The organism is Pseudomonas sp. WS 5412 (assembly GCF_012985615.1).
In the GTDB taxonomy this organism is placed as follows: Bacteria; Pseudomonadota; Gammaproteobacteria; order Pseudomonadales; family Pseudomonadaceae; genus Aquipseudomonas; species Aquipseudomonas shahriarae.
In genome coordinates, this window is record NZ_JAARMB010000007.1 from 1 (window position 1) to 57,671 (window position 57,671).

Sequence of the window (57,671 nt, forward strand, 5' to 3'; positions counted from 1 at the left end):
TTTCGATCTCGGTCAGCAGCAGGCGGGTGTTGTCGTAGCGGTACTTGAGTTGAGAGCCATCGGGGTTGATCCGGCGACTGATCAGGTGCAAGCCATCGGCATATTCATACCGGGTCACACGCCCCAGTTCATCGCGCTCGGCGGTGATTTTTCCGTAGGGGTTGTAGCTCAATTCGCGGGTGGCACCGCCCGGCATTACCACCTTGATCAGCCGGCCCACCGCGTCCCAGTGATACTGGGTCAGCGCGCCATGTTCATCCTCGCGGGTAATCTGCCGGCCCAGGTCGTCATAGCGATAACGCCGTACGCCGCCATTGGGCAGTTGTTCTCCAATCAACTGGCCAAGATCGTTCCACGTCAGGCGCTGACAGCTGTGGTCCGGGTACCAAACCGCTAAAAGCTGCCCACGCTTGTCATAGCTGTACTCGGTGACATTGCCGTCAGGGTCAGTCTGGCGCGTGATCGCGCCCTGATCATTACGCTGGTACTTCCAGACCGCCTCACCCCGGCGCATGACCCGTACGAAGCCATCCTCATACTCGTAGGTCGTGGGCTCGTCATCCCCGGGAAACAGCGCCACCAAGCGCCCAGCCTCGTCGTACTGATAGGCCGTGATCGCGCCCAGGGGATCCTGCTCAACCGTCAGCCGCCCCTGTGCGTCGTAGGACTTGAAATGCTCGCCGCCATCCGGATCAACCCGCTGCACCAGGCGTGCCCGCGGGTCATGCACGTAGACTTCCTGACTGCCATCGGCGTTAAGCAGGGTGACGCGGCCGTCGTCCCAGCTATAGCGCGTATCCATCTGCGCAAAACTGGCCCAATGCCTCACACAGCGTGCCGCCTTGCCAGACCGTTCCCACTCCCAGAAGAAACTCGCCCCACCGGCCAACTGCCGCTCAGTGATCACCGCAAGGCTGTCGTACTGATAGCGCTCGCTTTCGCCGACGGCATTGATCGCCTCAAGCAGTCGCCACTGTTCGTCATAGCGGTAGGAAACAACGTTCTGCTCGGTAACCCAGGCGTCATCCGATTCGCTTTCCACGCGAAACACCTGGTAGTCCAGCGCCACGATATGCTCGCGGTCATAACGCAACAGCAAGGCGCGACCGGCACCGTTATCCAGGCGCAGAATCCGCCCCAAGCCATCGCGGGAAATACCCAGGCGGTTGTCATACCCATCGCTGATCGCCGTCAGCACACCGTCGTGAAAGTGGTAGAAGCGTGCCCCCTGCGCCAGCACCAGCTCATCCGGCGTCGCCCCCAGATAAATCGCCGCTTCAGCCAGGCTATTGCTGATCGCCGGGCGGGCAATGGAGGGCAGGGGAAAGGTGGTGCTGCGGTTCTCATGGTCCGTCCACACCACCGACCCGCCGACCACCTCCAGTCGCTGCGCCAACGAGTGGCTCCAGCCAAAGCCCAACCCGCAATCCACCTCCACGGCACTGGTGCGATACAGGCGCGTCCAGGCAAATGGCAGCACGCCATCCAGTTCGCCATCGGTCAGGGTCAGCAGTTCTTCGCCGGTGACCATGGACACCGGGCAACCGTGGGTCGCGGTTTTATCAGCGCTAGCAGTTGCCTCACCGTTGGGGTTTTTCGCGGAGGAGGGTGCGTCGTCGACCGCCTCATGCTTGACCAAGGCCGTCTTGGGCGCGGATTTTTCCCGCACCAGGGGCACCGGATTGGTTACTTCCATTGCGCCGGCTTTCAGCGGCACGCTGGGCACCGTCTTGATCGGCGTTGCAGGGCTACCCAGCAATAACGGCCTGAGCGCCTCGGCATGGGGCTCCATGCCGGTCTTCGCAAATGGCCTGGCCATCTGCTCGAGCCATTGGCGGACCCGACCCGACTTGATCTTGCCCAGCACTTGCGCGCCCAGGCGCACCGTCACGCCCATGCCGGCGGTGACCCACACCAGCAACAGGTTGATCAGCACTTCGGCGGTGATTTGCCCCAGCAGTTCGTTCAAGTACGGCGGCGGCAGCATGCGCATCCAGCTGACCAGCGCCGACAGGTAGATAAACAACAGCGGCTCGTCGCTGAGCATCAGCAGGCCATTGGCGATGGCTTCCTGGCTCAACGCCAGTAGGGCATCAAGTTCGGCCTGGGAGAGGTAGTGCAGGAGTTTTTCGCTGTTGGGCTTGAGGTCCGCCAGCCATTGATACAGCTGTTGGATGTTGTCCCACAGCTCATGCAGTGCGTTGCCAAATCCCTGCGCATAGCCTTGGTCCAGCAGGCGGTAGCGCTGCACAAAGTTGGCTTCGGAGTAGCCCTGCCACAAAGGTTCGAATGTACTGCTCCAGTCTTTGCGCAACTGGCTTTCCAGCGGCGCAATGATGGCCTGGTAAGACGCGTACAACGCCTGGACGTGGGCTTTGGAAACATTGGGGTAGAAGGTGATCCGATACGGCTGGTCGCGGGTGCAGTCGGTGACTTCGAGAATGCCGCTGGGGCCGATGGTTTTGTAAAGGGGGTCGCCCAGCGGGCCACCGTCCTTGGGGATGGCTTGCAGCATCACCGGGGTGTTGCCGATGGGCACAAAACGTGTGCTCTCGAACATATGCACCAGGGTCAACGAGCCACTGGCTTTGCACATCGCGACGGTGCTGCTGGGGGCTTTGGACGCAATGGGCGCCACCAGCGCAACCTCATCGCCCACCTTGAAGACCTGCTCGACCTCCAGCGCCGAAAAGCTCCAGAAACTCTCGGCCCAAGCGTCATAGGTGTTCAGGCATTGCCGGAAGTCGGCGAGAACCGCTTCGACGTCCCGCGTTTTGAAGTCCATGGCCGCCAGGACCATAAAACCAATGGCGGCATTCAAGAGGTTGCCCCCAGGACCGGGGCATCAATTGGAAAGTACATCGGCGGTCCCTTGCGCTGTGTGATCAGGCGAGGGACTTTGCAGCGGTTTTTAACGCTTGGAAGTAGAGATTATCCGGCAGTCGGGTGGGATATTTCGGGGGTGCCTGGCGAAGAGTCCCCTGTCGGTTTGCGGATGAACAATGTGGCCTTTGTCAGGTAGGGTGGCTCGGCGGCCGAGCGGCCGTTTCATATCAAGGACGGCCGTGCCTATGGCCCTGGGGTGATGGACGACAAGGGCGGGATCGTCGCCGGGATCTATGCCTTGAAAGTGCTGAAAAACCAGCACTTCACGGATTACGCGCAAATCACCTTTCTGCTCGATGCCAGCGAAGAAACCGGCTCCGAGGCCGCCTCCGAACTGATCCGCAAAACTGCCAAGGCCCACGATGTCACCTTGAACCTGGAGCCCGGTCGTCCGGCCGATGGCCTGGTGGTCTGGCGCAAGGGCAGTGCCACAGCGGTGGTTGAGGTCAAGGGCAAGGCCGCTCACGCCGGGGTTGCCCCGGAGTTGGGGCGTAACGCGGCGATGGAGGCGGCCCACCAGATCCTGCAACTGGGCAAGCTTGGGGATGACGAGAAAAAAACCACCATCAACTTCACCGTGCTCAAGGCTGGCGATCGCACCAACGTGATCCCCGACCAGGCCACGGCCAAGGCGGATGTGCGGGCGGCGCTGCCGGAAGAGTTTGATCGGATCGAGAAGGATCTGGCGCGGGTTTCCGCCAATAAGCTGATTCCTGAAACACAGGTCACCACCAGCCTGCAACGGGGTTTGCCGCCGATGCCGCAGACGCCTGAGTCTGACAAGTTGGTGGCTATCGCCCAAGGCATCTACGCCGAACTTGGGCGCAAGCTGACCATTGAAGGCAGTGGCGGGGCGGCGGATGCCAGCCTGTCGGCGGGCGTCGGCACCCCGACGCTGGACGGCTTCGGGATTGTCGGCGGCAATATCCATACAGCGCAGGAGTACGCCGAGGTGGAGAGTGTGGCGCCGCGGATTTATCTGTTGAGTCGGATGATTATGGAGCTGGCCAAGCGATGATCTGAAAGCACCATCAATCGCTCGGTAGACACCGGGTTGATGTGGGAGCGGGCTTGCCCGCGATAGCGGTGTGTCAGGCGGCATCTTGGTTGACTGATTCGCCGCCATCGCGGGCAAGCCCGCTCCCACACAAACCGACACATTAGGAGATTGCCGCCCGCACCTTGTCCCTGCCCAGCACCAAACTGCACAACGCTGGCAAGAACAGCAGCGTCAACAATGTCCCCACCAACACCCCGCCGATCAGCACATACGCCAGGGACGACCAGAACACCGACAAGGTCAGCGGAATAAACGCCAACGCCGCCGCTAGCGCAGTCAGTATCACCGGCCGTGCGCGGCGTACGGTGGCTTCGACAATCGCCTCGGTGGTGGCCAGGCCCTGTTCCTGGTTCTGGCGGATCTGGTCGGTGAAGATCAGGGTGTTGCGCATCAGGATCCCGCCAATCCCGATCAACCCCAGGATCGCGTTGAAGCCAAACGGTTGGTTGAACAGCAGCAAGGTCGGCACTGCGCCGATCAAGCCCAGCGGGGCGGTGGCGAAGACCATGAACATCACGCCGAACGAGCGCACCTGGAACATGATCACCGTGAGGGTCAGCAGGATCATGATCGGGAACAGTGCCGCCAGGGCCACGTTGGCCTTGGCGCTTTCTTCCACCGGGCCGCCGATGTCCAGGCGGTAGCCGGCCGGCAATCGTGCAATCAGCGCTTGCAGGTCTTTGTAGACAGCCATCTCCACGTCGGGCGGTTGCACGCCGTCGATGATGTCGGCGCGCACTTCAACCGTGGTCGTACGGTCGCGGCGCTTGAGGATAGGTTCCTCCATCACGGCCTGGAAATGCCCGACCTGGGCCAGGGGCAGCGACACGCCGGCGCTGTTGGTCAGGGTCATATTGTCGAGGTTGCCGAGGTCTTCACGCTGGCTGCCCTGGGCACGGACCACCACCGACACCGTGCGGTTGCCTTCGCGTACTTCGGTGATCGGGTTCCCGCTGAGCAGGGCGTTGAGTTGGGATTTCACCTCGTCGGGGGTGAAGCCCAGCAGGCGCAGGCGATCCTGGTCCAGCACCAGGCGATAAGCGCTGCTGCGTTCGCCCCAATCGAGGAACGCGTCCTTGGTCAGAGGGTTGGCGGCAACCACCTGGCGCACCTCTTCGGACAGGCTGCGCAACAGGCTCAAGTCTGGGCCGGACACGCGAAACACCACCGGGAAGGGCACCGGCGGGCCGAACAGCAATTGCGTGACCCGTACCCGCGCGGCGGGGAATTCGCCGTCGGCGATGCGCTCGCGCATGCGCCGTTTCAAGGCATCGCGGGCATGGGCGTCGGCGGTTTGCACGATCAGTTTGGCGAACGCCGGGTCAGGCAACTCAGGGTTAAGCGATAGGAAAAACCGTGGCGCACCGCCGCCTACATAGGTGTCGACCATGCGCGTCTGTGGCTCTTGCAGCAGCGCCTTTTCCAACTGTGCCGCCACCGCCTCGGTGCTTTTGAAGGCACTGCCCGGCGGCATATACACCTCCAGGATCAATTCGGAACGGTCGGAGTTGGGGAAGAACTGCTTCTTCACCACGCCCATGCCCAACCCGCACAGCACAAACGCCGACACCACCAGCCCGGTCACCTGCCAGCGCCGGCGCACGCAGGTTTGCACCAGGTGGCGCAGTTTCTGGTACCACGGGCCGGCATAGATCGCGTCGTGGCCGCCGGGCACCGGCTTGATATTGGGCAGCAGCTTGACCCCCAGGTACGGGGTAAACACCACCGCCACCAACCACGAAGCGATTAGGGCAAAGCCAACGATCCAGAAGATATTGCCGGCATATTCGCCCGCGCCCGAACGGGCAAAACCCACCGGCAGAAAGCCGATGATCGTCACCAGGGTGCCGGTCAGCATCGGCGCCGCAGTGGCGCTCCAGGCAAAGGTCGCGGCGTGGATGCGGTCGAAGCCTTCTTCGAGTTTCACCACCATCATCTCAATGGCGATGATTGCGTCGTCCACCAGCAGGCCCAGGGAAATGATCAGCGCGCCGAGGGTGATGCGGTCAAATTCGCGGCCGGTCAGCAGCATGATCACAAACACTATGGACAAGGTCAGCGGCACCGCCGCCGCTACTACCAAACCGACGCGAAAACCCAGGGCCAACAGGCTGATGACCATCACCACGGCCAGGGCGACGAAGAATTTGAGCATGAACTCATCCACCGCCAGGCTGATGTTTTTCGCCTGGTCGGAGACTTTTGCGAAGTTGACGCCCAGGGGCAGGTCCGCCTGGATTTTAGCCTCCTGGCCCTTGAGGCTCTGGTCCAGGTCCAGGCCGTTCCAGTGTTTTTCCATGATGATGCCCAGCATCAAGGCCGGGTCGCCCTGGTGGCGGATACGGTAGCTGGGCGGGTCTTCATAGCCACGGCTGACGGTGGCGACATCGGCGATGCGCAGCACTTTGCCGTCCACCGGCAGCGGCACGTTTTCGATCAGCGCCAGGCTGTCAAAGGCGCCGTCGATACGGATATAAGCGCGGGCGCCGGCGGTTTCGACAAACCCCGACGGCGCCACGGCGTTTTGCGCGGCGAGGGCGGCGAAGATCTGCTCGGGCTTGATCCCCAGGGTCGCCAGGCGCTCATAGGAAAACTCGACAAATACCCGCTGCGCCTGTTCGCCGAGGATATTGACCTTCTTCACCCCCGGCAGCCTGAGGAAGTCCTGGCGCATTGCTTCGGCCATCTGCACCTGCTGGCGATGGGGCAGGTGTTCGGCTTCCAGGGCGTATAGGGCGAAGTACACATCGGAATATTCATCGTTGAAGAACGGCCCGATCACGCCCTTGGGCAGTTTGGCGGCTTCGTCACTGAGTTTTTTGCGGGTCTGGTAGAACAGGTCCTGGATTTCATTGGGGCGCGTGGACTCGAGGAAGGTCATGCGCATCGACACAAACCCCGGTTGGGCGATGGTTTCGACGCGGTCGTAGTCGTCCAGCTCCTGCAGGCGCTTTTCCAGGCGGTCGGCCACTTGCTCCTGCATCTCCTGGGCCGTGGCGCCGGGCCAGGCGGCGGTGATGGTCATGACTTTGACGGTGAACAGCGGGTCTTCGGCGCGCCCCAGTTTACCGAAGGAAAAAATCCCGGCAGCGAGGATCGCGAGGATCAGGAACAGGGTGACGGCACGGTGCTTGACCGCCAATGCCGAGAGATTCAGGCCATGCATGCTCAAGGTTCCTGGCGGCGGTTGAGGGGCTGTGCCTGGGCGGGCAGCACGCGCACGCTGTCACCCTGATGCAGCAGGTGCGCGCCGAGGGCGACCACCCGTTGGCCGGGGCTGACGCCGCTGGAAAGCAGGGCTTCTTCCTGGCCCAGGCTGGCCACCGTGACCGCAGCGAAGCTGACTTTGTCATCCGCGCCAATCAGCCAGACCCCGCTGCCGTTGCCGGTATCCTGCAGGGCGCCAATCGGCACGCGGGTGTGTGGCGGTTGGTCGTTGCCTTGCAGGCGCAGGGTGATGGTGGAGCCGAGGGCGACACGCTCGACCGTGCCGTGCAGCACATAGCGCGCGCGGTAGGTGCGGGTGACGGGATCGGCGCTGGCCGAGAGTTCACGCAATGTCGCGGTGACCGCCTGGTCCGGCGCACCGAACGGCAAGGCCAGGGCTTTTTGCGAGGCGCGGTCACGCTGGTTTTCCGGCAGGTGGATGATGGCTTCCCGCGCGCCGTCGTGGGCCAGGCGCGCAACGATCTGCCCTTCGGCCACCACCTGCCCGCGCTCCACCCGCACATCGGTGATCACCCCGTCGCCATCGGCCCGCAGCACCGAGTAGGTGCGACGGTTTTCAATCTGGCTGGCGTCCGACTGGGCGGCGGCGAGTTCAGCTTCGGCGACCCGCAGGTTAGTCGCGGACTGGTCAAAAATCTGCCGTGACACCGCGCCGGTGCTGGCCAGGCGTTGGTAGCGATTGGCATCATCACGGCGCTGACGCAGTTGCGCCTGGGCGGCATTGACGCGGTTTTTTGCCGAGCGCAGTGCCAGCTCGAAGTCACCGATATCCAGGACCAGCAGGATGTCGCCCCGGGAAACGTGCTGGCCGGGATCGACTTTGCGTTCGATCACCTTGCCACTGACTCGAAAACCCAGGTCGCTTTCGGTGCGTGCCGCCACCACCCCGGTATAGGCATTCTGCTGGCTGGCAGCGGCTTCGACGTTGGCCGCCAGCACCGGGCGCGGTGGGGCGGTGTTGGCGGTGGGGTCGGCCTGGCTGTTGCAACCGCTGAGCAGGATCAACAGCGCCAGGGGCGAAAAAAGGCGGTGAAGAGGAGGGCGTGGGCTCATTTCAGGCTCCTGGTGGCGTTGGCGTAGTAAAAATTACGAACGTAATATTTGGCCAAATATTACGACCGAAATATAATTTAATCCACCCTTTGCTTTGGATCGGGTTGTCACACGTTGTCCAGGTTGTTCGGGCGTAGATGATTAAGGTGCCTGCTTTGCGTTTTGCGGGTGGCCGGTGGTCTCAACGCCCACGCCAATGAAACCGGATGGGCTATGGCTGCGAAGCGCCGCGGTTAAGTCGTCCCATCCATGGAACGATGCGAGCCAAATCCGCTGTCTAGTGCCTTATTGGTATTGGATTTAAGGTGGATGCACTTTGGAGGTCCATCATGAAAAACATCATTGGTATCTACACCAGCCCACGCGGCCATTGGGTCGGCGACGGTTTTCCGGTTCGCACGCTGTTTTCCTACGACACCATGGGCAAGCACATCAGCCCGTTCCTGCTGCTGGACCACGCCGGCCCGGCGGATTTCACCCCCACCACGCAGCGACGTGGCGTGGGCCAGCATCCCCATCGCGGCTTTGAAACCGTGACCATCGTCTACGACGGCGAAGTCGAGCACCGCGATTCCACGGGTGCCGGCGGCACCATCGGCCCGGGCGATGTGCAGTGGATGACTGCGGCCAAAGGGATCCTGCATGAAGAGTTTCATTCCGAAGCCTTCGCCAAACGGGGCGGCGCCTTGGAAATGGTGCAACTATGGGTCAACCTGCCGGCCAAGGACAAAATGAGCGAAGCCGGCTACCAGACCATTCTCGACGGCGATATTCCGTCGTTGCCCCTGGCCAACGGTGCCGGCAGCCTGCGCCTGATTGCCGGTGAGTTCGCTGGCCGCACCGGGCCGGCACGCACCTTCACGCCGATTGACGTGTGGGACCTGCGCCTCAAGGGCGGCAAGGCCGTGACCCTGGACCTGCATGCCGGGCGCAATACCGCGCTGGTGGTGCTCAAAGGCACCGTGCAAGTCAACGGCCAGGAACTGGCACGCGAAGGGCAACTGGTGCTGTTTGAGCGCGAGGGCGATCAGCTCAGCCTGGAGTCCAACGCCGACGCCATGGTGCTGCTGCTCAGTGGTGAACCCATTGACGAGCCCATCGTCGGTCACGGTCCGTTTGTGATGAACACCGAGCAAGAGATTCACCAGGCCTTCGCCGACTTCCAGTCCGGCCAGTTCGGCCAAATGCACGGCGCCTCCCGCTGATTGGCGGCGCCCTATACCCGCCAACTTCATTTCATGCGATCTTCAGGGCATTCGCCCTGGAGTCGCCTGGATGCTGTCTTTTCTCTCCGATCACCCGATGCTGTGCGCCCTGGCGCTGATCCTTATCGATATCGTCGTCTGGCGTCTGTTTTCGGCCAGCCCCGGCAACTGGAAGCTGATTGCGCGGCTGGGGATTTTCGCCTTGTTCAGCGCCGTGCTGTTCAACGACGGCATGAACCCCATGCAACTGGCGCCGTATGCCGACAATACCCCGCTGCACCTGGCCGCCACGGCCTTGCAGATCGCCTGGTGGTTGTTTGCCGCGCGCACCCTGACGGTGTTGCTCGGCGCGCTGATGATGCAGCGGGTCGGCCACACCGGGCGGTTGCTGCAAGACCTGATGGGCGCGGTGATTTTCCTGATCGCGATCATCGCGGCCATGGCCTACGTGCTCGACCTGCCGGTCAAGGGCGTACTGGCCACCTCCGGCGCGGTGGCGATCATCGTCGGCCTGGCGCTGCAGAGCACCTTGAGCGACGTGTTCTCCGGAATCGTGCTCAACACCACCAAGCCCTACCAACTGGATGACTGGATCTCCATCGACGGCACCGAAGGCCGGGTGACGGATATCGACTGGCGCGCCACGCGCCTGCAAACCTCCCAGGGCAGCATGGCGGTGATCCCCAATTCACTGGCGGCCAAGGCCAAGATCATCAATTTCTCGCGCCCGGCGGATATGTTCGGCCTCGCGGTGAGCCTGCAAGTCAGCCCCCATGCGCGTCCGCAAACAGTATTGGAAGCCCTGGAACGGGCCATGCAAGGTTGCCGGCAATTGCTGGCCAAGCCGGCGCCGAGCGTGGCCTTCAAAACCTCTACCGGTGGTGGCGTGGAGTATGAAATCAGCGGCTTCGTGCCGGCCATGGCCCTCAAGCGCGAGGTGCGCAACCAGCTTTATGACCTGGCCTACCGGCACTTGCAGGCGGCCGGTGTGAGCCTGTTGTCGAGCGCCGAAAGCCCGACCTCGCCGGCCACTACACCCGCACGGGCACTGCTGGAAAGCTCGAGTATCTTCTCGACCTTGCGTCAGGAAGAGAAGGAAACCTTCAGCCAGAACATGACCCTGCACACCTTCCGCGCCGGTGAGATGATCCTGCCGAGGGGGGAGGTCAGCGATCACCTGTTTATCATCGAGTCCGGGGTGGTTTCGGTGATGCTGGTCAAGGCTGGGCACGCGTTCGAAGCCGGGCGCATGGGGCCAGGAGAAGTGATTGGTGAAGCCGGGATTCTGGGGGCGCAAAGCGTGCCGGCGGACTTTGTGGCCAAGACCTACTGCACCCTCTACCGCATCGAAAAGGAATACCTCAAGCCGTGCCTGGATGCGCGTCACGATATCAGTGAAGCCATGCAGAACCTCCTGGATTTCCGCCTGCACACCGCCCAGCACCTGACCCAGGACGCACCGATCATGCCGGTGAAAAAGGGCTTTTTACAGTGGCTGCGCCGCCGGGCCTGAAGCGCCTGGCATTGGCTACCTGTTCTTCGTCAGGATTGGCTATTTGTGCGAGGCAGTGGGGTGATTAAGCTGGGCGCCAATTCCTACTGTCCTGGAGTAACACCATGTCTGCTCGCATTGATTTCTACACCGCGTCCCCCGATGCGATGAAAGCCATGCTCGCCTTGGAAGCCGCCGTCGGCAAACTGTCGATTGAACTGCCGCTGCTGGAGCTGGTGCGCCTGCGTGTCTCCCAGATCAACGGCTGCGCCTTCTGCCTGGATATGCACACTGCCGATGCCCGCAAGGGCGGCGAGACCGAGCGCCGCTTGTGCACCCTGTCGGCCTGGCGCGAAACGCCGTTCTTCACCCCGCGCGAACGCGCCGCCCTGGCCTGGGCCGAAAGCCTGACGCTGATCAGCCAGACCCACGCCTCGGACGAAGACTATGCGTTGCTCAATGCCGAGTTCAGCGCCGCCGAACAGGTCGATTTGAGCGTGGCCATTGCCACCATCAACAGCTGGAACCGCCTGGCGGTGGGCTTTCGCAAGATGCCCAAGTAACGACATTCAAGGGTAGGCGCTGGCCATTGTGGGAGCTGGTTTGTGTGGGAGCTGGCTCCCACATAAGTCAGGTTTCACATTGGGGCGGGGGTCAGAAGTTGATGGAAGCACTCAGGCGTGCTGTCAATGGCGCACCCTGGAACAGGTAGTCATCGCCCATGTATTCGCCCGCATCACGCCAGTAGCGCTTGTCGAACAGGTTGTCGACGCTCAGGCGGAACACCGTTTCATAGCCGACGACCTGGGTGGTGTAGCGGCTGCCGATGTTGACCAGCGCATAATCCCCCACTTCCACATTGCCGGTACGGTTGGCGTTCTTGCTGGCGCTGTATTGCACGCCGCCGAGTACCGCCAGGCCGTTGACCCATGGCAGGGCGTAGTCGGCGTATACACTGGCGCGCAGCTTGGGCACGTTGATCGTCTGGTGGCCTTCGTATTGCGGCGTGCCGCTGCCGCTCACCCGGGCGCGAATCGCCGCCACGCTGGTCGCAATCTGCAGACGCTCGGTGGCCCAGCCATTGGCTGACAGCTCCAGGCCGGTGTTTTTCTGCTGGCCCTGCTGCACGTAGGTGAAGTCTCCGGCGTTGTCGGGCTTGGCGTACTGGTAGGCCTGGCGTGTCTGGAACACCGCGGCGGCGAAGCTGATGCGGCGCCAGTCGTATTTCACCCCGGCTTCGATCTGTCGGGAGACGGTCGGCGCGAGGATTTCCCCATCATTGCTCGCATACCACGGTGCCTCACCGCCCAGTGACAGGCCCTTGCTGTAGCTGGTGTACAACGAGATGTTTTCCACTGGCTTGTAGATCAGCGCAGCGTTGGGCAGGAACTCGTACTGCTGGGTGTGACGCTCCTGCACGCCATTTTGATCGAAGGATTTTTCATCCAGGCGCACTTCGCGGCCACCGAGCACGGTTTGCCATTGCTCGTTGAAGCTGATGCGGTCGGTGACGAACAGCCCGTACTGGCGGCTGTCGAGACGCCGGTGACTGTCGTTCAGGGGCTTGTCGGTGGGCGGGAAGGTTTCCGGGTCCTGATTGATATTGCCGCTGCCGACGTATTCATTGACCGACTTGCGCTTGTCGATCACCCGGCGGAAGGCGCTGGTGCCGAAGGTCAGTTCATGGCTCAGGCCGGCCGTGCTGAACAGGCCGGTCATGGCCGCCTGGATTTCATCATTGCGCCGGGTGTCGTCAGGGCTGCGGTAGTCAGCGATGTCGTAGTTGCCTTCCGGGCTGAAGTAGTTCGGCACTTTGACGCCGGCGCAACTGGGGGAGCCGTAGCAACCCCAGGCAAACGAACTGTAGTCATCAATCACCACCTTGCTGCGGGCCGCGCTGACGCTGCCTTTCCACTGGTCACTGAAGCGGTACTCGAACTTGCCGTTGAGGTTCAGCGAGTCGATCCCCACCTGCTTGGAGCCGCTCTGGTGGCCGAGCAGTTTTTTCGGCGAGGCGTCATGCGGCACTTCGGTGCCGCCGAGCAACTGGTAGCCGGGCACCGAGCGCTGTTGTTTGTCCTGGTATTCGGCATCCAGTTGCAGCACGGCGTCGGGGCTGATGTTCCAGTCGAAGGCCAGGGACACAAAGTCCCGCTGGCCATTGGCATGTTCGACATAGGAATTGAGGTCTTCATGGGCGACGTTGGCGCGCAAGCCAAATTGCTGCTCGCTGCCAAACCAGCCGCCGACATCGGTGGCGATATAGCCGCTGCCGCGATCATCGGTGGACACCGTGACCGAGCGCACGTCTTCCGGGCGTTTGGTCACGTAGTTGATCACGCCGCTGGGCTCGGAAATCCCGCTTTGCAGGCCCGCCAGGCCCTTGAGCAACTCCACCCGCTGCTTGTTTTCCAGGGCTACGTTCTGCTCGCCGGTGATGGTGCGCCCGTTGATCTTGTAGCTGCTGGCGGCATTCAGGGAAAAACCCCGGACCACGAAATTTTCGTAGTAGCCAATCGGCGCGTAGCTTTCGCCCACCGAGGCGTCGTTGCGCAGCACTTCACTGAGCAGGCGTGCCTGCTGGTCCTTGATCAGCGCGGCGTTGATCACGGTGATCGAGGCCGGGGTGTCGAGCAGCGGTGCTTCATCGAAGCCGCCGACCGACGCGCTTTGCGCACGATAACCGGACTCATCCTGGCCCTGGATGTTCAGCGCCGGCAGTTCCAGCTCAGCCGCCAGGCTGTTGCCGATGCCGCCGCTGAGCAGCAGGCCGAGGGCCAAATGTGAGGTGACGACGGGGCGAAAACGCAAAACCATGGGGGCAAGGCCTTAAAGCGCGGGGCGGGGGCGCATAAGCTAGGCATAAGTGCGCGTCTTTACAAGTACTCGCCTCAGCCCGGCTGCTTGAGACGTTGCGTCTCAAGCCCTGCGCCAATTCATCCGGGCCTCGACAGCGTGACCCCGCACCTGCGATAGACAAGGCTTCGCTTATCGTTGCAGGAGATCATCATGGGTATCGCTGGAAAAGTTGCACTGGTGACCGGCGCCGGGCAGGGCATTGGCCGGGCCATTGCCCTGCGCCTGGCGCGGGACGGGGCGGATATCGCCCTGGTCGACATCAATAGCGCCAAGCTCGAAGCCGTGGCGGCCGAGGTCGTGGCACTCGGGCGCAAGGCCTCGGTGTTTACCGCCGACGTGTCCAAGCGCGAGCAGGTGGTCGCGGCGGTCGAGCATGCGCACCAGACCCTGGGTGGCTTTGACATCATCGTCAATAACGCCGGGGTGGCGCAGATTGATTCGCTGCTGGACGTGACCCCGGAACAGGTCGAACGCACCCTGGGTATCAACGTGCAGGGCGTGTTGTGGGGCATCCAGGCGGCGGGCAATAAATTCAAGGCGCTCAAACAGAAGGGCAAGATCATCAATGCCTGCTCGATTGCCGGGCACGAAGGCTTTGCACTGCTGGGGGTGTACTCGGCGACCAAGTTTGCCGTGCGTGCCCTGACTCAGGCAGCGGCCAAGGAACTGGCAAGCGCCGGTGTGACGGTGAATGCCTATTGCCCAGGCGTGGTGGGCACCGATATGTGGGTCGAGATCGACAAGCGCATGGCCGAGATTACCGGCGCGCAAGTGGGGGCAACGTACAAGAAGTACGTGGATGGCATTGCCCTGGGCCGTGCAGAAACACCGGAGGATGTGGCGGGCCTGGTGGCCTACCTGGCCGGCCCGGATTCGGACTACATGACCGGCCAGGCGCCGCTGATCGACGGCGGCCTCGTCTACCGCTAAACCCCAGACTCGACTCGGTAAAAATGTGGGAGCGGGCTTGCTCGCGAAAGCGGTGTATCAGTAACAAGCAAGCTACCTGACACACCGCTGTCGCGAGCAAGCCCGCTCCCACATTTGGATTGCATTGTGTCAGGGGTGTTTACCCGGCATATCAATGCCCAACTGCTTGACCCGGCGATACAGGGTCGCGCGGGAAATCCCCAGCGCCTGCGCCGCCGGCAATGGCTTCCAGCGATGGCGTACCAGCGCATCCAGCAGCACCTGCCGCTCCGGGCTCATACTGTGCTCGAGCTCGACCTCCAGCCGTTCACCACGCACCTCCAGCGGCAAGTCCGCCAACTGGATCGTGCCGCCGTCACACACCGCACAGGCATACGCCAGCACATGGCGCAGTTGCCGCACATTACCCGGCCAGGCGTAGCCCAGCAGCCGCTCCAGCGCAGCCTGGCCGATGCCGACCGTGACCCCGCTGCTGCGCGCTTCCTGCTCCAGCAGCCGGTTGATCAAGGCCAGTTTGTCGGTGCGCTCGCGCAGGGGCGGCAGGGTGACGCGGGCGCAGCCCAGGCGAAAGTACAGATCTTCACGGAAACGCCCCTCACTGACCAGGCTCGCCAGGTCACGGTGGCTGGCGCAGATCACCTGAATATCCACCGCGCGGGTTTTCGCCGCACCCAGCGGCGCCACTTCACCTTCGGCCATCACCCGCAGCAAGCGGGTCTGCAGGGCCAGGGGCATATCGCCGATTTCATCGAGGAACAGCGTGCCGCCATGGGCCTGCTGCAACAGCCCGGTCATGCCCTTGCTGGACGCGCCGGTAAAGGCCCCGGCGACGTAGCCGAACAGCTCGCTTTCGATCAGGTTTTCCGGGATCGCCGCACAGTTCACCGCCACGAATGATGCGTCGCGGCGTGCGCTGCGGGCGTGCAGTTGGCGGGCAAAGACTTCCTTGCCAGCTCCGGTTTCACCCTGCACCAGCACCGGCAGGTTGCGGTCCTTGACGCGCACCGCCAGGCGCAGGTGTTCTTCCACCCGGGGGTCGACCTGGGGGTTGGGCGCCACCCGCGCCGGTTGGCGTTGCGGCGTGTTGAGTCGCACATGGAGCACCCCGGCTTCGCCGCGCCACTGCAGTTGCTGGACCGATTGATCGGTCACCGCGCGTAGGGCATCGAGGTCGAACACCTCGCCGATATGCACCGGCACCTGGCCAAAACGCCGGCGCAGTGCCTGGCGCGCCTTGCTGTTCAAGGCTTGCAGGCGTCCGTCCTGGTCCCAGGCCAGCAGCAGGTCGGGTTGGCTGTCGACATAACCCGGGGTGCTGTGGGCCTGCAGTACCCAGTGCCGCGCAGCGCTGTGCATGAAGAAGGCGTTTTCGATGGCCTGGGCGCTCTGCGCCACCATCTGCCGCACCAGGTGCTGGCTGCGGCGGTCATCCGGGGATTGCAGCGCCGAGGCGTCCATCACCCCCAGCAGGTTGCCCTGGGGGTCGAAGATCGGCGCGGCGGAGCAGGTCAGGTTGATAAAGGCGGCGCGGAAGTGATCGCGCTTGTGCACCGTCACCGCCGCCTGGCTGGTCAGCACCGTGGCCACGCCGCAGGTGCCTTCTTCGGCCTCTGACCAGCAAGTGCCCAGGTACAGGCCGGCCTTGCGACAGTCGCTGCGGATGGCCGCGTCTACCCGGTGGTCGATGGTCTGGCCCTGGGCATCGGTGAGCATCACGCAGTAGTCGGCGTGGCGCACGCGGTGGTGCAACTGGCTGACTTGCTCGCTGGCAATGCGCATGAACAGTTCGGCACGTTCGCGGCATTCCTTGAGCAGCGGCTCGGTGAGGATCCGTGGCCCCTGCAGCGAGCCGGGATCGAGGTGGTGCTGCTCCATGGAGCGGCGCCATGAATCGAAAATCAGCGACGGCACCGGCGCCTGGGGCAGGCGCTCGGCATTGCGGACCACACGACTGACGCAGTCGACGTGCTCTCTGGAGTTCGCGGCGAGCATAAGGCCTCCGGTTCTCGATCTTTGTTGTTATGCCCGCCATTAAGCGCCCAGGGGCGCAGGGGGACAAGGGCGGCCTGACCAACTGCCCGCCTTGAGACGCAGCGTCTCATCCTGCCTGAGACGCAACCTGCACGCTGCAATGCGCCGTCTCATTGTGCGGTGGCATGCCGCACCGACACAACCGCACGGCACTGCTCTGGGTCAAGGCTTTGCCAGGTTTTAGCGGGCCTTGGCACAGGCTGTGCTGAACAGGTTGCAGCTGGCCACAGCCAGCCTTTTGTGTGTCGAGACAACCTGGAGAACAACAAGATGTCCACTCACCTGTCCACCGATCAACTGCTGCATGCCTACACCGTGATGCGCACCATCCGTGATTTCGAAGAGCGCCTGCATGTGGAATTCGCCACCGGCGAGATCCCCGGGTTCGTGCACCTGTATGCCGGCCAGGAGGCCTGCGCCGCCGGGGTCATGGCCCACCTCAACGATGAAGATTGCATCGCCTCCAACCACCGTGGCCACGGCCATTGCATCGCCAAGGGCGTGGATGTGTTCGGCATGATGGCCGAGATCTACGGCAAGAAAACCGGGGTATGCGGTGGCAAGGGGGGCTCCATGCACATCGCCGACCAGGAGAAGGGCATGCTCGGCGCCAACGGCATTGTCGGCGCTGGTGCGCCGCTGGCGGCCGGTGCGGCCCTGGCGTCCAAGCTCAAGGGCAGCCAGGGCGTGGCCGTGGCGTTTTTTGGCGACGGCGGTTCCAACGAGGGCGCGGTGTTCGAGGCGATGAACCTGGCCGCGATCATGAAACTGCCGTGCCTGTTCGTCGCCGAAAACAATGGTTATGCCGAAGCCACCGGTTCCGGCTGGTCGGTGGCGTGCAAGGACATTGCCGAGCGCGCCGTGGGTTTTGGCATGCCGGGGGTGATTGTCGATGGCAATGATTTCTTTGCCGTCCACGCAGCGCTGGGCGTGGCGGTGGCGCGGGCGCGCCAGGGCGAGGGGCCGACCCTGGTCGAGGTCAAGCTGCACCGCTTTTACGGCCACTTTGAGGGCGATGCGCAAACCTATCGCGGCCGCGACGAAGTGAAAAACCTGCGCGAAACCCAGGATTGCCTGGCGCTGTTTCGCCAGCGCTGCAGTGCCGAAGGCTGGTTGCAGGCGGCGCAGTTCGAGCGCATCGACGCCGAAGTCGCGCAGTTGATCGACGACGCCGTGCGTCTGGCTAAGTCCGATCCCAAGCCCCAGGCCGCCGACCTGCTCAGCGATGTCTACGTCGCCTACCGCTCATAACAACAAGACCCGGAGAGAATTTCATGGCTCGTAAAATCAGTTATCAGCAGGCAATCAACGAAGCCCTGGCCCAGGAAATGCGCCGCGACCAGAGCGTCTTTATCATCGGCCAGGATGTGTCCGGCGGCACCGGCGCCCCTGGCGAGCAGGATGCCTGGGGCGGCGTGCTGGGCGTCACCAAGGGCCTGTACCCGGAGTTCCCTGACCGCGTGCTGGATGCGCCGCTGTCCGAAGTCGGTTACGTGGGCATGGCCGTCGGCGCCGCCACCCGGGGCATGCGCCCGGTGTGCGAGTTGATGTTCGTCGACTTTATCGGCTGCTGTCTCGACCAGTTGCTCAACCAGGCCGCCAAGTTTCGCTACATGTTCGGTGGCAAGACCACCACGCCCCTGGTGGTGCGCGCCATGTACGGCGCCGGCCTGCGCGCTGCGGCCCAGCATTCGCAGATGCTTACCTCGATGTGGACGCACATCCCCGGCCTGAAGGTGGTGTGCCCGGCCACGCCCTATGACGCCAAGGGCATGCTGATCCAGGCGATCCGCGACAACGACCCGGTGATTTTCCTTGAGCACAAGATGCTCTATAGCCTGCAAGGCGAAGTACCGGAGGAGCTGTATACCGTGCCCTTCGGCGAGGCCAACTTTGTGCGCGAAGGCAACGACGTGACCCTGGTGACCTACGGGCGCATGGTGCATGTGGCCCTGGAAGCTGCGGCCAACCTGGCGCGCCAGGGCATCGACTGCGAAGTACTGGACCTGCGCACCACCAGCCCGCTGGATGAAGACAGCATCCTTGAAAGCGTGGAAAAAACCGGGCGCCTGGTGGTGATCGACGAGTCCAACCCACGCTGCTCGATTGCCACGGATATCAGCGCCCTGGTGGCCCAGCGTGGGTTTTCCTTCCTGCGTGCGCCGATTGAGATGGTCACCGCGCCGCATACGCCGGTGCCGTTTTCCGATGCCCTGGAAGACCTGTACATCCCCGACGCGGCGAAGATCGAGGCCGCGGTGCGCAAGATCGCTGACAAGAGGACTGCGGCATGATCCATACCTTGACCATGCCCAAGTGGGGGCTGTCGATGACTGAAGGCCGGGTCGATGTCTGGCTCAAGCAGCCGGGCGACCGGGTAGAGAAGGGCGAGGAAGTGCTCGACGTGGAGACCGACAAGATCTCCAGCAGTGTCGAGGCGCCGTTCAGTGGGGTGTTACGCCGAGTGCTGGCGCAGAGCGATGAGACCTTACCGGTGGGTGCATTACTGGGGATTGTGGTGGAGGGTGAAGCCACCGAGGCAGAAATCGACGGCGTGATCGACAGCTTCAATGCCGGCTTTGTCTCCAGCAGCGCCGAGGCGCAGGCGTCGGGGCCGAGTGCGCAGAAAGTCGAGCTGGGCGGGCGCCTGCTGCGCTACCTCGACCTTGGCGAGGGTGGCCTACCGCTGGTGCTGATCCACGGGTTTGGCGGCGACTTGAACAACTGGCTGTTCAACCATCCGGCCCTGGCCGCCGAGCGCCGAGTGATCGCCCTCGACTTGCCGGGGCATGGCGAGTCGGGCAAGCACTTGCACAGTGGCGATGCCGAGGAATTGAGCCAGGCGGTGCTGGCCTTGCTCGATCACCTCAAGCTCGACCGGGTGCACCTGGCCGGGCATTCCATGGGCGGATTGGTTTCGCTGACGGTGGCGCGCCAGGCACCGCAGCGGGTCGCCTCCCTGGTATTGATCGCCAGCGCCGGCCTGGGGGCGGATATCAACGGTGATTACCTGCAGGGATTCACCGAGGCCAATAATCGCAACGCGCTCAAGCCGCAGCTGGTGCAACTGTTCAGCGACCCGGCGCTGGTCACACGGCAGATGCTGGAGGACATGCTCAAGTTCAAGCGCCTGGAGGGGGTTGATCAGGCGTTGCGTCAACTCAATGCCAAGCTGTTCGACGGCGGGCGACAGATGCTTGACCTGCGTTCGGTGGTGGGGCAGCAGCCGAGCCTGGTGATCTGGGGCAGTGACGACGCCATTATCCCGGTACGGCATGCCCAGGGGTTGCAGGCCCAGGTGGAGGTCTTGCCGGGGCAGGGGCATATGGTGCAGTTGGAGGCGGCGGAGCAAGTGAATCAGTTGCTGAGTCTCTTCCTCAAATCTCAAGCCTGATAGCAATCAAATGTGGGAGCGGGCTTGCTCGCGAATACGGTGGGTCAGTCAGACATTCATTACCTGATACACCGCTTTCGCGAGCAAGCCCGCTCCCACAGGGTTGACCGTGTATCAACCATGACGCTTGAGGGTTTCGCTGGGCAGTTCCTTGAACAACGCGCGGTAGCTATTGGAAAACCGCCCCAAATGCCAGAACGACCAATTCATCGCCACCTCGGCCACTGTGGTCTGGTCGCAGCTCAACAACTCGCGCCGTGCGCCGTTCAACCGGCGAAGGCGCAACCACTGCGCCGGGCTCATCCCGGTGTAGGTCTTGAAGCCCTGTTGCAACTGGCGCAACGGCACGCCGGCAATCTGCGCCAGTTGTAGCAGGTTGACGGTCTCATCCGGCGCATCCGCCGCCCACGCGCCGATGCGCGCCATCAGCCGGCGTTCTTCACTGCGCCGCTGCAATGAGTACCGGTCCAGGCACACGCAGGCATTGTCGAGGATAAACAGGCAATCGTCGAGCAGTTGCCGGGTGAGGGCGTCGCGGCTGATCGGGTCGATCTCACTGGACAGGCGCGTCAGGGTGCCACTGAGCCAGCGGCTGAACAGCGCGTTCTGTTGGCAGGTCAACGGCGCCATGAACAGGCCTTCGAGTCTGGCCACATCCAGGCCATGGCGTTGCACGAACTGCGGGCCGAACACCACGGCCACTTCCCGGTAGTTTTCCGGGGTGATCCAGGTGTTGCGGCTTTCGCCATTGAGCAGGTACAGCGCGTTGTCGCTGCCGTCGAAACAGAACGCCAGGGCGCCCGGCGGCGCGTTGAAGTGCTGCTCGACGCGGGTGTTCATGCACTCTTCGTACACCTGCACTCCCTGCAGGTCGAGGTAGCGGATCTGCCCGGCAAAATGCCCCGGGGACATCTGCTGGTACTGCTGTACCCAACCGGGTGTCGCACTGCATTGGGCGGCCACATCACCGGTTGTGAAGGCCTGTACGCGCAAAGCTGTTGCCTGTGTCATGGGTGATCCGTGCGCACTCTATTGGTGCGTTGTGGGTCGTGCAAAGTGGATAGATGCCTGGGTAAGGCTGGTCCAAGATAGACCTCAATGCGCCGGGAGTACAAGTCGGCGCAGCACCCAACCCATGCCGAGGTCTTTATGAATGCCCCTTTCGATCAGCTGTCCACCTGGCTGAAAGAACACAAGATTACCGAAGTCGAATGCGTGATCAGCGACCTGACGGGCATTGCCCGCGGCAAGATTGCGCCCACCAACAAGTTCCTGCATGAGCGCGGCATGCGCCTGCCGGAAAGTGTGTTGCTGCAAACGGTAACCGGGGATTTTGTCGACGACGATATCTACTACGACCTGCTGGACCCGGCCGATATCGACATGATCTGCCGCCCGGTGGCCAACGCCACCTACGTGGTGCCGTGGGCCATCGAGCCCACCGCCATTGTGATCCACGACACTTTCGACAAGCAGGGCAACCCCATTGAGTTGTCGCCGCGCAATGTGTTGAAAAAAGTCCTGCAGCTGTATACCGACCAGGGCTGGCAGCCGATTGTCGCGCCGGAAATGGAGTTTTACCTGACCCAGCGCTGCGAAGACCCGGACCTGCCGCTGAAAACCCCGGTAGGCCGGTCCGGGCGTGCCGAGACCGGGCGCCAGTCGTTTTCCATCGACGCGGCCAACGAGTTCGACCCGCTGTTTGAAGATGTCTATGACTGGTGCGAAGCCCAGGGCCTGGACCTCGACACGCTGATCCATGAAGACGGCCCGGCGCAGATGGAAATCAATTTCCGCCACGGCGACGCCCTCGACCTGGCCGACCAGATCACCGTATTCAAGCGCACCCTGCGTGAAGCGGCGCTCAAGCACAATGTGGCCGCGACCTTTATGGCCAAGCCGGTGGCCGACGAGCCGGGCAGCGCCATGCACCTGCACCAGAGCGTGGTGGAGATCGCCACCGGCAAGCCGGTGTTTGTCGATGCCGACGGGCAGAAGAGCCCGCTGTTCTTGCAGCACATTGGCGGCTTGCAGAAATACATTCCGATGCTGCTGCCGATGTTTGCGCCCAACGTCAACTCGTTCCGCCGCTTCCTGCCCGACACCTCGGCCCCGGTCAACGTGGAGTGGGGCGAAGAAAACCGCACCGTCGGCCTGCGCGTGCCGACCTCCAGCCCCGAGGCGATGCGCGTCGAAAACCGCCTGCCGGGGGCCGATGCCAACCCCTACCTGGCCATCGCCGCCAGCCTGTTGTGCGGCTACCTGGGGATGATCGAGAAGATCGAACCGAGCGCCCCGGTGGAAGGCCGCGCCTATGAGCGGCGCAACCTGCGCCTGCCGATCACCATCGAAGATGCCCTGGCGCGCATGGAGGCCTGCGACACGGTCAAGCAGTACCTGGGGGACAAGTTCGTGCGCGGGTATGTCGCGGTGAAACGCGCCGAGCATGAGAATTTCAAGCGGGTGATCAGCTCCTGGGAGCGTGAGTTCCTGTTGCTGAGTGTCTGACTCCACCATCAACCATAAAAAAAGGTGTCGATATGCGTCTCGTCAAACAGCTCCTCCCACTGGCTCTCGCCGCAGTGTTCAGCAGCGCCAGCCATGCCGCGCCGACGGTCAGTGTCTACAACTGGACTGACTACATCGGCGAGACCACCCTGGCCGACTTCCAGGCCAAGACGGGAATCAAGGTGGTCTACGACGTGTTCGACTCCAATGAAACCCTGGAGGGCAAGCTGCTGGCGGGGCGTACCGGGTATGACGTGGTGGTGCCGTCCAATCACTTCCTGGGGCGCCAGGTAAAGGCCGGGGCGTTCCTTGAATTGGACCGCGCGCAACTGCCCAACTACCCGAACCTGGACCCCAAGTTGCTCAAGCTGCTGGAGCAGAACGACCCTGGCAATGCCCATGCGGTGCCCTACCTGTGGGGCACCAATGGCATCGGCTATAACGTCGACAAGGTCAAGCAAGTGCTGGGCATCGACCACATTGATTCGTAGGCGGTGATGTTCGAGCCCGAGAACCTGAAGAAACTGCAGCAATGCGGGGTGGCGTTCCTCGATTCGGCAGATGAAGCATTCCCGGCGATCCTCAACTATATGGGCATGGACCCGCGCAGCGAGACGGCCGGCGATTATGCCAAGGCCGAGGCCAAGCTGCTGACCCTGCGCCCGTACATCACCTATTTCCATTCCTCCAAATACATCTCGGACCTGGCCAATGGCGATATCTGCGTGGCCTTCGGTTACTCCGGCGATGTGTTCCAGGCCGCCAACCGCGCCAAGGAAGCCAAGAATGGCGTGAACATCGCCTATGCAATTCCCAAGGAGGGCAGCAACCTGTGGTTCGACTTGCTGGCGATTCCCGCAGACGCCACCAACCCGAAACAGGCCCACGCGTTTATCAACGACCTGCTGGACCCCGAAGTCATCGCCAAGATCAGCACCTATGTCGGCTACGCCAACCCCAACCTGGCGGCGAAGACTTTCATGGCGCCGGAACTGGTGAATAACCCCGAGGTGTACCCGCCCCAGGACGTGCTCGACAAACTGTACATTTCCACCACCCCCAGCCCGGCCATCATGCGTGTGATGACCCGGGCCTGGAGCAAAGTGAAGTCCAACCGATGAATCAGTCCCAAGACCATGCCCGTTCCTATTACCTGGCGTCGGCCAATGCCATGCCCCAGCGCGCGGCGCTGGCCGAGGACCTGAGCGCCGATGTGTGTGTGATCGGCGGCGGCTTTACCGGCGTCAACACCGCGATTGAACTGGCCCAGCGCGGCCTGTCGGTGATCCTCCTGGAAGCCCGGCGCATCGGCTGGGGCGCCAGCGGGCGCAATGGCGGGCAGTTGATCCGGGGGATCGGCCATGACGTCTCGGGTTTTGCCCGGCATGTGGGCGAGGAGGGCGTGCGTTACCTGCAACGGGCCGGGATCGACTCGGTAGCGTTGGTCGGTGAGCGCATCCGGGAGCACGGGATCGACTGCGACCTGCGCTGGGGCTTTTGCGAGTTGGCCAATACACCGGCGCAATTTGCTGCGTTCAAGGGGGAGCAGGAAAGCCTCGCGGCCCTTGGGTACCTGCCTGAAACCCGCCTGGTAGCGGCGCAGGATATGGCGCAGGTGGTCGGCTCTCAACTGTACGCCGGGGGCCTGGTTGACATGGGCTCGGGCCACTTGCATCCGCTGAACCTGGTGTTGGGCGAGGCCCGTGTGGCCGAGGCGCTGGGTGTGCGGATTTTCGAGCACAGCGCGGTGCTGCAATTGATCCATGGCGACACCGTGCAGGTGCGCTGCGCCGGCGGCAGCGTGCGGGCTGGTAGCCTGGTGTTGGCGTGCAATGCGCACCTCGACGAACTGGAGCCGCGCCTGAGCGGCAAGGTGCTGCCGGCCGGCAGCTATATCATCGCCACCGAACCGTTGCCGGCTGCGCTCGCCGACGAGTTGATCCCGCAGAACCTGGCGCTGTGCGACCAGAAAGTCGGCCTGGACTACTACCGGCTTTCCGCCGACCGTCGGCTGTTGTTCGGTGGCGCCTGTCATTATTCGGGACGTGACCCGGTCGATATCGCCGCGTATATGCGGCCGAAGATGCTCAAGGTATTCCCGCAACTGGCCAACACCGCCATCGACTTCCAATGGGGCGGCAAGATCGGGATTACCGCCAATCGCTTTCCCCAGGTCGGGCGGTTGCAGCAGTACCCCAACGTGTTTTACGCCCAGGGCTATTCCGGGCATGGGCTTAACGTCACGCACTGGTGCGCACGGCTGCTGGCCGAGGGGATCCACGCAGGTGTCAGCCAGGGCCTGGACACCTTCAGCCGGGTGCCGCACATGACCTTTCCCGGCGGCAAGGCTTTACGCTCGCCGTTACTGGCGCTGGGCATGGTGTGGTACCGGCTTCGGGAAATGCTGGGATAGGTGGGTAGCGGTTTAAAACACTGCATGATCGGATCCAATACGCTATAACCCCTCGGTCGCTGTGTCATTCCGAGGCCCCGCTTTTCATGCAGAACCCTTTGCAACGCCCGTTGTGGCAGGTGTACCTGTTCTTTCTTGCGCCGATGGTGCTGTCCAACTTCCTCCAGAGTTTTTCCGGCACCCTCAATGGCATTTATGTCGGGCAGATGCTCGGCACCCAGGCGCTGGCGGCGGTGTCGGGGATGTTTCCCATCGTGTTCTTTTTTATCGCCCTGGTGATTGGCCTGGGGGCGGGCGCCTCGGTGCTGATCGGCCAGGCCTGGGGCGCGGGGGAAACCGCACTGGTCAAGGTTATCACCGGCGCGACCCTGACCCTGGGGGCGTTGATCGGAGTTCTCGCCGCCGTGCTCGGCAGCCTGTTCGCCCGCCCGGCCATGCACGCGCTGGGCACGCCGCTGGATGTGCTGGACGACGCCGTCGGCTATGCCCAGGTGATGATGCTGATCATGCCGTTGCTGCTGGTGTTCATCCTCTACACCCAATTGCTGCGAGGCGTGAGCGATACGGTGTCGCCGTTGCTGGCGCTGATGGTTTCAACGGTGGTCGGCCTGGTGCTGACCCCGGCCCTGATCCGCGGCTGGCTGGGGCTGGCGCCCATGGGCATCCAGAGCGCGGCCTATGCCGGCCTGGTGGCCAACGCCGTGGCCATGCTGTTTCTGGTGCTGCGCCTGCGCCATAAAAACCATGTGATGGCGCCGGACCGCGCATTACTGGCGGCCTTGCGCCTGGACCGGGCGATCCTCGGCAAAGTCCTGCGCATCGGCCTGCCCACCGGCTTGCAGATGGTGGTGCTGTCGTTGTCGGAGCTGGTGATCCTGGCACTGGTCAACGGCCACGGCTCCCAGGCCACGGCGGCGTATGGCGCGGTGACGCAGATCGTCAACTATGTGCAGTTCCCGGCGCTGTCGATCGCCATCACCGCCTCGATCCTCGGCGCCCAGGCCATTGGCGCCGGGCGCCTGGAACGCATCGGGCCGATCCTGCGCACCGGGCTTGCGATCAACCTGTGCCTGACCGGAGGCCTGATCGTGCTGGGCTACGCCTTGTCCCACTGGCTACTGGGCCTGTTCATCACCGATGATCAGGCGCGGGTCCAGGCCGAACACCTGCTGCACATCATGCTCTGGAGCATTCTGGTGTTCGGCTTCCAGGCAGTGATTGGCGGCATCATGCGCGCCAGTGGCGTGGTGTTGATGCCGGTGGCGATCTCGATCTTCTGCGTGCTGGGTGTGGAGCTGCCGGTGGCGTACCTGCTCAATGCACGCTTTGGCCTGGAAGGGGTGTGGATGGCGTTTCCGGTGACTTACCTGGTGATGCTGGGGTTGCAGACGGCGTATTACCGGTTGGTGTGGCGGCATAAGCAGATTAAGCGGTTGGTGTGAGTTGAGGCTGCGAGGGGCTGGATGGCATAGTGTCATCATGGAGAGAGACCTATGAAAAAAGCATTAATCGCAATCGGCGTCGACCGCGCCGGCCATTTCCCTGCACTGCGTGGCGCGGCCTCTGGGGCTGAGCAGGTGGGGGAATGGGGTAGGGAGCAAGGTTTCGAGACCACTGTTTTTTCCGATGCTGACGGCAAGGTCGTGGGGCCTGAGGAGATATTCGAGGCGATCAGTAAGATCGTGGAGAGCAGGACGTACTCTCAACTGGTGGTGTTCTTTTCCGGCCATGGTGTATTGAGAGCCCCGGATTGTGAGTTGTGGCTATTGTCCGAGGTGGGCAGGAATCCCAACCATGCCATCAACGTCAATGGCTCGATCAGCCTGGCGCGTCAGTGTGGTATCGAACACGTTGTGATCATTTCGGATGCATGCCGGTCGCTGGCGGGAACCCTTCAGGTGAGCATGGTCGACGGCTACCGGATATTTCCTGCTTATCGCTCTAACAACACGCCCCCGGAAGTGGATGTGTTTTATGCAGCGTTGCCTGGTGACCCCGCGCTGGAGGTACCGGCGGATGATGCCAATGAGCGTCACTGTGGGCTGTTGACCGAATGCATGCTCACTGCTTTGCGCGGCGACGTTCAAACGGTTATCGAAACTGTGATGACCGAGGGCGGTGCGCCGCAGCAAGTGGTTGCTTCGCGTCCACTCAAACAGCATCTGGCACACGCCATTCCCCAAGCAGCGCAAAGAGTTTCCATCGCTCTTTCCCAACGGCCGGAGTCGCGGGTGGAGTCGGCGTTGCCCAAGTTTCTGGCCACGATTGAGCATGGTGCCGGGGGGGCTGCAGCAGAGGGACCTCACTCACCACCCGACTTGACTGAACCTGCCGCTGCGCGGGGAAGCCTGGAGTGGCGTCAGGAGCATTTGATGCGTCCCAGATGGGGCAAGCCTCTTCCCAAGCGGGTATTGAATACCGAGATGCGGCGCCTTGTGGCAGCCATGGATAACCGTGAGACGGGTATGCAGACAGGGTTCCACGTGATTGGCGGCGAGATCGCTCTGATTTGCGAGATTGGGCGGGACCAGAAGACATGGCGCGGGATCGATGGGCCGAGCATTGAGATCCGTGGCGAGGCGGCGCGCACGTTGTACCTGCGCTTTAAGAACGGTACGAGCACTTTGGTGGCCGCCATGCCCGGTTTTGTTGGCACATTGATTGTTGAGGGCGGCCGCATCGTCACGATCAACTACACCCCGTCGGCCATGCGAGACCCCCATAACGACTATGAATATCTGGGAGAGGAACTGGAGATGCGTCGCGCCTATGTGGCCGTAGCCGCGCGCCAGGGCAGCTTTCGTTTGCCCCAGGCAACGCTGGCTTGGGACTCTGCCCGATATCTGCGCCTGCTCAAACGCATGGACCCGACCTTGGGCATTTATGCGGCCTATGCCTACCACCAGGCGGGAGATTTGAACGGCATCAGGAGTATTTACCGCTTTATGCAGGCCGACCGTCAGCTGATTCCTTTTGATGTGGCCATGCTCGCCATGGCGGGCGGCCGGAGGGAGCAGGTTATCTTGGACTACCTGCCCGGCGTGCCAATGCTGTCGCAGGGGTGGTCATTGCTGGGGGAGATGAAGCAATTGATGCCCTCTTTCCTCCTGGAGGCCGGACGCCATCTTGAACCTTCACTGTGGACGACCTTTTCCAAGAAGGGCTCGGCGATACTGGAACGACATTTTTCGGGGTATTTACTGTGAAGCTGGTATTTATCCACGGGCGTGACCAACAGGGAAGCACCCGGGAAACCCTGGAAAAATTGTGGCTGGACTCGCTGTATATCGGCTGGGGGGAGGCAGGTCTTCCACGCCCCGAAGGGCTGTCTGTGACGATGGCGTTTTACGCCGATGAACTGGATGAACTGACGCGCGCCCTCAGCACCCCGCTGGCGCGTGGGGTGCGCCTGCGGGGCGATGAACAGGCGCAGGATGATTTTCGTGGCAGATTTTTGCAGGACATCGCGACCGCCAATGGCGTGACCGACGCGCAGATCCAGGCGTTTCTCGATGAGCACAGCACCGAGAAGGGCCTTGGCAGTTCACCCTGGGTCCAGGCGCTGTTACGTGCAGTGGATCAGCGTACCGCCCTGGGTGAAGCCGCTCTTGATCGGTTCACGCGCGATGTCTATCTCTATCTGACTTACCCCGCCGTGTCGGATCGCATTACCGCCATCGTAAAGGCTGCCATTGCAGATGAGCCTTGTGTGGTGGTGGCACACTCCTTGGGGTCGATTGTTGCGTACCGGGCATTGCAGGAGCTTGGGCGTCGCGCCAATGTGCTGGGGTTGGTGACGGTGGGCTCGCCCCTGGGCCTGAACACCGTGCGCGAGATGCTCACCCCCCCTGCATTGTCGATGCCTGCGGGTGTGCAGCAGTGGTTCAATGCCTATGATCCGGGCGATGCGGTGGCGTTGTATCCACTGGACTCTACCCGCTGGAACATCACACCCGGTATCGAGAACTTCAAGGGCGTGAGTAACCATATGGCCAATCGGCATGGTATTGCGGGCTACCTTGATGATGTAACCGTCGCAACGTGGATGCATCAACGGTTAGTTAAGTGAGCGCAATGTCAACGTTCGTGAAAATCAAAGGTGGGAGCTGTCGAGCCCCTGCGAGGCTGCGATAGCGGTGGATCAGCCAACATCAATGTAAGCAGTGCCGACGCCATCGCAGCCTCGCAGGGGCTCGACAGCTCCCACCGGGTTTACCGGTGTTTGTTGGATTCTCACCAGAACTGATCGGCGTTGGCGGCAATCGCAGCCAGGGCGACGGTCAGTAATTGCTCCCATTAATAGGAAGCATTACTATTCACGCCCCGCCTACCCAGTGCACCGTCGATGACTCCCCAGCCGCCCCGCAGACCAGGCTTTTTCGCGTACTACGAAGAGTTGGTCGGGACCTGGACGCGTCGCTTGCGCAATCGCCAGCAGGCCGAGGACCTGGCCCACGATACGTTTGTGCGGGTATTGGAGTCCAAGTCGGCGCGGGTCGAGCAGCCGCGTGCCTACTTGCACCAGACGGCGCGCAATATTGCGGTGGACGCCTATCGGCGTGCAGACCGGCGCGAAGCACTGGAACTGCAAGGCCTTGACCAGAGTGCGCCGCACAGTGGCGACCCGGAGCATTTCATGCACGCCGTCCAGTTGGCGGACTCCATCGAGCGGGCCCTGGCCGAATTGCCCCTCAACTGCCGCAGGATTTTCATTTGGCAAAAAATCGAAGGCATGACCCAACAGGAAATCGCCGAGCGCCTGGGGCTTTCTAAAAACATGGTGGAAAAGTATATGATCCGCACCCTGCGGCATCTGCGCGAGCGCCTGGATGCGCTGGCCCCATGATCAATGCGCGCTTTGAAACAGGACCTTCCATGATGGATACCCGCGAGTGTGCCTGTGGCAGTGCAACGGTGCGCGATGAGGCGGCGCAGTGGTTTGTGCGTCTGCAGGACCCGCCCCTGAGCGTTGAGGACCAGGGTCTTTTTGACAGTTGGTGTAGGGAACATCCCGCGCACCAGTATGAGTTCGAGGTGCTGCAAGGGCTGTGGAGCGCCGCCGACCTGCTGCCCAAGGTGCGTTTGCAGGCCCTGCTCGATACGCCTGTGCCGCGCAAGCGTCGCGGGGCCGTGGGCTATGCCATGGCGGCCAGCGTGTTGGCGGTGGCCGTCGGCCTTGGGTTGTTCAGTGGCCTGGACCACCCGCGCGGCTATGAGGCGCAATTCAGCACCGGGTTGGGTGAGCGGCGACAGGTGGCGTTGCCGGATGGCTCGCTGATGGACCTCAACAGCCGTAGCGTGGTGGCGGTGCATTACGAAAAGGGCCGGCGTGGGATCGAACTCAAGCAGGGTGAAGCGCTGTTCAGCGTTGAGCACGACACCCACCGGCCTTTTGTGGTGCAGGCCGGGGCAGGGCAGGTGACGGTCACCGGGACCCGGTTTGACGTGCGCCGCGACGATGACCAGACCCGCGTGGTGGTCGAGGCCGGAACGGTCAAGGTGCAAGGGCAGGCTGCCCAGCCAGCGGTCACCCTTACCGCCGGCCTCGGTACCTCGATCGACCGTCAGGGCGCGGTCGCGGCGGCCCGCCCGGTCAACGCCCAGGCACTGCTGGCCTGGCAGACCGGCAAGCTGGTGTTCAACGATGCCAGCCTGGCCGAGGTGGCCCGGGAAGTCTCGCGCTACCGCGAAAAACCCTTGCGGGTCAGCGCTGCCGCCAGCGAGTTGCGCCTGACCAGCGTGTTCAAATCCGATGACACCGATGCCTTGCTCAAGGCCCTGCCGCACATTCTGCCGGTGGCTCTGCGCACGCTGCCCGACGGTAGCCAGGAAATAATTTCACGCTAGGTTCAGGTTTTTTCCGAGTTCTTCGTCTTCTTGTCCAACTGCAACTGGTTTGCATTAACAGCCGCGCTTTCTTGGGATTACGACGTGACAAAACTCGCTGCGAACAACAATAAAACTGCCCGCTGGGCGCCATTGGCCCTGGCCCTGGCCCTGGCGATCAGTACTGCGGCCTATGCCGACGATGCCATCCACATCAAGGCCCAGCCACTGGGGGCGGCACTGAGCCAATTGGGCCAGCAAACCTCACTGCAAGTGTTTTTCAGCCCGCAGATGGTGGCCGGCAAACAAGCCCCGGCCGTCGATGGCAACCTGTCGCCGGAGCAGGCCCTGCGCCAGTTGCTGCAAGGCAGCGGCCTGGACTACCAGATCGACTCGGGCTCGGTGACATTGCATCCCCTCGCCACTGGCACCGGTGAAGCCGGTTCACCCCTGGAACTTGGCGCGACCTCGATCCAGGTGGTGGGCGACTGGCTGGGCGATGCCAACGCCGAAGTGGTGCAGAACCATCCCGGCGCGCGTACCGTGATCCGGCGCGAGGCCATGGTGGAGCAGGGCGCGATGAACGTCGGTGACGTGCTGCGCCGGGTGCCTGGGGTGCAGGTGCAGGAATCCAACGGTACCGGTGGCAGCGATATTTCCCTCAACGTCGGCGTACGCGGTCTGACATCGCGCTTGTCGCCGCGCTCCACAGTGTTGATCGACGGCATTCCTGCGGCGTTCGCACCCTATGGCCAGCCCCAGTTGTCGATGGCACCGATTTCCGCCGGTAACCTGGAGAGCATCGACGTGGTACGCGGCGCCGGTTCCGTGCGGTATGGCCCACAGAACGTCGGCGGCGTGATCAACTTCGTGACCCGGGCGATCCCCGAGACCTTTTCCGGTGAGGTCGGCACCACCCTGCAGACCTCGTCCCATGGCGGCTGGAAACATGTCGACAACGCCTTTATCGGCGGCACCGCAGACAACGGCATTGGCATGGCGCTCCTGTATTCCGGGGTCAATGGCAACGGTTATCGCGACAGCAACAACGGGAACGACATTGACGATGTGATCCTCAAGACCCACTGGGCGCCGACCGATCAAGACGATTTCACCCTCAATTTCCATTACTACGACGCCAGCGCCGATATGCCCGGCGGCCTGACCCAGAAGCAGTTCGACGCCAACCCTTACCAGTCGGTGCGCGACTGGGACAACTTCAGCGGCCGGCGCAAGGATGTGTCCTTCAAGTACATCCGCCAGATCGACGACCGCACCCAGGCCGAAGTGCTGACCTATTATTCCGACAGTTTCCGGGGCAGCAACATCGCCAACCGTGACCTGAAAACCCTCAGCTCCTACCCGCGGACCTACTACACGTTCGGCATCGAGCCACGGGTGTCCCATGTGTTCGAGCTGGGCCCGACCACCCAGGAAGCCAGTATCGGCTATCGCTACTTGAAAGAAGGCATGCACGAGCAGGCCACCAGTCTCAACCTGATCAACAACGTGCCGACGCCGGGTGGCCAGAGTGACGGCCATGTGTACCAGGACCGCACCGGTGGCACCGAGGCCAACGCGTTCTATATTGATGACAAGATCGACGTGGGCAAGTGGACGATTACCCCCGGTATCCGCTTTGAAAGCATTCGCACCCAATGGCATGACCGCCCGGTGGTGGCGCTCAATGGTTCCCGCACCCAGGAGAAGCACCGCGCGATCAAGAACAACGAACCGTTGCCGGCGCTGAGCGTGATGTACCACGTGTCCGATGCCTGGAAGCTGTTCGCCAACTATGAAACATCCTTCGGCAGCCTGCAGTATTTCCAGCTGGGCCAGGGCGGAAATGGCGACCAGACGGCCAACGGCCTGCAACCGGAAAAGGCCAAGACCTACGAGATCGGCACCCGCTACAACGACAACGTCTGGGGCGGCGAAGTGACGCTGTTTTACATCGACTTCTCCGATGAGTTGCAATACGTCAGCAATGACGTGGGCTGGACCAACCTGGGCGCGACCAAACACACGGGTATCGAAGCTTCGGCCCAGTACGACCTGGCCGACCTCGACCCGCGTCTGGAGGGCCTGAGTGCCAATGCCGGCTTTACCTACACCAAGGCGACCGCTGAAGGTGATGTGGCGTTCAAGGGCCGTGACCTGCCGTTGTACTCCCGGCAAGTGGCGACCCTGGGGCTGCGTTATGCCGTCAATCACTGGACCCATAACCTGGACGCGTATGCCCAGTCCGGCCAGCGCGCGCCAGGCACCACCAACACCTATATCACCGAACCGACCGCCGACGGCCAGTACGGGGATATCCCGGGGTATGTTTCCGTCAATGTGCGCAGTGGCTATGACTTCGGCCCGCAACTGTCGAACCTGAAGTTGGGTGTCGGGGTGAAAAACGTGTTTGACCAGCAGCACTTCACCCGTTCCAGCGACAACAACGCCGGGATTTACCTGGGTGAGCCACGCACCTTCTTTGTACAGGCGAGCGTGGGGTTCTGACGGGGATCGTCGCCTGCCGGCGACGATTTTTCTATTGATGGGGGGCGTCGCTGCTGACGCCCTTCCACGCGCTTTTCCTCTTGGCCTTTCTCTTGCTCCTTACGATCCTTCAGCCGAGGTTGAAGGGGACGTTGGCGGGCTTCCTACCTTTTTTAGGCGATTTTCGTCGCTTTCCGGAACCGAACTCCCCCAGTCCGCCACAGACACAATTAGCCCACTGTGCACAGACATCCGGTGATCAATTTATCGCCTGGGTGCTTCGGACGGTGAGGTACATCGTGTCAACAAGCCGCACTGGAGAACATTATGTCGGTACCTGCGTTCAATCAGCCTGTCGTCAATCTACCGAATGACGCCATGCGTCACGAGGCCGAGGCCAACACCACGGGCGCTGCGGCGTCGGCCGCCGGGCCAGCCGCCAAGGGGCCTAGTTTCAGCGGGCCAGAGAGCAAGTCTGGGCCGGTGTTTGCGGCTGCGCAGCCGATGGCACAAGGCGCCGCCGGCGTACAGGCCGATGCTGCCCGGGGGGGCAGGCCCCCGCTCCCTGGGAGCCCGCCGCCAAGGCCGTTCCCGCAGCAACCCGATCCGATCTATTCAAAGCGCAGCCATGATCAGTTGGCCCAGCAACTTCTGGATAATTTCAAGGCGTTCAACGATCCGAAAAACCCGGACTACATTACGCCGCAGGGGTTGAAAGCAAAGGCTGAAACGCCCCTGACAAAGTACCCGCACAAGAATCAGGACATCCGGCTGGCCAGGGAAATCATGAAGCGTCCGGACCTGCTCAAAGCGCTTGACCGTGATGGTCGTACGGGGGGGCTGGATGCTCAGATCAGCCGTCAAAACATCTATGACGTCATCCGCTCTGACAACCCCTTGAAGTACAAGGACGATGAACAACTCGCCAAGGACATGCTGAAGAATTTCAATCAGCTCAAAGGCAGTTTCTGGAGCAAAGACATCAAGGTCGCCGATCTCAATGCCAGGGCCCAGCGCCCGTTGACAGGTAACCCTCATCGGGACCAACTCACCCACCTGGCGAGGGAGGTCTTCAACCGCTCCAACCTGCTGCAACAAATGGACAACGTCGCTAGCCCCGACTATGACGGCAGAATCAGCAAGCGTGGGTTGAAGAAGTTGTCCCATTAAACCGCCGGTATTGCACTGGGAGCACACAACCGGGAAGCGCCGCGAGTCTTTCGCGGTATTTCCCGGTTCGACCAGGGTTGCCAGTCTTGCGGATGAATGCTCTGGCTGGGGCTGCACGTGTCCACTTATCGCCTGCCACTTCGCTGATCAGGAACTGTTTTCAGCGGTTTGCCACATAACGTGTATCTGACGGCCTTTATGACGCCGGCAGTTTCACTCAAAGAGAGGGTGTTGACATGACTTCAACGTCGTTTGGAACTCAAACTCCCGGCCTGCCGCAATCCCTTCTTGCTCCACCTTGCGAAAACACGACGCAGAGACAACTTTTCGATGCCCAGAATCAGGCTATGCCGGGAGGGGAAGGCGCCGAAGCCCAACGGGTAAGGAATTTTTCCGGCCAGTACACCTTCAAGGCCCCGGCGGCGGATGACTTCGCCAAAGGCATGCAGTCCTACCGCGCCACTGCCGCCCCAACCACCACCATGCAGACGCCTGCGGGTACGACGAGCGGGTTGATCAATGCCATAAAAGCCTTGCTGGGCGGTTCTCGATCAGGAGCATTGTCGCCCCGAGAACCTGACTGAGGGCCGCGCCCAGGACTGATCATTGTTTACATACAGACATCGAAATTGATCGGGTGCCCCGGAACCATTGCCGGTGGTTGGCCACATACTTTGCGCTTGCTGGAAACCCACCCTTGCACTGACGGTGGTGGCAGCCGGTCTGAGTATGGATCTAGAAAAGGTGGATATGAACATGGCAATTGACGGTGGGGTACCTCTCCTGCGGCCCGATGTTACGAGCCGCCATGAAGCGATACCGGATGACGCACACCAGAAAGCTCATGCTGCTTCAAGCGAGACCACGCCGCGTGGCTGGCAGGCCGATAATCAACCTTTGCCCAGCACTATCCGCTCTTCGGGATTCCGCCGCCCGTTGCGGTGGGCCACACCCGATGAGGTCATGCTGCATCATCAGGAGCTGAGAAACGCGCCCTCGACGCGTACCCCCAATGTGAACCCCTATACCCAATTGCCGGACCGCCAGTTAGTCAAGGCGCTGGGTGACCATTTTTCCGTGCTGGAAAATTTTCATGAAAAATGAAGGACTGAAACTGTCGTCGCTGCGGCGAATTGCCAGTGCAAAAATGACTGACACACCGGCGCTCAACAACGCCATTCTGCTGGCCAGGGCACTGGTCCAGCGCCCGCGGTTGATCGACGCGATCCTTGACGAAGAGGGGTTTATAACGCGGCAAAGCCTGGAGCGGGCGGTACAGGGTGTGTTTGGCAACAGCGACCCCAATGCCTTCAGTCCGGATCCTTTTCACGCCAAGACCAATGTCGAGTTGGTGCTGGCGTTCAGGGCCGCTTTTGATGAACTGCGTGACAGATCCCGGGACCGCACGGGCTTTTTTGAGAGTGTCGGCTACGTCCAGATCGAACGGCTTGTGTCAATCAGTAAGGATCCGGATGAAACGGACCAGAATGGTGCCGTTATCCGAGACCCTGCCACGGGGCTACCGAAAAAAATGTACAGCGAACAACTGGTGTATATGTCAAAAAACCTGGTGGACCGTCCCAGGCTTTTGAGTTCCCTGGAACGCATCCATTCTGGCTGGCGACGCATTTACGGTAGTCATTACCAGAAGGGATGGCTGAGCAACAAAGACCTTGACGGCTGGCTTGAAAACACTAGAGACCTGTAGCGTCTTGGGGCCTTACACCCGCAGTATTTTGCCGCTGATCGCCACCGCCAACAGCAGCACGGCGATCAACACAAAGGCCACGCTCAGGCTGCTGCCGTGGGCGATAAAACCAATCAGCGCGGGGCCTGCGAGAATACCGGCATATCCCAGGGTGGTAATGGCGGGCACCGCAATGTGCTCCGGCATGACCGTTTGCTTGCCCACCGCGGTGTACAGCACCGGCACGATATTCGAACAGCCGGCACCGACCAGGGCATAACCCAGCAGGGCGGTTTCCCATGCCGGGAGCAGGGTGGCCAGCAGCATGCCGGCGGTGGCCAGCAAACCACCGATCACGATCACCCGTTTGGCACCCAGGCGGCGCACAATGGCATCGCCGGTCAGGCGGCCGAGGGTCATGGTCAAGGCAAACGCCGCATAACCCAGGCCCGCGTAGGCTTCGTCGAGGCCGCGTTCGTCGCTGAGAAACACCGCGCTCCAATCGAGCACGGCACCCTCTGCCAGGAATACGATAAAACACAGGCAGCCGATAAACAGCACCACCCCGTGGGGGATGGCGAAGGCCGGGCCGGAGCTTTCGCTGCCGTACGGCAACAAGTGCGGGGCCGCCTTGAGCAAGGCGCCCAGGGTAATCACGATAACCACCAGGGTGGCCGAAAGCGGTGACAGCCCCAGGCCGAGCAGCGCACTGACACCTGCCGCCCCCACAATCCCCCCCAGGCTGAACAGCCCATGGAAGCCCGACATCATGGTTTTGCCACTGGCCCGCTCAACAATCACTGCCTGCAGGTTGACGGTGGAGTCCACCGTGCCCAGGCCTGCACCAAACAGAAACAATCCGGCCATCAGCAAGGGTATCGAGCTGACCGTGGCCAGCATCGGCAAGGCCACGCAGAGCAGCAGCGTCCCGGCGCTCAACACCCGGCGGCAGCCGAAGCGTGACGCCAGCGCGCCGGCCATTGGCATGGCAATGATCGACCCCACTCCCAGGCACAACAGCAACAGGCCCAGGGTGCCTTCGTTGAGCTGCGCGCGGGCCTTGGCATAGGGGACCAACGGTGCCCAGGCCGCGATGCCGAAGCCGGCAATAAAAAACGCGATACGGGTCGACATTTGTTCCAGGCGTCCCGGAACCACAGGCGCCTGGGGGGTGATGGCAGTCATGAATATCCTTGGTTTTGCGTTCAGCGAACGATGTCCAGCGCGACATCCTTGCACATCAGGCCCTATCGAGCGAGCCAGGTTCCCTTGCGGGCCGCGAAGTTTTTACTGACAACACGGAACACTTTTACCGTTGATCACCACACAGAGGTTATCGGGCCTGCTTGAGGTGGTCTGGAGGGTGCGTAATCCCTGTGAGTAGCGTTGAACCCCAGGCTGCTTGCACAGGATTACCACCTTCCAGGCCACTTCTGCACGTGGGTCAGTTGGGGGTTGGGAGATATGCCCTGATTTGCACCACGTCGGCGCCAGCGACCCGCACCAGGAGGGTGCCACGGGGCGTGGTTTCCTGGCCGATGTAACTCTCTACAAGCACCCGATCCGCAGCCGTGGCGTGCAGCGATAGCTTATGGGGTTTGCGCAGCAGCTTTCGAGCCTGGGCGTCCACCGGGAATGACGGCTGGCCCCGGCGCACACTGTCGCAAAACGCTAGTGCCACGGCCCGTGGCGGCGGTGGTGGCGGCGAGGGCAGGTTGGCTGCGGTGAACAGCAGGTTGAGCTGCTCGGCGGTGGCGACGGCACGGGGGAAACCGGTAAAGGCCGAGGCCACCAGCAGCAGTTCAGTCAGCTCCCCAGGCGCCAGGCCTTGGGCCAGGCTGGTCTTGAAATGCACGCTCAACGGCGGGCCGCCCATACCGGCGGCGACGATCGCGGCAAAGATCGCTGCTTCCTGCAAGCGCGGATCAAGGCCCGGGCGCTCGTGCAGATAGCCGTACACCACACCGACCGCCAACTCGCCCAGGGCCGGCGCGGTATGGAACAACGCATCCAGGCGTGCGCCGCCATCCGGTACCCGCTCAATGAATGTTTTGCGGCCGGCGCGGTAAAGCGTTTCAACGGGGCTCTGCGGGGCAAGTGTCTTCATGGTGCATCCTCCAGGAAAATGAGGACGGCGTTTGCTCGACTGCGCACGGACTTCGGCCTGATGAAAACGTCCATCCAGGGACACAGGAGTGTAGGGCGCGCTGTTTTTTTTGCCATGCTCGCTGCGCTCGCTGTTGGTGTCCTACGCTGAGATCGCCCACAATCGCCAGGCACTTTTCCCATGGCTGACCATCGGCGGATGCTGAGGTGATCTCACAATGACCCTGTTCTACGACGCTCGCGGCAATATCTACGGTGTGGCCAGCCCGGCCCTGTTGCGCAGCCGGGGCATTGCCGTGCCCGATAACGCTGCCCTGGCCGCCAGCACTCGCCAGGCGTGGACGGGGCTGGCGATAGCGTCCGAATGTGGCTGGGGGACGTCGCCGCGCCCAGCCGAGGCCAAGGCCTATCGCTGCGACGGTTTGCTGGTCGGGCCGTTCCAGGCTGCACCGCCGTATGACCTGCTGATCGTCAATACCGATGGTTCCCTGGCCGAGCGCAGCGGCAATGGCTTGACGATCTTTGCCCAGGCCCTGACGGACGCGGGGCTGATGACCCAGGCCTGCGAGCTGCGGGTACACCACGATCAACCTGATGGGGTGACGCCGCTGGTGACCGGGGTCGAACCGGCGGTCTATGGGCAGATCCATGGGTTCTGGCTGGCACTGGGGCAGCCAGCATTCGGGCCGCAGGCAGTGGCAGCGATGGGGCCGGAAAGCGCCGAGCCTGGCCCAGTGAATGAGCTGGCTGCGATCAACCCGCAATGGACCCGCAGCCAATTTGTGCGTATCGGCAACCCCCATTGCGTGACCTTGGTCGAACACGTATCGGCCTTGCCGGACAATCGGCAGATGCACCAACCTGATCTGTTCGAGCCGTTGAAAGCGATTGCCTTCGCTCCTCCCGCAGGTGATGGCCGGCCCTGTGCGGCCGGGGTCAACCTGCAATGGGCAGCGCGAGACTCTGCCAATCGGCTGATTGCCCGGGTGTTCGAGCGCGGTGAGGGGCCCACGGCATCCTCCGGGACCAGTGCCAGCGCAGTGGCCTGTGCGGCATGGCGGGCGGGTTGGGTCGAGGCGGGAGAGGTGGCCGTGGTGATGCCGGGCGGTACGGCGCCAGTACGCTTGCACGTTCAGGCAGATGCGCTGCTGGGTGTCAGCCTGTTCGGGACCGCGATGCTTCAAGGCTGAGGTACGTGATGGCTTAACTAAGTGTCAGTTGTTTCTTTATTGTTTAGTTATTGTTTGAAGCGTCGCGTAAGGAAGTTCCTGCTGTTAGGGCTTGCTTTGTTTTGAGGATTTCTCATCTTGTAAAAGAGACTTCCATTGTGTCCGTACGAAACTTCTTTTTTATTTTCAAAGCGCCGAATTCTCGTGGATCTCGCTAATCTTTAGAGCGTTCAGGCACTTCTTTGGCCGCAGGTTTTTTGTTTGGCGGGAGGGAGTATTTCAGTCAGATAGTGGATGGCGGGTAACAACGGATGGTGAGTGCGTTTGTTTCGTCACGTTTCAACTTTATTGTTCAAGGCATGGAGACAGACTTCCAAGTACTGGCATTCAAAGGCCGCGAAGCCCTTGACCAGCCCTACTTCATCGAAGTGCAACTGGTCAGCGAAAACCCCGGCCTTGACCTTGAAGCATTGCTGCACCAGCCGGCCTATCTGGGCTTCGGTGAAATGGGCGAAGGTTTGCACGGGCAGGTGTATGCCGTCGGTCGCGATGACCCCGGTGGCCGGCTCACTCGTTATCGCCTGACCCTGGCGCCGCGCCTGGCGTGGCTGGAACATCGGCGCGACCAGCGCATCTTTCAACAACGCAGCGTGCCGCAGATCATCGCGGCCGTGCTCGAGCACCATGGCATCCTGGCCGACGCGTATGCCTTCGAGTTGGGGCCGGTGGTCTATCCGCCCCGCACGTTCTGTGTGCAATACGCGGAAACCGACCTGCATTTCCTCCAGAGGCTGTGTGAGGAGGAGGGGATTCACTACCACTTTCGCCACAGCCCGGACGCCCATGTATTGGTTTTTGGGGATGACCAGACGGTGTTCCGTCGCTTGCCTGCACAGTTTTATCGCCCTGCCAGCGGGCCGGCCGCCGAGGCACGGGTGATCCAGCGTTTCGATGTGCGTCTGGCGACGCGCAGCCGCCAGGCAGTGCGCCGTGATCACGACTTCGAGCATCCTTCACGGCGTTTGCAGGAACACGCCGGGGCTGCATCGGTGCTGCCTCTTGAGGACTACCATTACCCCGCCGGGTTTACCGGCCATGCGCGGGGGGTGCAATTGGCGCGTCGCAGCCTGGAGCGCCATCAGCGCGACCGTCACCGGGCCTTGGGCAAGAGTGATCAACCGGCGTTGTGCAGTGGTCATTTCCTGCCGTTGCACGATCACCCGCAGCCTGCCTGCAATGACTTGTGGCTGCTTACGTCGGTGCGTCACGAGGGGTATCAACCCCAGGCGCTGGAGGAGGCGATGCCCGCTGGCGACAGGTTCCAGGGCTATCGCAACCGCTTCAACGCTACGCCCTGGCGTGCGATCCACCGCCCGGCGCTCAAGCATCCCAAGCCAACCATTACCGGCAGCCAGACAGCCACTGTGACGGGCCCGGTGGGCGAGGAGGTGCATTGCGATGCCTACGGCCGGGTGAAGGTGCGTTTTCACTGGGATCGCCTGGACAAGGCCAGTGATAAAAGCAGTTGTTGGGTACGGGTGGCTTCCGGCTGGGCGGGCGACGGTTTTGGCGCGATCATGACGCCCCGGGTCGGCATGGAAGTGCTGGTGACCTTCCTGGAGGGCGACCCGGACCGGCCATTGATCAACGGTTGCCTGCCCAATGCGCGGCATATGCCGCCTTATCCACTGCCGCAACACAAAACCTGCAGTGTATTGCGCAGCCGCAGTTCCCCCGGTGGTGCGGGCGGCAATGAACTGCACCTGGAGGACCGCCTGGGTGAAGAGCTTATCTACCTACGGGCCCAGCGGGACTGGCAGCAGCAGGTAGGGCGTGACAGCCACCTGGAAGTCGGCGGGGAGCGGCGGGAAACCATTCGCGGCCCGAGCACGGTGCGACTGGAAAGCGCCGAACAGCGACATGTCAGTGGTGATCGCAAGGTGGTCCTGGGTGCGAGCGATCACCTCCAGGTGCAGGGCGATAGCCTGGCCTATATCGGCCAGGCCCTGGTGATCGAGGCAGGGCAACAGGTTCATCTCAAGGCGGGTGCCAGCCTGGTGATCGACGCTGGCGCGCAGTTGAGCCTCAAGGCCGGAGGCGAGCACGTACTGATCCAGGCCGGTGGGATCTTCAGCAGTCGCCCGATTACCCTGGGTGGCCAACCGGCCGTTGCGCGCTCGGCCAACCCTGCGGGTGCGGCCGTCAGCGGTGCGGAAATTTCAGCGGCCCAGGCTGTCGTCATGAGCATGGCCCGGCAACTGGATGCGGACTTCTGCCCGGTATGTGAACGCTGCCGCGAAGGCGTGTGCGACATCCGCGGGAGGGCGGCCTGATGCTGCGTACACCAGGTCAATGGATGACCCAACAGCAGCAGGCAGGACGCCGGCTGTGTTTGATTCTTGAGGGAAACAGCAACGCCCGTCAGCCGCTGATGGCGCCTCGCAACCTGGGGCAATGTTGCAGCCTTTACGGTGGCAGTGCAGTGGCGGCACTGGCGGCTGACGGGCCGGTGATCCTGCTGGTGGAGCAGTTCGATGAGCCTGCGCTTGTGGGGTTGCTCGAGCACCCTGAGATGAACTGGGGCTGGCTGGGCAGCTTGCCCGACGCGGACCTGGGCGATGTCATCGAGCATTGGCAGGCGCGGATGCTGGTGGGGCCACCGGGCAATCAGGCGCTGTACCGTTTCCACGACAACCGCACCCTGGGGCGTGCGCTGGCCAGCGTGCCGGTAGCGCAATGGCCGGCCTATCTCGGGCCACTGATCAGCGTCTGCTACTGGCACGAAGAGCAATGGTGCTGCGCCAACAACCCAGCGCCCGGAAAGTACCCGATACCCGACTCCGCTCCTTGGCTCAACATCCCTAACCCCCAGGCCTCGGCCATTTTGCAGGCGAATATCCTGCGCTACCTGCTGGCCGAACACAGCGAAAGCCTTGCGGCGTTGGTCGAGTTCCAGGATCCAGGGGGATGGCTGGCCCAGGTACTGGACGAGGCCCGCAGTTGGCAATGGTACGGCGCTCTGCAACTGGAGTTTTTGGTGGTGCGGCGTTTGGCAGAGGCAACCGGGCCCAGGGTGATTCAGTGGCAGCCGCTGAAGGGGGAGGCGCCGGAGGAACACTTCAGGCGGGTGGCTGAGCAGTGGCGCACGTTGGGGCAAGCATGAGTAACCAGGCGTGTGGAGTTCTGCTGGTGCTGGGTATGGCCTGGACATCGGGGTGTGCGGTGGTGCCCGTTGATCGCTTTACCTTGGAGGTGGATTTGCCAGCCAATTTCCGCGTTAAAAGCGCCGCTAACTACAGCCCCGCAGCAGGTGAACGTTGCACCTTGCCTTGGCGTCGAGGCAAAAGGCCCGAGCGGAAGATTTTTAGTGTTCCCTACAGCCCGGTAGCCAGCCGCGTGACCCAGGCGCTGCCCCTGACTGAAACAGTCGAGGGCTGCCCGTTGGTATTGCGCAGCGTGGAGTTTGATTTTTATGCGCGGTGGGGCGCGCGCGATACGGATGTTGGCGGAGATATTGCGGCTATCCATATTCAGGATCGTTTAGACGCGGATGGGCCGGGGAGGCCTGAGTCGGGGGTGCTGGAGTTGCAAGCACGATGCAGGTGGTTCTTTCGCACAGTGGGGCCGGTGCATGCGATCAGGAAAATCCTCATGTGCAGATCAGTGGACGCAAATGGGCTTTCAAGTAAAGCGTCGGCAGGCGGCGCTGTGCAACGAGATCGACTGGCGGGGCAAAAACTCAGGCTGGTGTTGAACCTGTCTGACGAAGAGCTACCTGCCTTTGACGATAACTGGGTAGCTGTTCCAAACGGCTGGAGGCGGTGCCAGGGTGAGAGTTTCGAAGATATGTTCGCGTACTGCCGGGGCAATACGATCGACTTCAAACCTATAAAAATGCCTGATGGACGTATCTGTGATGTTTATCCAACGTGTAACTAACAGGGAGTGAAGTCATGGAGTTGGAGGCATGGAAGCAGGAGTTTTTCAGTGACAAGATGCCGGCGTGCCCACGGCGAGGGCACTGGGTGAGTTTTTGTTTGATCGATGAAACCGGCAATGGCAAGAATTATGGGGGGCTGCCGTACTCGTTCCATGACAGTGCCGGGCAACAATACAGCGGTAGATTGAATGGAGAGGGCTTCGCCAAAATAACGGATTTTTATTGTGGTCCTGTGGTGCTTACGTTGGATGAGCCCTATGCCGGGACAGAAGCACCGTATCACCGACTGGCGACGCGCCTGACTTACAAACTACCCATCACCGAACTTCAGGTTCGCGCCGAACGCAGCGAGTTTTCTACCGGGGATGGCCAGCGTCTCGAGGGTAACCCAGCAAGACGACAAGCCGATCGGTTCTACCAAGTCGAAGTGCGCGATCTGGTTCGCCATGTTGCCCACCTGCCACCGCTGGCGCCACGGTCTCACGGCCCCCAGCCACATGCCCTGAAAATGATGGCCGACCTTGGGTTTGGCCCACCCCAGCCCGAGTTGTCGGGCGTGGTGCTGTTCCCCAACCAGCACACGGCGCTGGAAGTCCGACCCTTGCGGGCACTGCGCCCGATGCTGTCGAGGGACGACGAATTCTGTGCCTTGAACCTGTACCAACTGGCATTGATGGCGACCTTGAGTTACTGCCGTTTTGGCCAGGAGCCGGCCACTCACCCGCAAGATGAAGTCCATTTTCCTCTGGACCCCAGCATCGGCCATCTGTTTGCTGAAAAACTCGCGGGGTATCAGCAGGCCTGGAGGGTTGATGCCGAGCAAGTCCGGCGTTTTTACCCGCTGTATGAGGATGTCCCATACTCGCGGCGTTTCGAGATCCTGCCCTTCGACCCTCAGTTGTATCCGCAGAACAGTCCGCAGCTGGAGGCGAGGCAGGAGCATCCGGCACGCCTGCATTTTTTCGATGACGAAGAGCAGGGTACGGATACCCAGGCCTTTATCAGCCATCACGATGAAGTGGTGCTGATTGCGGTGCGGGGCACGGCCAGTGCGGCGGATGGCCTGCGTGACGCGAATGCCCACCAGGTACCTTTCGCGGACGGCATCGGTAAGGTCCATGAAGGCTTTTACCAGGCGTACCGTGCCTTGCGTGACTTTGTATTGCGCTATCTGGATCAGTTCTACAGCGGCCAACGCATCGTGATTTGTGGCCACAGCCTGGGTGGGGCCATCGCTTTGTTGCTGGCCGAGGGACTGCGCCGGGTCAAGGATGCCGGCTACAACGTGCTGCTGTACACCTACGGTGCCCCGCGCGCCGCCGATGCTGAATTCACAGGGGGAGCGGCTGCCCTGGTTCACCATCGTATCGTCAACCACAATGATCCGGTCCCCAGCGTGCCGGCGACCTGGATGAACACCACGGCCAAGCTATGGGTGCCGGGCGCCGTGACCTTATTCGGCGCGCCCGCGCCGGGAGGCTTGTTGTTTGCTGCGGGGCTGGTGCGGCTCGGTGGCCAGCCCTATCGGCATCACGGCGAGCAGCAACACTTCATGCCGATCATCCTGGCGGACGGCACACAGTCCTCGGTGCTGTGGCAGCCCGGTTGTGCGTCGGTGCAGGAGGCGGCTTGTAATCGCGCTTTGCGTTTGCACGGCGATATGCCCGAGCGTGACAACCTGCTCAAGCAACTGTTCCAGGCCAGCCAGCACTTCATGGTTGCTAGCTACGTGCCGGCGGCGTGGGCCACGTTACGCCGCTGGCAACAGACACTGGAGAACAGCGGCTCCCTGGTGACGGCACGGGAATACGCATTGATCGACCACGCGCTGAGCACCCTGCGCCGACAACTGCAGGACAAGCAGCTCGAGCTGCACCGTCGCAGCCCGGCGAATGGACGCGGCCATGAGCATTACGATGCCTTGACCGCTGAAATCGATCGATTGCAAACCAGTCGCCAGCGCCTGGAAAGCCTGCGCTGGCGCCGCGTGGAAGGGCGCGATGTATACGGCAGTCACGCTTCATCCTCAAACCTGCAACCCAGCCTGGCTCGTTGGTTCAGCCACCCGGAAAACCATGAGTTGCCCCAGGTGGCAAGCATCCCGCCGGCCTTCGAGGGCGATCGGGACAAGGGCCAGACACTGGACCTGGACTCGATCGTTTAGCCTCGCGGGTTACAAAAATGTCACCTGCGCTGGCTGGCGTTTCATCAACACTTTGCCGTTGCGGATCGAATACAGCGCCAGGCCCTGGCTGCGAATGACTTCATAGTCGCTGTTTGCCGACAGGATCAGCAGGTTCGCCGGTCGCCCGGGCTCCAGGCCGTAGCGGTCGCCCAGGGCCATGGCTTTGGCGCTGTTGTCGGTGACCAGGTCCAAGGCCCTTTGCAGGTTGCTGTAGCCGAGCATATGGCAGATATGCAGCCCGGCCTCGAGCACCCGCAGGATATTGCCGTTGCCCAGTGGGTACCAGGGATCGACGATGGAGTCCTGGCCAAAGCAGACGTTCATGCCGGCCTCCAACAGTTCGTTGACCCGGGTCACACCCCGGCGTTTCGGGAAGTTGTCGAAGCGGCCTTGCAGGTGAATGCTTTCGGTGGGGCAGGAAACAAAACTGATGCCCGAGTGGCCCAGCAGGCGGAACAGCTTGGCGCAGTAGGCATTGTCGTAGGAACCCATGGCCGTGGTGTGGCTGGCGGTGACCCGGCTGCCCATATCGCGACTGCGGGCTTCTTCGGCCAGCACTTCGAGGAAGCGCGAGTGCGGGTCGTCGGTTTCATCGCAATGCACGTCGACCAGGCAGCCGGTGCGTTCGGCCAGGTCCATAAGGAACTTGACCGAGCTGACCCCTTGGTCGCGGGTGTACTCGAAATGGGGAATACCGCCCACTACATCGGCGCCCAGGCGAATGGCTTCTTCCATCAGTTCGCGGCCATTGCGGTAGGACTCGATGCCTTCCTGGGGAAACGCCACGATCTGCAGGTCGATCAGGTGGCCGCTCTCCTGGCGGACTTCGAGCATGGCCTTGAGTGCGGTCAAGTCCGGGTCGGTGACGTCCACGTGGGTGCGCACATGCTGGATACCATGGGCCGCCAGGGCCTGGATGGTCTGCTTGGCGCGGGTCTTGGTGTCCTCCTGGGTGATGGTGGCCTTGCGCTCGCCCCAGCATTCGATCCCTTCAAACAGCGTCCCGCTCATATTCCAGCGCGGCTCGCCGGCGGTGAGGGTGGCGTCGAGGTGGATATGCGGCTCGACAAATGGCGGTACCACCAGGTTGCCAGCGGCGTCCAAGTCGTCCGGCCCCAGGGTCGGCGCGGCGGTTTGTGGGGTAATGCTGGCGATCCGGCCATGTTCCAGGTGCAGATCATGCAGGCCTTCACGGTTGCGCAGGCGGGCGTTGATGATATGCATGGGCAAGTTCCTCTTGGGCAAAAAGCAATCAGGCAGACAGCCGCCAGATCATCAGCGCGACGCCGATGTCCAGACGGTCATTGGGGTTGTCCAGCGACAGCCCGCACAGGGCCTCGATGCGCTGGACGCGATGGGTCAGGGTGTTGCGGTGGACCGCCAACCGCAGGGCAGCAGCCACAAGGTTACCATTGTCCAGGAACCACGCTTGCAGGGTCGGCATCAGGCTCGGGCCGTGACGTTGATCATGGCGCAGCAGGGGCCCCAGGCGTTCCTGGAGAAACTGGTCGAGCAACCCGCGATCGCGCACCGCGCTCAGTAGCTTCAGCACCCCGAGTTCATCGTAGACACAGATACCGGCATGTTCACCAAAGCGCCGGGCGACCGCCAGCGCCTGGCGCGCTTCATCCAGGGCCTGGGCCAGGCCGGCTGGCGGATGTTTTGCCGCGCTCAAGCCGATGCACAGCTTCAGCGGGGCCAGGCGCAGGTTCAGGGGCTTGAGCCAGTTTGCCAGGCGTTGCCGGTTGTCACCGGCGGGCAGCAGCAAGGTCCACTGCCCAGCCCTGCCGAGCACGGGCAGACGCGAAGGATGCTCGGCGGCGAACTGGCGCAATCGGCGAGTAATGCCATCGTGCTGGCGGGCCAACTGAGCTTCGGCGTCCGCGGCCACGGTTTGCGCAAATAGCGCCTCGCCACCGTCCAGTTGTAACTGCACCACTTGCCAATCCCCGTCCAGCGGCATGCCCAGCTGGCTGGCGCGATGCAGCAGCAGGTCGAGGGACTGATAGTCGCCCGCCAACAGGCGCTCCAGCACCTCATGCCGTGAGCGTCCGAGTTGCTCGGCCTCGATCAGCGCGGAGCCGATGGCCTGGGTCACCAGGACCATCTTCAGGGAGTAAGGCTGTTCGATCAGCGGCATGCCGACGGCGTCGGCAGCTTCCAGCAGTCCAGGGGGGATTGCCTGGATGTAAGCCGGCCCGGTCAGGATCACCAGGCCAGCGACTTGCCGCGCGCAGGCTTCGTCGAGCAAGCGCAAAAGGTTGGCCTCGTCACGGGGATGGTTGATGCCGGTGACGAACACCAGTTCGCCGCCCAGCACCCACTCGGCAATACCGCTGTTCTCGGCTACATAAGGCCAGCGCACGCCATTATCCAGGCCTGCGCTACCCGCCCGCAGGCTCATGCACTCCAGCCCCGGCAGGGCCAGTACATCCGCCACCGTCAGGCTCATGCCTGGGCGTCAGCCGATGGCACCCGCACCCGCAGGACGGCGGTGAGCGCGATGTAGGTAGCGGCCGCAGCGATAATCCCCACCAGTGGCGCGACCCACGGTGAGCTGAAGGCCAGCACCGTACCCACGGCATAGGCAATCAGCCCCGGCCAATTGAAGGCCGGCAAGCGCACATCTGCCAGCCGTGGATAGTGGCCGCGGTAGCGATAGAAAAAGTCGGCCATGATCACCCCGCCAATCGGTGGGATCACCGTGCCCAGCAAAATCAGGTAGGGCACCAGCATGTCGTACATACCCAGCAAGGCAAGCAGGGTGCCTATCACCGCGCCGACCAGAGTCACGGTCTTGCGGCGCCTGGTGCGCAGCAGGTTGCAGCCGGCGACGGCAAAGTTGTAGATGGTGTTGTCCTGGGTACTCCAGATATTGAGCAGCAGCATGGCCATCGCCGCCATGGCGAAACCTTGCAGCAGCAACACCTCCACCACATCCGGTTGCTGATAGACGATGGCGCCGTAGGCACCGATCAGCACCATCAGGCCGTTGCCGACAAAAAAGCCGATCAGGCTGGCCAGCACCGCCACCTTGGCCGAGCGGGAAAAGCGCGTCCAGTTGGTGGCCTGGGTGGCACCGCTGACAAAGGTGCCAAACACCAGGGTAATGGCCGTGGACAAATCCAACTCACTGCTGGGCACCACGGCGAGCAAACCTTCCAGCCCGCCGACTTTTACCGTGGCCACCCACATCGACAGCAACAACAGCAGGCCCATGGCCGGGACTGCAATGTAAGAGAGAATTTCCAGCCCCCGATAGCTCACGTAGGCCGTGGCGCAGAACGCCAGGCCGAACAACACCATCAGTGCCAGTACGCTGCCCTGGCTCAACTCGAAATACTTGCCCAGCACCACGGCCGCCGTGGCGGTGCCCCAGGCGTACCAGCCAATCTGGGTGAAACCCAGGATCAGGTCACTCAACTTGCTGCCCACTTCACCAAAGCAGAAACGCCCCATCAGCACCGAGTTCAAGCCGCTCTTGAAGGCGATGTACCCCAGGCCTGCGGCGTAGATACCCAACAGCAGGTTACCCAGGGCCACGACCCCGAGCATCTGGGTAAAACTGAAGGCCACCCCCAGCTTGCCGCCAGCAAACATGGTTGCGGTAAAAAAGGTGAAGCCCAGCAACACCATGGCCGTGGAGCCAAGGCCCTTGCGTGCATGCATGGGCACTTCGCTGAGAGGGTAATCGTTGCCCGGTTCGTTCTGCGTCATGTGCCGTTCCCCTGTGAGTGACGCAGGGCCTGTTGCAGCGCCCGTGCCAACTGCCGGGCAGTGATGGGTGCACGGTGGGCGCTGTGCAGGTTGCACAATATTTGGGGGTGGGTAGGGCAGGGAGGCGGAATGGCTTGTGGATTGTGCCCAGCCCGGCACTAAAGTGGTGCGGCGGTGATACAAATGGGATCACCGGTCCAGGGTGTCAGTCGAACAGGGTCTGGGTGATTTCCCCACGGTGAAAGGCGAAGGCTGCTTCAAGATCACTTTCGATGGTGCGGCCGCGTGACAGGGGCGGCAGGTTGTCGAGGCTGAAGAAGCCGACGTCGGTGGTTTCAAAGCCTGCCACGGGGGCGGCCTGGTCGGTGCGTTCGCAAAGGAAGTACAACTTGTAGAAGTCGCGTACGTCAGGCCGATACAGGCCCTTGGCTTTGTGGGTCACGCTGTACAGCGCCCGTGCGGTAACGCTCAACCCGGCCTCTTCGCGAAGTTCCTTGATGATGTTTTCCGCAGCGGATAACCCGATATCGGCGTAGCCACCCGGCAATGCCCAGCAGCCATCCGTTGCTTCGCGCACCAGCAGGATTCGGTCGCCTTCGATCAGCGCGCCACGTACATCAATCATCGGCGTTGAATAACGCTGGGCGAAGTCCGAAACCAGGCCGGTAATGCGCTCCAGAGGCACTTGCCCCAATTGCGCGAGCATGCTGTGGGCAATATGGGCGATCTCTTCCAGGCGTTCGCGCTCGAAGTCATCCGTGCAAAAGTGCAGCCCGGTAGAGGCCAGTGCCTGCAAACGCTTGGCCTGTGCCAGCCAGGTGGATTCCATGGTGTGGTTCCTTGGTTTGCTTCAAAACCTGGTTTTATTCGCTGCTATCGTCGAGGGCAAGCCAGGGATGGAGCAATCCATGGCTAGGGAGGTGTCCCCTCGGTTTTATAGAGGTGCTTTATTCACCGCGATAAATACAGCCACTGGTGCAGGTCTCATGGATACGAATGGCGCTGAGTTCCGGCAACAACGGCTTCAGCTCATTCCAGATCCACTTGGCCAGTACTTCGCTGGTAGGGTTTTCCAGGCCGGGGATGTCGTTGAGGTAGTTGTGGTCGAGGCGCTCATAGAGCGGCTTGAAAATCGCCTTGATCTCCGAGAAATCACGGATCCAGCCGGTATGCGGATCGAGGTCGCCGCTCAGGTGGATGGCCACCTTGAAGGAGTGGCCGTGCAGGCGCCCGCATTTGTGGCCTTCGGGGACGTGGGGCAGGCGGTGGGCGGACTCGAATGTAAACTCTTTGAAAATTTCCACGGTATGACCTGTAAGGCAGGAGTTTCTAGGGCTGTGTGCGATTGTCAGTGTGGGGTGAGCGCTTTATGGGCCCAGGTGACCGACTTGGCGCGCATTCTAACCTGTTTTATCGGGCAACCAGGCGGAGTGCGTAAAGCGCTGTTACTCCTGGGACCATAACGTTGTACTGACCTTGACCCCATCCCCACACGGCAATGAGCGCTGCGACCCTCGGCGCTCCAGTTCGGCATACGCACGGGCACACTGCACCTGGCTTTGGGCGGCGGCGTTATCAATGCTGATATTGCCGGTGGTTTCAGACACCAGGTTGCCGTTTTTCTCCAACCGGATCAGTGGCCGTTCGGGCTGCACTTCAAAGCGACTTTTCGTCGGTTCGGTGCTCAGTGCCAGGTCGGTGGGGGCTGCCGGCAACTGATCTTCGGTGACGCCATAGCGCGTGAGAAGCGAAAGGTTGGGCAAGTCCTGCGCGCTTGCCTGGGCTGCTGCCAGAAGCAGGAACATGCCAAGGCTGTACATTTTTTTGCGATTAGAATGCATGGTTGTATCTTTCCAAAGTTGTTTCCTGGTGGGCTGGATTGAAGAACAACTTATTATTATCGCAACCACGTTTAGGGCAGGGTGTATCCAGCCAGAAAGAAGAGCCGTGGCGGTTGCCGAACTGCGTACCTGGTTCATAAACCTTGAACGAGGAAGGGCTGAAACTGGTGTTACTGCAACCAGTAATCAGGGCGGTAGTGACGAGGCCCAGGAACTTTATGGGTTTCATAAGGGGGAGGTCCGCGTTGAATTTATCAGTGTTTTACAGGGTTGCCCGCAAGCCAGGCAGCTCATTCCAGGGCTAGGCTTCTTCGCTCTCGAACTCCAGCAAGTCGCCTGGCTGGCAATCCAGGGCGATACACAGCTTGTTCAGGGTTTCGAGTTTAACGCCTTTGATCTTTCCGTTTTTCAATAGCGATAGATTGGCTTCGGTAATCCCAATGGCATCTGCCAGTTGGTTGGAGCGAATCTTCTTCTTCGCCATCATGACGTCCAATCGAATGATGATTGTCATGGGTTAGATGATGCTTTTGTTTTCATCGTCGATAACTTTTGATTCGGCCACTGTTAATGAGAATGCACACAGAAAGATGCCTTGTATGATCGCATACATAGCGCCTAATGATACACCCAAGGTAAGGGTGAACCTACGCTCGCCGGGCGCTACGCCAATTTGCGGAAAAATAAGGCCTGGTGGCTCAGAGCGCAATCAAGCGCTCACCCAGCTGGCCACTATCGGCCAGTTCAAGGAACTCATCGCCCAGCCGCTGGCTTTCACTCATCGCGGTTTGCCAGTACTGGTTGCGTCGCGCGTCATCCCCCATAAAGCGCTTGAAGTCGCTGCGATCCGGCAATTTTCCGTGGGGCAGGCGGGCCAGGTAGTCCCGTGAGGGGGCCACCAGCAACACATCCTGCAGACCCTGTGGGCTACTGCGCCGCCACGGCAGACTCTTGTCGAACCAGCCGGGGATGACTCGATCAGTGAAGTGCGGGTACAGCACAATGTCATCGCCGTGGTAGGGCAGGTCGAGGTGGTAGTCCAGCAGGCCACCATCGCGATAGGTGCCGGCACCGGCGCCCGGCAAGTCGCGTACGCCTTGCATCACCATGGGGATCGAGCCGGACGCCAGCAGGGCCTGGCGCAGGTTGCCCGGTTCCAGGGCGAGAAAGCGCGAAGGGAAATCCGTGAGCGGGTGCAGTGGCGGCGCCTGGCGCGGGTCGTGGATGATCAGCCGTTCAAAATGCCGGGACAGCCGTGCACGGCCGCGCAGGTTATCGGCGATCACCGAGGACAGGCCCAGGCCCAGGCGCCCTCGGTGATCGTCGGCCAACAGGCCATGGCTTTTGACCACGACTATATTCAGGCGATAGTGCGGGTTATCCAATAGCGTCGCATCGCGCCCGGCCAGCAGGTCGTCGAGCATGCGCTGGCAACTCTGGCTGACCTCGGCCATGGTCACACCCTTGGCAAAGCGTTGCTCGTTGTACAGGCGCCCGAGGTCGAGCAGGCCCTGTACCGGATCCGGCAGGCAAGCGCTGGCAAAGCGCCAGGAACCGATCGACGCGCCGATCAGCGCACGCTCGCGGGGGGCACGCGCCAGCCAGTCACCAAACAGCGCCAGGTCCAGACCCTGAATGCCCAGGGCCTTGGGACCACCGGCCGCGCCGGGCAGAATCCCCACATCGGCAGGCTGGAGGCCTTGTTCGCGAATCCGTGCAAAAGCGCGTTGGCCAGCCTTGAGCGTCAGGGCTGGGAACTTGATGTGAATGGCCGTCATACCGATCTCTGTGCAGGCGAGCCGGGCAGTATAGGAAATATTCCCCGGAGCCTGGCAAGGTGTTGTGGGACAATTGCCATGGTGGCAATTCAGTTTCAGTTAAGTTGCGACCCGTACTGTGGGGGCCGTAGGCAAAACATCCTGAAATGGAGAACGATCATGAAAACCCTCACAATTATCACCGCCAGTATCATCGCCCTCACCAGCGGCCTGGCCCAGGCGCGGGACCTGGGGCCGGATGAAGCGCTGAAATTGCGTGACGCTGGTACCATCCAGTCTTTCGAGAAGCTCAATGCCGCCGCCCTGGCCAAGCACCCAGGTGGCACGGTGCATGAAACCGAGCTGGAGCAGGAATACGGCAAGTATATTTACCAGGTTGACCTGCGCGATGCCCAGGGCGTCGAGTGGGATGTGGAATTGGACGCTGTCACCGGGCAAGTCCTCAAGGATCATCAGGATACGTAATGAAGGTAAATCTACGCACCGGCAGTCGACTGGCGCTGGTGCTCCTGGCCTTTTGCTCGGTGGTGGCTGCCCGGGACCTCAACCAGGATGAAGCCCTGGAATTGCGTCAGCAAGGGGTGATTCTGTCCCTGGAGCAACTGCTGCAGCAGGCCATGGCGCGGCATCCCGGTGCCAGGTTGCTGGAGGCTGAGCTTGAGAGCAAACACGGCAGTTACGTCTATGAGGTGGAGCTGGTGACCACCGATGGCGTGGTCCGGGAAATCAAACTGGACGCGACCACCGGCGCGCTGCTTAAAGACGAGGAAGATGACTGATGCGCCTGCTTCTGGTGGAAGACCACGTACCGTTGGCTGATGAACTGATGGCCGGGCTGAAAGCCCAGGGCTATGCCGTGGATTGGCTGGCGGACGGTCGCGATGCGGTGTATCAGGGGCGCAGCGAGCCGTATGACCTGATCATCCTCGATCTGGGCCTGCCTGGCTTGCCGGGGCTTGAGGTGCTGAGCCAGTGGCGCGCCGCCGCGCTGGCGGCCCCGGTGTTGATCCTCACCGCCCGCGATTCCTGGGCCGAGCGCATCGCAGGGCTCAAGGCCGGGGCCGACGATTACCTGAGCAAGCCGTTCCACCCCGAGGAGTTGTACCTGCGCATCCAGGCCTTGCTGCGCCGTTCCCATGGCCAGGCCAACCAGCCGACCTTGCAGGCGGCGGGCTTGCACCTGGATGAAGGCCGTCAGTGCGTGATGCGCGACGGTGCCGAGGTGCAACTGACCGCTGCCGAGTTTCGCCTGCTGCGCTACTTCATGCTGCATCCCGAACAAATCCTTTCCAAAAGCCATCTGGCCGAGCACCTGTATGACGGCGAGACCGAGCGCGACTCCAATGTCCTCGAGGTCCACGTCAACCATCTGCGGCGCAAGCTCGGGCGCAGCGTGATTGAAACCCGGCGTGGCCAGGGTTATCGCTTTGGCGCCAGCCCCGCGTGAGGTCGATCCAGCGGCGGCTGAGCCTGGGGCTGATCAGCGTGATGGTGATCGTCGGCCTGGTGCTGGCGCAGACCAGCCTGTGGCTGTTCGAAGTGGGTCTGCAACGCTACCTGGAAGCGGGTCTGCGCAACGACAGTGAAAACCTGCTGGTGGCCCTGGTGCGTGGGCCCGGCGGCGTGCAACTGGATGAACAGCGCTTGTCACCGGCCTATCAACGGCCGTTTTCCGGGCACTATTTCCGTATCGACTTCGGCGACAACCACTGGCGCTCCCGTTCATTGTGGGACCAGGAGCTGCCGCAACTGCCCCAGGCCGGCCTGAAGGGCAACCTGCAATTGGGCCCGGAAGGCCAGCAACTGCTGGTCCTGCGATCGGACTACAAGCGTTTTGGCCAGTCGATTTCCATCAGCGTGGCCCAGGACTACACGCCCGTGCGGGAAAGTTTTCGCCTGATGCGCCAGGTCGGCCTGGTCCTCGGGCTGGCGGCGTTGCTGCTGATCCTGATCCTGCAACGGGTCACCGTACGCCGGGCCCTGCGCCCGCTGGAAACTGCGCGCGAGCAGATTGCACAGCTGCAACAAGGCCAGCGCTCGCAACTGGATACCCAGGTGCCGGTGGAGCTGGAGCCGCTGGTGGCGCAGATCAACCACCTGTTGGCCCATACCGAAGACAGCCTCAAACGCTCGCGCAACGCCCTGGGTAACCTCGGCCATGCCTTGAAGACCCCGCTGGCGGTATTGCTGAGCGTGGCTTCCAGCGAGCAGCTCAAGGACCAGCCACAATTGGCCAAGTTGTTGCGCGAGCAGTTGCAGCAGGTGCAGCAACGGCTCAACCGCGAACTCAACCGCGCGCGCCTGGCCGGTGAAACCCTGCCCGGCGCGCAGTTCGACTGCGACAGCGAACTGCCGGGCCTGCTGGCGACCCTGAACATGATCCACGGCGAGCACCTGGAGTTGAGCTACCAGGTTCGCCCCGGCCTGCAACTGCCCTGGGACCGCGAAGACTTGCTGGAGCTCTTGGGCAACCTGCTGGACAACGCCTGCAAATGGGCGGATGCCGAGGTGCGTTTGAGCATTGAGCAGACCCCGGAGTGTTTTCAACTGATCGTCGAAGATGACGGCCCGGGTATTCCCGAGTCCCAGCGTGACCAGGTTTTCAGTCGTGGCACCCGCCTGGATGAACAGACCGCTGGCCATGGCTTGGGGCTGGGCATCGTGCGCGATATTGTCGATGTATGGGGCGGTACATTGCAGTTGCAAGAGAGCCCACTGGGCGGGCTCAAAGTGTTGATCGAACTGCCCCGGCGCCAAACCTGACTGGCGGATACGCGCGCCGATTTGCAACAAGACTTTTCTTACAGAACCTGGCTCGCGCAATTTCGCTTATAACAGCCACCACGCAGGCCGTGTGGAACAGGTGAAAGGCACCCTGGTTTTTTCTCTGTTTCGGCCACGGCAGTTGCTATAGCCCTCGCCAGCCGGTCACGCGGCTGCTCGGCACCTAACAAGAAAGATAAAAGGTGAACCCATGCAAATGACCAAACGCTTGAGCCTGTTTGCTGCTGCCGCAGCCCTTGTCGCCAGTTCCTCGGCACTCGCCGCCCCAACCTTTATCAATGTGCTGACCGGTGGCACCAGCGGCGTGTATTACCCGATTGGGGTGGCATTGTCACAGCTGTACAGCAACGGTATAGACGGATCGAAGACCTCGGTGCAGGCCACCAAGGCTTCGGTGGAAAACCTCAACCTGCTGCAAGCCGGTCGCGGCGAGCTGGCCTTTGCCCTCGGTGACTCGGTCGCCGATGCCTGGAATGGCGTGCAAGACGCCGGCTTCAAGGCGCCCCTGAAAAAACTGCGGGCGATTGCGGGCACCTACCCCAACTACATCCAGATCGTCGCCAGCAAGGAGTCTGGCATCACCACCCTGGAGGATCTGAAAAACAAGCGTATCTCCGTCGGCGCGCCGAAATCCGGCACCGAGCTGAACGCCCGCGCTATCTTCAAGGCTGCTGGCCTGAGCTACGAAGACATGGGCAAGGTCGAGTTTCTGCCGTACGCCGAGTCGGTCGAGTTAATCAAGAACCGCCAGTTGGATGCCACCCTGCAGTCCTCGGGCCTGGGCATGGCGGCGATCCGCGACCTGGCCGCGACCCTGCCAATAACCTTCGTTGCCATTCCGGCGGATATCACGGCGAAGATCGATAACGCTGCCTACCAGGGCGCGGTGATCCCGGCGGGCACTTATGACGGTCAGGACAGCGATGTAGCGACCGTGGCCATCACCAACATCCTGGTCAGCCATGACGGCGTGACCGATGAGGTGGCCTACCAGATGACCAAGCTCATGTTCGACAACCTCGATCGTCTGGGTAACGCCCACTCGGCGGCCAAAGATATCAAGTTGCAAGGTGCGGCCAAGGGCCTGCCTATCCCACTGCATCCGGGCGCCGAGCGTTTCTACAAGGAAGCTGGCGCACTGTAAGGCCCAGGTGGGTGCGGTGCGCGGTGCCAAGCGCTGCGCGCTGTGCCAGGCTTGTTGGCATGTCGATGTTGTAACGTGGGAGTGACCTGCATGAGTGAGCAAGACCAAGGCCTTGCCGCCAGTCCCAGGGATTGGCCGCGAGCGCTGTTCTATGTCGCGCTGTTGTTTTCCGTCTTCCAAATCATCACCGCGGCCTTCCATCCGGTCTCCAGCCAGATTCTGCGGGCCGTGCATGTGGGCTTTCTGTTGCTGGTGGTGTTTCTGTGTTTTCCGGCGCGTGGCAATGCTCAGCCCTGGCAGCCGATGGCCTGGCTGCTGGGGCTGGCCGGAATGGCCACGGCGTTCTACCAGTGGTATTTCGAAGCCGACTTGATTCAACGCTCTGGCGACCTGACCGATAGCGATATGGTCATCGGTCTGGTGCTGATTGTGCTGGTGTTTGAAGCGGCGCGGCGGGTGATGGGGATTGCCCTGCCGTTGATCTGTGCGCTGTTCCTGGCCTACGGCCTGTTCGGCCAGTACCTGCCGGGCGATCTGATGCACCGCGGCTATGCCATCGACCAGATCGTCAACCAACTGGCCTTTGGCACCGAGGGGCTGTATGGCACGCCGACCTATGTATCGGCCACGTACATCTTCCTGTTTATCCTGTTCGGTGCGTTCCTTGAACAGGCCGGGATGATCAAGCTGTTCACCGATTTCGCCATGGGCCTGTTCGGCCACAAAGTCGGTGGCCCGGCCAAGGTTTCCGTGGTGTCGTCGGCGCTGATGGGCACCA

The 57,671-nt window shown here is 62.0% G+C and carries 46 protein-coding genes and 2 pseudogenes (1 of these 48 running past the window's edge); 32 read left to right on the forward strand and 16 right to left on the reverse strand.

The features are described 5' to 3' along the window. Positions 1–2,785: DUF6531 domain-containing protein (locus HBR94_RS11365; RefSeq protein ID WP_170044890.1), on the reverse strand; the 2,785-nt coding region annotated here is incomplete at its 3' end. A 240-nt stretch (positions 2,786–3,025) separates the two neighbouring features. Between HBR94_RS11365 and HBR94_RS11370 the strand changes: the two are divergent. Then, a pseudogene (locus HBR94_RS11370) lies at positions 3,026–3,904 on the forward strand (glutamate carboxypeptidase); the annotation flags it as partial. A gap of 142 nt (positions 3,905–4,046) precedes the next feature. Here HBR94_RS11370 and HBR94_RS11375 read toward each other — a convergent pair. After that, positions 4,047–7,112: an efflux RND transporter permease subunit gene (locus HBR94_RS11375; protein WP_170044811.1), complete on the reverse strand. Its 3,066-nt coding sequence runs from the start codon at positions 7,110–7,112 to the stop codon at positions 4,047–4,049. A gap of 2 nt (positions 7,113–7,114) precedes the next feature. Next, positions 7,115–8,227: an efflux RND transporter periplasmic adaptor subunit gene (locus HBR94_RS11380; RefSeq protein ID WP_169961234.1), complete on the reverse strand. Its 1,113-nt coding sequence runs from the start codon at positions 8,225–8,227 to the stop codon at positions 7,115–7,117. A gap of 329 nt (positions 8,228–8,556) precedes the next feature. On the opposite strand from HBR94_RS11380, the gene HBR94_RS11385 reads away from it, so the two are divergent. The 3 genes from HBR94_RS11385 (at position 8,557) to HBR94_RS11395 (ending at position 11,487) form a co-directional block, all read left to right on the forward strand. Continuing rightward, positions 8,557–9,432, forward strand: coding sequence for a pirin family protein (locus HBR94_RS11385; protein WP_115128575.1), 876 nt, complete (start codon positions 8,557–8,559; stop codon positions 9,430–9,432). Between the two features lie 70 nt (positions 9,433–9,502). After that, positions 9,503–10,945: a mechanosensitive ion channel domain-containing protein gene (locus tag HBR94_RS11390; RefSeq protein WP_170044812.1), complete on the forward strand. Its 1,443-nt coding sequence runs from the start codon at positions 9,503–9,505 to the stop codon at positions 10,943–10,945. Between the two features lie 104 nt (positions 10,946–11,049). Next, positions 11,050–11,487: a carboxymuconolactone decarboxylase family protein gene (locus HBR94_RS11395; RefSeq protein ID WP_057438487.1), complete on the forward strand. Its 438-nt coding sequence runs from the start codon at positions 11,050–11,052 to the stop codon at positions 11,485–11,487. Between the two features lie 91 nt (positions 11,488–11,578). Here HBR94_RS11395 and HBR94_RS11400 read toward each other — a convergent pair whose 3' ends face one another. Continuing rightward, positions 11,579–13,741 carry a TonB-dependent siderophore receptor gene (locus HBR94_RS11400; protein WP_170044813.1) on the reverse strand — a complete coding sequence of 721 codons (2,163 nt, stop codon included), beginning with the start codon at positions 13,739–13,741 and terminating at the stop codon, positions 11,579–11,581. A gap of 192 nt (positions 13,742–13,933) precedes the next feature. Between HBR94_RS11400 and HBR94_RS11405 the strand changes: the two genes are divergently transcribed. Continuing rightward, positions 13,934–14,713: an acetoin reductase gene (locus HBR94_RS11405; protein WP_057438489.1), complete on the forward strand. Its 780-nt coding sequence runs from the start codon at positions 13,934–13,936 to the stop codon at positions 14,711–14,713. Positions 14,714–14,842: 129 nt separating this feature from the next. On the opposite strand, the gene HBR94_RS11410 is transcribed toward HBR94_RS11405, so the two are convergent. After that, positions 14,843–16,705 (reverse strand): sigma-54-dependent Fis family transcriptional regulator, encoded by a 1,863-nt coding sequence (locus tag HBR94_RS11410; protein WP_170044814.1) that lies wholly within the window; start codon positions 16,703–16,705, stop codon positions 14,843–14,845. A 309-nt stretch (positions 16,706–17,014) separates the two neighbouring features. Here HBR94_RS11410 and HBR94_RS11415 point away from each other — a divergent pair, with 309 nt between their 5' ends. From HBR94_RS11415 to HBR94_RS11425, 3 genes are read left to right on the forward strand one after another with little or no spacing between them, the layout of a single operon-like run. Then, a complete protein-coding gene (locus HBR94_RS11415; RefSeq protein ID WP_057445001.1) occupies positions 17,015–17,995 on the forward strand; it encodes a thiamine pyrophosphate-dependent dehydrogenase E1 component subunit alpha in 981 nt (326 codons plus the stop codon). Between the two features lie 23 nt (positions 17,996–18,018). Beyond that, on the forward strand, positions 18,019–19,038 hold the full coding sequence (locus tag HBR94_RS11420; RefSeq protein ID WP_057438491.1) for an alpha-ketoacid dehydrogenase subunit beta: 1,020 nt from the start codon (positions 18,019–18,021) through the stop codon (positions 19,036–19,038). Beyond that, on the forward strand, positions 19,035–20,138 hold the full coding sequence (locus HBR94_RS11425) for an acetoin dehydrogenase dihydrolipoyllysine-residue acetyltransferase subunit (protein WP_128593790.1): 1,104 nt from the start codon (positions 19,035–19,037) through the stop codon (positions 20,136–20,138). The genes HBR94_RS11420 and HBR94_RS11425 overlap by 4 nt, the downstream gene beginning before the upstream one ends. 114 nt (positions 20,139–20,252) lie before the next feature. Here the strand turns inward: HBR94_RS11425 and HBR94_RS11430 are convergent, their stop codons facing one another. Continuing rightward, positions 20,253–21,149: a helix-turn-helix domain-containing protein gene (locus HBR94_RS11430; RefSeq protein WP_057959073.1), complete on the reverse strand. Its 897-nt coding sequence runs from the start codon at positions 21,147–21,149 to the stop codon at positions 20,253–20,255. 138 nt (positions 21,150–21,287) lie between these two features. On the opposite strand from HBR94_RS11430, the gene HBR94_RS11435 reads away from it, so the two are divergent. The 13 genes and pseudogenes from HBR94_RS11435 to HBR94_RS11495 all read left to right on the forward strand — a co-directional run bounded on the left by HBR94_RS11435 (position 21,288) and on the right by HBR94_RS11495 (position 36,250). Then, the gene (locus tag HBR94_RS11435) at positions 21,288–22,646 is read left to right on the forward strand and encodes a glutamine synthetase family protein (protein ID WP_170044815.1); all 1,359 of its coding nucleotides are present in this window, start codon (positions 21,288–21,290) and stop codon (positions 22,644–22,646) included. A gap of 32 nt (positions 22,647–22,678) precedes the next feature. After that, positions 22,679–23,767, forward strand: a pseudogene (locus tag HBR94_RS11440) (polyamine ABC transporter substrate-binding protein). Then, a complete protein-coding gene (locus tag HBR94_RS11445; RefSeq protein WP_057959074.1) occupies positions 23,764–25,059 on the forward strand; it encodes an FAD-binding oxidoreductase in 1,296 nt (431 codons plus the stop codon). The pseudogene HBR94_RS11440 and the gene HBR94_RS11445 overlap by 4 nt, the downstream one beginning before the upstream one ends. 86 nt (positions 25,060–25,145) lie before the next feature. After that, complete coding sequence (locus tag HBR94_RS11450; RefSeq protein WP_115128567.1) at positions 25,146–26,501, forward strand: MATE family efflux transporter; 1,356 nt, start codon at positions 25,146–25,148, stop codon at positions 26,499–26,501. Between the two features lie 51 nt (positions 26,502–26,552). Then, positions 26,553–28,265 (forward strand): caspase family protein, encoded by a 1,713-nt coding sequence (locus HBR94_RS11455; protein ID WP_170044816.1) that lies wholly within the window; start codon positions 26,553–26,555, stop codon positions 28,263–28,265. Then, complete coding sequence (locus HBR94_RS11460) at positions 28,262–29,128, forward strand: alpha/beta hydrolase (protein WP_170044817.1); 867 nt, start codon at positions 28,262–28,264, stop codon at positions 29,126–29,128. The genes HBR94_RS11455 and HBR94_RS11460 overlap by 4 nt, the downstream gene beginning before the upstream one ends. Before the next feature lie 276 nt (positions 29,129–29,404). Beyond that, a complete protein-coding gene (locus HBR94_RS11465; RefSeq protein WP_057438495.1) occupies positions 29,405–29,905 on the forward strand; it encodes a sigma-70 family RNA polymerase sigma factor in 501 nt (166 codons plus the stop codon). Between the two features lie 32 nt (positions 29,906–29,937). Then, positions 29,938–30,906 carry a FecR family protein gene (locus HBR94_RS11470; RefSeq protein WP_057438509.1) on the forward strand — a complete coding sequence of 323 codons (969 nt, stop codon included), beginning with the start codon at positions 29,938–29,940 and terminating at the stop codon, positions 30,904–30,906. A gap of 84 nt (positions 30,907–30,990) precedes the next feature. Further along, positions 30,991–33,393 carry a TonB-dependent receptor gene (locus HBR94_RS11475; protein WP_170044818.1) on the forward strand — a complete coding sequence of 801 codons (2,403 nt, stop codon included), beginning with the start codon at positions 30,991–30,993 and terminating at the stop codon, positions 33,391–33,393. A 306-nt stretch (positions 33,394–33,699) separates the two neighbouring features. Further along, positions 33,700–34,542: a hypothetical protein gene (locus HBR94_RS28645; RefSeq protein WP_233092104.1), complete on the forward strand. Its 843-nt coding sequence runs from the start codon at positions 33,700–33,702 to the stop codon at positions 34,540–34,542. 347 nt (positions 34,543–34,889) lie between these two features. After that, positions 34,890–35,126 (forward strand): hypothetical protein, encoded by a 237-nt coding sequence (locus HBR94_RS11485; protein ID WP_170044810.1) that lies wholly within the window; start codon positions 34,890–34,892, stop codon positions 35,124–35,126. Between the two features lie 145 nt (positions 35,127–35,271). Next, the gene (locus tag HBR94_RS11490) at positions 35,272–35,646 is read left to right on the forward strand and encodes a hypothetical protein (protein WP_170044819.1); all 375 of its coding nucleotides are present in this window, start codon (positions 35,272–35,274) and stop codon (positions 35,644–35,646) included. Continuing rightward, on the forward strand, positions 35,636–36,250 hold the full coding sequence (locus HBR94_RS11495) for a hypothetical protein (RefSeq protein ID WP_057438498.1): 615 nt from the start codon (positions 35,636–35,638) through the stop codon (positions 36,248–36,250). Before HBR94_RS11490 ends, HBR94_RS11495 begins: the two co-directional genes overlap by 11 nt. Positions 36,251–36,262: 12 nt before the next feature. Here the strand turns inward: HBR94_RS11495 and HBR94_RS11500 are convergent, their stop codons facing one another. Then, entirely contained in the window at positions 36,263–37,414 is a 1,152-nt protein-coding gene (locus tag HBR94_RS11500; protein WP_057959079.1) for an MFS transporter, read from the reverse strand. A 259-nt stretch (positions 37,415–37,673) separates the two neighbouring features. Next, entirely contained in the window at positions 37,674–38,336 is a 663-nt protein-coding gene (locus tag HBR94_RS11505) for a carboxymuconolactone decarboxylase family protein (protein ID WP_170044820.1), read from the reverse strand. Between the two features lie 217 nt (positions 38,337–38,553). Between HBR94_RS11505 and HBR94_RS11510 the strand changes: the two genes are divergently transcribed. From HBR94_RS11510 to HBR94_RS11530, 5 genes are all read left to right on the forward strand, one after another. Beyond that, positions 38,554–39,525 (forward strand): diaminopimelate epimerase, encoded by a 972-nt coding sequence (locus HBR94_RS11510; protein WP_170044821.1) that lies wholly within the window; start codon positions 38,554–38,556, stop codon positions 39,523–39,525. Positions 39,526–39,815: 290 nt separating this feature from the next. Then, positions 39,816–41,837, forward strand: a complete 2,022-nt coding sequence (locus HBR94_RS11515) for a type VI secretion system tip protein VgrG (protein WP_170044822.1) — start codon at positions 39,816–39,818, stop codon at positions 41,835–41,837. Next, positions 41,837–42,667: a DUF4123 domain-containing protein gene (locus HBR94_RS11520; RefSeq protein WP_170044823.1), complete on the forward strand. Its 831-nt coding sequence runs from the start codon at positions 41,837–41,839 to the stop codon at positions 42,665–42,667. Before HBR94_RS11515 ends, HBR94_RS11520 begins: the two co-directional genes overlap by 1 nt. Next, a complete protein-coding gene (locus tag HBR94_RS11525; RefSeq protein ID WP_170044824.1) occupies positions 42,664–43,443 on the forward strand; it encodes a hypothetical protein in 780 nt (259 codons plus the stop codon). The genes HBR94_RS11520 and HBR94_RS11525 overlap by 4 nt, the downstream gene beginning before the upstream one ends. Positions 43,444–43,457: 14 nt before the next feature. Next, on the forward strand, positions 43,458–45,608 hold the full coding sequence (locus HBR94_RS11530) for a lipase family protein (protein WP_170044825.1): 2,151 nt from the start codon (positions 43,458–43,460) through the stop codon (positions 45,606–45,608). A 9-nt stretch (positions 45,609–45,617) separates the two neighbouring features. Here the strand turns inward: HBR94_RS11530 and codA are convergent, their stop codons facing one another. The 8 genes from codA to HBR94_RS11570 form a co-directional block, all read right to left on the reverse strand. Then, positions 45,618–46,853 (reverse strand): cytosine deaminase, encoded by a 1,236-nt coding sequence (codA, locus tag HBR94_RS11535; protein WP_057438504.1) that lies wholly within the window; start codon positions 46,851–46,853, stop codon positions 45,618–45,620. 28 nt (positions 46,854–46,881) lie between these two features. Continuing rightward, complete coding sequence (locus HBR94_RS11540) at positions 46,882–48,081, reverse strand: PucR family transcriptional regulator (RefSeq protein ID WP_120733554.1); 1,200 nt, start codon at positions 48,079–48,081, stop codon at positions 46,882–46,884. Continuing rightward, positions 48,078–49,346, reverse strand: a complete 1,269-nt coding sequence (gene codB, locus HBR94_RS11545) for a cytosine permease (RefSeq protein WP_170044826.1) — start codon at positions 49,344–49,346, stop codon at positions 48,078–48,080. The genes HBR94_RS11540 and codB overlap by 4 nt, the downstream gene beginning before the upstream one ends. Before the next feature lie 205 nt (positions 49,347–49,551). Next, positions 49,552–50,175, reverse strand: coding sequence for an NUDIX hydrolase (locus HBR94_RS11550; protein WP_057959087.1), 624 nt, complete (start codon positions 50,173–50,175; stop codon positions 49,552–49,554). A 118-nt stretch (positions 50,176–50,293) separates the two neighbouring features. Next, positions 50,294–50,650: a 6-carboxytetrahydropterin synthase QueD gene (queD, locus tag HBR94_RS11555; RefSeq protein ID WP_003190259.1), complete on the reverse strand. Its 357-nt coding sequence runs from the start codon at positions 50,648–50,650 to the stop codon at positions 50,294–50,296. 141 nt (positions 50,651–50,791) lie between these two features. After that, the gene (locus tag HBR94_RS11560; RefSeq protein ID WP_057438507.1) at positions 50,792–51,187 is read right to left on the reverse strand and encodes a hypothetical protein; all 396 of its coding nucleotides are present in this window, start codon (positions 51,185–51,187) and stop codon (positions 50,792–50,794) included. 301 nt (positions 51,188–51,488) lie between these two features. Continuing rightward, on the reverse strand, positions 51,489–51,701 hold the full coding sequence (locus HBR94_RS11565) for a helix-turn-helix transcriptional regulator (protein ID WP_057439475.1): 213 nt from the start codon (positions 51,699–51,701) through the stop codon (positions 51,489–51,491). A gap of 184 nt (positions 51,702–51,885) precedes the next feature. Further along, positions 51,886–52,965 carry a patatin-like phospholipase family protein gene (locus tag HBR94_RS11570; RefSeq protein WP_115128553.1) on the reverse strand — a complete coding sequence of 360 codons (1,080 nt, stop codon included), beginning with the start codon at positions 52,963–52,965 and terminating at the stop codon, positions 51,886–51,888. A 159-nt stretch (positions 52,966–53,124) separates the two neighbouring features. Here HBR94_RS11570 and HBR94_RS11575 point away from each other — a divergent pair, with 159 nt between their 5' ends. From HBR94_RS11575 to HBR94_RS11600, 6 genes are all read left to right on the forward strand, one after another. Continuing rightward, positions 53,125–53,430: a PepSY domain-containing protein gene (locus HBR94_RS11575; protein WP_057439473.1), complete on the forward strand. Its 306-nt coding sequence runs from the start codon at positions 53,125–53,127 to the stop codon at positions 53,428–53,430. Continuing rightward, entirely contained in the window at positions 53,430–53,744 is a 315-nt protein-coding gene (locus HBR94_RS11580) for a PepSY domain-containing protein (RefSeq protein ID WP_057439472.1), read from the forward strand. The genes HBR94_RS11575 and HBR94_RS11580 overlap by 1 nt, the downstream gene beginning before the upstream one ends. Continuing rightward, positions 53,744–54,412: a response regulator transcription factor gene (locus HBR94_RS11585; protein ID WP_115128552.1), complete on the forward strand. Its 669-nt coding sequence runs from the start codon at positions 53,744–53,746 to the stop codon at positions 54,410–54,412. Before HBR94_RS11580 ends, HBR94_RS11585 begins: the two co-directional genes overlap by 1 nt. Next, positions 54,409–55,728, forward strand: coding sequence for a sensor histidine kinase (locus HBR94_RS11590; protein WP_170044827.1), 1,320 nt, complete (start codon positions 54,409–54,411; stop codon positions 55,726–55,728). The genes HBR94_RS11585 and HBR94_RS11590 overlap by 4 nt, the downstream gene beginning before the upstream one ends. A gap of 211 nt (positions 55,729–55,939) precedes the next feature. Then, positions 55,940–56,893 (forward strand): TAXI family TRAP transporter solute-binding subunit, encoded by a 954-nt coding sequence (locus HBR94_RS11595; protein ID WP_057439471.1) that lies wholly within the window; start codon positions 55,940–55,942, stop codon positions 56,891–56,893. Positions 56,894–56,983: 90 nt separating this feature from the next. Further along, positions 56,984–57,671 carry the 5' portion of a TRAP transporter permease gene (locus tag HBR94_RS11600; RefSeq protein ID WP_170044828.1) on the forward strand. Its footprint extends 1,340 nt past the window's final position, so 688 of the gene's 2,028 nt are visible here — the first part of the coding sequence; the start codon lies at positions 56,984–56,986; the stop codon falls past the right edge of the window.

Coding starts and splice junctions, on each gene's coding strand:
- HBR94_RS11425 (WP_128593790.1), top strand. CDS start 19,035: ATGATCCATACCTTGACCATGCCCAAGTGGGGGCTGTCGATGACTGAA.
- HBR94_RS11430 (WP_057959073.1), bottom strand. CDS start 21,149: ATGACACAGGCAACAGCTTTGCGCGTACAGGCCTTCACAACCGGTGAT.
- HBR94_RS11445 (WP_057959074.1), top strand. CDS start 23,764: ATGAATCAGTCCCAAGACCATGCCCGTTCCTATTACCTGGCGTCGGCC.
- HBR94_RS11405 (WP_057438489.1), top strand. CDS start 13,934: ATGGGTATCGCTGGAAAAGTTGCACTGGTGACCGGCGCCGGGCAGGGC.
- HBR94_RS11450 (WP_115128567.1), top strand. CDS start 25,146: ATGCAGAACCCTTTGCAACGCCCGTTGTGGCAGGTGTACCTGTTCTTT.
- HBR94_RS11595 (WP_057439471.1), top strand. CDS start 55,940: ATGCAAATGACCAAACGCTTGAGCCTGTTTGCTGCTGCCGCAGCCCTT.
- HBR94_RS11400 (WP_170044813.1), bottom strand. CDS start 13,741: ATGGTTTTGCGTTTTCGCCCCGTCGTCACCTCACATTTGGCCCTCGGC.
- HBR94_RS11380 (WP_169961234.1), bottom strand. CDS start 8,227: ATGAGCCCACGCCCTCCTCTTCACCGCCTTTTTTCGCCCCTGGCGCTG.
- HBR94_RS11525 (WP_170044824.1), top strand. CDS start 42,664: ATGAGTAACCAGGCGTGTGGAGTTCTGCTGGTGCTGGGTATGGCCTGG.
- HBR94_RS11530 (WP_170044825.1), top strand. CDS start 43,458: ATGGAGTTGGAGGCATGGAAGCAGGAGTTTTTCAGTGACAAGATGCCG.
- HBR94_RS11575 (WP_057439473.1), top strand. CDS start 53,125: ATGAAAACCCTCACAATTATCACCGCCAGTATCATCGCCCTCACCAGC.
- HBR94_RS11580 (WP_057439472.1), top strand. CDS start 53,430: ATGAAGGTAAATCTACGCACCGGCAGTCGACTGGCGCTGGTGCTCCTG.
- HBR94_RS11485 (WP_170044810.1), top strand. CDS start 34,890: ATGCCGGGAGGGGAAGGCGCCGAAGCCCAACGGGTAAGGAATTTTTCC.
- HBR94_RS11520 (WP_170044823.1), top strand. CDS start 41,837: ATGCTGCGTACACCAGGTCAATGGATGACCCAACAGCAGCAGGCAGGA.
- HBR94_RS11510 (WP_170044821.1), top strand. CDS start 38,554: ATGACCCTGTTCTACGACGCTCGCGGCAATATCTACGGTGTGGCCAGC.
- HBR94_RS11505 (WP_170044820.1), bottom strand. CDS start 38,336: ATGAAGACACTTGCCCCGCAGAGCCCCGTTGAAACGCTTTACCGCGCC.
- HBR94_RS11410 (WP_170044814.1), bottom strand. CDS start 16,705: ATGCTCGCCGCGAACTCCAGAGAGCACGTCGACTGCGTCAGTCGTGTG.
- HBR94_RS11540 (WP_120733554.1), bottom strand. CDS start 48,081: ATGAGCCTGACGGTGGCGGATGTACTGGCCCTGCCGGGGCTGGAGTGC.
- HBR94_RS11550 (WP_057959087.1), bottom strand. CDS start 50,175: ATGGAATCCACCTGGCTGGCACAGGCCAAGCGTTTGCAGGCACTGGCC.
- HBR94_RS11465 (WP_057438495.1), top strand. CDS start 29,405: ATGACTCCCCAGCCGCCCCGCAGACCAGGCTTTTTCGCGTACTACGAA.
- codB (WP_170044826.1), bottom strand. CDS start 49,346: ATGACGCAGAACGAACCGGGCAACGATTACCCTCTCAGCGAAGTGCCC.
- HBR94_RS11560 (WP_057438507.1), bottom strand. CDS start 51,187: ATGCATTCTAATCGCAAAAAAATGTACAGCCTTGGCATGTTCCTGCTT.
- HBR94_RS11435 (WP_170044815.1), top strand. CDS start 21,288: ATGAATGCCCCTTTCGATCAGCTGTCCACCTGGCTGAAAGAACACAAG.
- HBR94_RS11570 (WP_115128553.1), bottom strand. CDS start 52,965: ATGACGGCCATTCACATCAAGTTCCCAGCCCTGACGCTCAAGGCTGGC.
- HBR94_RS11585 (WP_115128552.1), top strand. CDS start 53,744: ATGCGCCTGCTTCTGGTGGAAGACCACGTACCGTTGGCTGATGAACTG.
- HBR94_RS11495 (WP_057438498.1), top strand. CDS start 35,636: ATGAAAAATGAAGGACTGAAACTGTCGTCGCTGCGGCGAATTGCCAGT.
- HBR94_RS11420 (WP_057438491.1), top strand. CDS start 18,019: ATGGCTCGTAAAATCAGTTATCAGCAGGCAATCAACGAAGCCCTGGCC.
- HBR94_RS11415 (WP_057445001.1), top strand. CDS start 17,015: ATGTCCACTCACCTGTCCACCGATCAACTGCTGCATGCCTACACCGTG.
- HBR94_RS11390 (WP_170044812.1), top strand. CDS start 9,503: ATGCTGTCTTTTCTCTCCGATCACCCGATGCTGTGCGCCCTGGCGCTG.
- HBR94_RS11490 (WP_170044819.1), top strand. CDS start 35,272: ATGGATCTAGAAAAGGTGGATATGAACATGGCAATTGACGGTGGGGTA.
- HBR94_RS11375 (WP_170044811.1), bottom strand. CDS start 7,112: ATGCATGGCCTGAATCTCTCGGCATTGGCGGTCAAGCACCGTGCCGTC.
- HBR94_RS11455 (WP_170044816.1), top strand. CDS start 26,553: ATGAAAAAAGCATTAATCGCAATCGGCGTCGACCGCGCCGGCCATTTC.
- HBR94_RS11385 (WP_115128575.1), top strand. CDS start 8,557: ATGAAAAACATCATTGGTATCTACACCAGCCCACGCGGCCATTGGGTC.
- HBR94_RS11500 (WP_057959079.1), bottom strand. CDS start 37,414: ATGACTGCCATCACCCCCCAGGCGCCTGTGGTTCCGGGACGCCTGGAA.
- HBR94_RS28645 (WP_233092104.1), top strand. CDS start 33,700: ATGTCGGTACCTGCGTTCAATCAGCCTGTCGTCAATCTACCGAATGAC.
- HBR94_RS11515 (WP_170044822.1), top strand. CDS start 39,816: ATGGTGAGTGCGTTTGTTTCGTCACGTTTCAACTTTATTGTTCAAGGC.
- HBR94_RS11395 (WP_057438487.1), top strand. CDS start 11,050: ATGTCTGCTCGCATTGATTTCTACACCGCGTCCCCCGATGCGATGAAA.
- HBR94_RS11565 (WP_057439475.1), bottom strand. CDS start 51,701: ATGACAATCATCATTCGATTGGACGTCATGATGGCGAAGAAGAAGATT.
- codA (WP_057438504.1), bottom strand. CDS start 46,853: ATGCATATCATCAACGCCCGCCTGCGCAACCGTGAAGGCCTGCATGAT.
- HBR94_RS11470 (WP_057438509.1), top strand. CDS start 29,938: ATGGATACCCGCGAGTGTGCCTGTGGCAGTGCAACGGTGCGCGATGAG.